At 70.0% G+C, this 57,671-nt stretch carries 52 protein-coding genes and 1 pseudogene (1 of these 53 running past the window's edge); 27 read left to right on the top strand and 26 right to left on the bottom strand.

What is annotated here, in order from left to right; genetic code table 11:
• Positions 1-84, top strand: partial view of a LysR family transcriptional regulator gene (locus BSB02_RS32900; protein WP_240506865.1) — the 3' portion only. It extends 810 nt beyond the left edge of the window; the window shows 84 of its 894 coding nt (coding positions 811-894); its start codon lies beyond the left edge, outside the window; its stop codon occupies positions 82-84.
• A 70-nt stretch (positions 85-154) separates the two neighbouring features.
• Here BSB02_RS32900 and BSB02_RS32895 read toward each other — a convergent pair whose 3' ends face one another.
• Complete coding sequence (locus BSB02_RS32895; protein WP_084964885.1) at positions 155-610, bottom strand: Lrp/AsnC family transcriptional regulator; 456 nt, start codon at positions 608-610, stop codon at positions 155-157.
• A 108-nt stretch (positions 611-718) separates the two neighbouring features.
• Here BSB02_RS32895 and BSB02_RS32890 point away from each other — a divergent pair, with 108 nt between their 5' ends.
• From BSB02_RS32890 to BSB02_RS32875, 4 genes are all read left to right on the top strand, one after another.
• Positions 719-1,561, top strand: coding sequence for an LLM class flavin-dependent oxidoreductase (locus BSB02_RS32890; RefSeq protein ID WP_240506857.1), 843 nt, complete (start codon positions 719-721; stop codon positions 1,559-1,561).
• Positions 1,558-1,983 carry a nucleoside deaminase gene (locus tag BSB02_RS32885; protein ID WP_240506856.1) on the top strand — a complete coding sequence of 142 codons (426 nt, stop codon included), beginning with the start codon at positions 1,558-1,560 and terminating at the stop codon, positions 1,981-1,983. Before BSB02_RS32890 ends, BSB02_RS32885 begins: the two co-directional genes overlap by 4 nt.
• Before the next feature lie 176 nt (positions 1,984-2,159).
• Positions 2,160-4,532: an ATP-binding protein gene (locus tag BSB02_RS32880; protein ID WP_084964882.1), complete on the top strand. Its 2,373-nt coding sequence runs from the start codon at positions 2,160-2,162 to the stop codon at positions 4,530-4,532.
• Between the two features lie 58 nt (positions 4,533-4,590).
• Complete coding sequence (locus BSB02_RS32875; RefSeq protein WP_084964881.1) at positions 4,591-4,962, top strand: hypothetical protein; 372 nt, start codon at positions 4,591-4,593, stop codon at positions 4,960-4,962.
• A 22-nt stretch (positions 4,963-4,984) separates the two neighbouring features.
• On the opposite strand, the gene BSB02_RS32870 is transcribed toward BSB02_RS32875, so the two are convergent.
• Positions 4,985-5,641 carry a maleylpyruvate isomerase N-terminal domain-containing protein gene (locus tag BSB02_RS32870; protein ID WP_084964902.1) on the bottom strand — a complete coding sequence of 219 codons (657 nt, stop codon included), beginning with the start codon at positions 5,639-5,641 and terminating at the stop codon, positions 4,985-4,987.
• Positions 5,642-5,786: 145 nt separating this feature from the next.
• Here BSB02_RS32870 and BSB02_RS32865 point away from each other — a divergent pair, with 145 nt between their 5' ends.
• Positions 5,787-6,005: a hypothetical protein gene (locus BSB02_RS32865; protein ID WP_084964880.1), complete on the top strand. Its 219-nt coding sequence runs from the start codon at positions 5,787-5,789 to the stop codon at positions 6,003-6,005.
• Here BSB02_RS32865 and BSB02_RS32860 read toward each other — a convergent pair.
• The 9 genes from BSB02_RS32860 to BSB02_RS32820 form a co-directional block, all read right to left on the bottom strand.
• Complete coding sequence (locus BSB02_RS32860; RefSeq protein WP_084964879.1) at positions 5,970-7,022, bottom strand: ATP-grasp domain-containing protein; 1,053 nt, start codon at positions 7,020-7,022, stop codon at positions 5,970-5,972. The genes BSB02_RS32865 and BSB02_RS32860 overlap by 36 nt on opposite strands.
• Complete coding sequence (locus BSB02_RS32855) at positions 7,019-7,675, bottom strand: GAF domain-containing protein (protein ID WP_084964901.1); 657 nt, start codon at positions 7,673-7,675, stop codon at positions 7,019-7,021. Before BSB02_RS32855 ends, BSB02_RS32860 begins: the two co-directional genes overlap by 4 nt.
• Positions 7,614-8,531: a S8 family serine peptidase gene (locus tag BSB02_RS32850; RefSeq protein ID WP_084964900.1), complete on the bottom strand. Its 918-nt coding sequence runs from the start codon at positions 8,529-8,531 to the stop codon at positions 7,614-7,616. The genes BSB02_RS32855 and BSB02_RS32850 overlap by 62 nt, the downstream gene beginning before the upstream one ends.
• Positions 8,528-11,647 (bottom strand): AAA family ATPase, encoded by a 3,120-nt coding sequence (locus BSB02_RS32845; RefSeq protein WP_158088797.1) that lies wholly within the window; start codon positions 11,645-11,647, stop codon positions 8,528-8,530. The genes BSB02_RS32850 and BSB02_RS32845 overlap by 4 nt, the downstream gene beginning before the upstream one ends.
• Before the next feature lies 1 nt (position 11,648).
• On the bottom strand, positions 11,649-11,834 hold the full coding sequence (locus BSB02_RS32840) for an aroma-sacti cluster domain-containing protein (RefSeq protein ID WP_084964877.1): 186 nt from the start codon (positions 11,832-11,834) through the stop codon (positions 11,649-11,651).
• An 8-nt stretch (positions 11,835-11,842) separates the two neighbouring features.
• Complete coding sequence (locus BSB02_RS32835; protein ID WP_158088796.1) at positions 11,843-13,141, bottom strand: MFS transporter; 1,299 nt, start codon at positions 13,139-13,141, stop codon at positions 11,843-11,845.
• A gap of 17 nt (positions 13,142-13,158) precedes the next feature.
• A complete protein-coding gene (locus BSB02_RS32830) occupies positions 13,159-13,764 on the bottom strand; it encodes a flavoprotein (protein ID WP_084964875.1) in 606 nt (201 codons plus the stop codon).
• Positions 13,761-15,113: a radical SAM/SPASM domain-containing protein gene (locus BSB02_RS32825; RefSeq protein WP_084964899.1), complete on the bottom strand. Its 1,353-nt coding sequence runs from the start codon at positions 15,111-15,113 to the stop codon at positions 13,761-13,763. The genes BSB02_RS32830 and BSB02_RS32825 overlap by 4 nt, the downstream gene beginning before the upstream one ends.
• Before the next feature lie 69 nt (positions 15,114-15,182).
• A complete protein-coding gene (locus BSB02_RS32820; protein ID WP_084964874.1) occupies positions 15,183-15,368 on the bottom strand; it encodes an aroma-sacti cluster domain-containing protein in 186 nt (61 codons plus the stop codon).
• Positions 15,369-15,598: 230 nt separating this feature from the next.
• Between BSB02_RS32820 and BSB02_RS32815 the strand changes: the two genes are divergently transcribed.
• Positions 15,599-17,746 carry a B12-binding domain-containing radical SAM protein gene (locus BSB02_RS32815; RefSeq protein WP_084964873.1) on the top strand — a complete coding sequence of 716 codons (2,148 nt, stop codon included), beginning with the start codon at positions 15,599-15,601 and terminating at the stop codon, positions 17,744-17,746.
• 97 nt (positions 17,747-17,843) lie between these two features.
• On the opposite strand, the gene BSB02_RS32810 is transcribed toward BSB02_RS32815, so the two are convergent.
• Entirely contained in the window at positions 17,844-18,734 is an 891-nt protein-coding gene (locus BSB02_RS32810) for a ParB/RepB/Spo0J family partition protein (protein ID WP_084964872.1), read from the bottom strand.
• A gap of 299 nt (positions 18,735-19,033) precedes the next feature.
• Between BSB02_RS32810 and BSB02_RS32805 the strand changes: the two genes are divergently transcribed.
• The gene (locus BSB02_RS32805) at positions 19,034-19,966 is read left to right on the top strand and encodes a helix-turn-helix transcriptional regulator (RefSeq protein ID WP_338064365.1); all 933 of its coding nucleotides are present in this window, start codon (positions 19,034-19,036) and stop codon (positions 19,964-19,966) included.
• A gap of 51 nt (positions 19,967-20,017) precedes the next feature.
• Here BSB02_RS32805 and BSB02_RS32800 read toward each other — a convergent pair whose 3' ends face one another.
• Complete coding sequence (locus tag BSB02_RS32800; RefSeq protein ID WP_084964870.1) at positions 20,018-20,911, bottom strand: SDR family oxidoreductase; 894 nt, start codon at positions 20,909-20,911, stop codon at positions 20,018-20,020.
• 112 nt (positions 20,912-21,023) lie between these two features.
• Positions 21,024-21,395 (bottom strand): VOC family protein, encoded by a 372-nt coding sequence (locus BSB02_RS32795; protein WP_084964869.1) that lies wholly within the window; start codon positions 21,393-21,395, stop codon positions 21,024-21,026.
• 236 nt (positions 21,396-21,631) lie between these two features.
• Here BSB02_RS32795 and BSB02_RS32790 point away from each other — a divergent pair, with 236 nt between their 5' ends.
• Complete coding sequence (locus BSB02_RS32790; RefSeq protein ID WP_084964868.1) at positions 21,632-21,838, top strand: cold-shock protein; 207 nt, start codon at positions 21,632-21,634, stop codon at positions 21,836-21,838.
• 98 nt (positions 21,839-21,936) lie between these two features.
• On the opposite strand, the gene BSB02_RS32785 is transcribed toward BSB02_RS32790, so the two are convergent.
• The 4 genes from BSB02_RS32785 to BSB02_RS42625 are packed head-to-tail and all read right to left on the bottom strand — an operon-like array spanning position 21,937 to position 24,830.
• A complete protein-coding gene (locus tag BSB02_RS32785) occupies positions 21,937-22,785 on the bottom strand; it encodes an ABC transporter permease (RefSeq protein WP_206185017.1) in 849 nt (282 codons plus the stop codon).
• Positions 22,782-23,762, bottom strand: a complete 981-nt coding sequence (locus BSB02_RS32780; RefSeq protein WP_084964867.1) for an ATP-binding cassette domain-containing protein — start codon at positions 23,760-23,762, stop codon at positions 22,782-22,784. The genes BSB02_RS32785 and BSB02_RS32780 overlap by 4 nt, the downstream gene beginning before the upstream one ends.
• Positions 23,759-23,941: a hypothetical protein gene (locus tag BSB02_RS40100; protein ID WP_143591447.1), complete on the bottom strand. Its 183-nt coding sequence runs from the start codon at positions 23,939-23,941 to the stop codon at positions 23,759-23,761. Before BSB02_RS40100 ends, BSB02_RS32780 begins: the two co-directional genes overlap by 4 nt.
• Positions 23,942-23,987: 46 nt before the next feature.
• Positions 23,988-24,830 (bottom strand): helix-turn-helix domain-containing protein, encoded by an 843-nt coding sequence (locus tag BSB02_RS42625; protein ID WP_143591445.1) that lies wholly within the window; start codon positions 24,828-24,830, stop codon positions 23,988-23,990.
• Here BSB02_RS42625 and BSB02_RS43700 point away from each other — a divergent pair.
• Positions 24,829-25,440: pseudogene (locus BSB02_RS43700) on the top strand (alpha/beta fold hydrolase); the annotation flags it as partial. The gene BSB02_RS42625 and the pseudogene BSB02_RS43700 sit on opposite strands and share 2 nt — an antisense overlap.
• Positions 25,441-25,527: 87 nt before the next feature.
• Here BSB02_RS43700 and BSB02_RS32770 read toward each other — a convergent pair.
• Entirely contained in the window at positions 25,528-26,112 is a 585-nt protein-coding gene (locus tag BSB02_RS32770; RefSeq protein WP_240506854.1) for a TetR/AcrR family transcriptional regulator, read from the bottom strand.
• A 230-nt stretch (positions 26,113-26,342) separates the two neighbouring features.
• On the opposite strand from BSB02_RS32770, the gene BSB02_RS32765 reads away from it, so the two are divergent.
• The 3 genes from BSB02_RS32765 (at position 26,343) to BSB02_RS32755 (ending at position 27,740) form a co-directional block, all read left to right on the top strand.
• The gene (locus tag BSB02_RS32765; RefSeq protein ID WP_084964864.1) at positions 26,343-26,747 is read left to right on the top strand and encodes a DUF6463 family protein; all 405 of its coding nucleotides are present in this window, start codon (positions 26,343-26,345) and stop codon (positions 26,745-26,747) included.
• Positions 26,748-26,793: 46 nt separating this feature from the next.
• Positions 26,794-27,243: a hypothetical protein gene (locus BSB02_RS32760; protein ID WP_084964863.1), complete on the top strand. Its 450-nt coding sequence runs from the start codon at positions 26,794-26,796 to the stop codon at positions 27,241-27,243.
• 200 nt (positions 27,244-27,443) lie between these two features.
• Positions 27,444-27,740: a hypothetical protein gene (locus tag BSB02_RS32755; RefSeq protein ID WP_143591443.1), complete on the top strand. Its 297-nt coding sequence runs from the start codon at positions 27,444-27,446 to the stop codon at positions 27,738-27,740.
• Positions 27,741-27,871: 131 nt separating this feature from the next.
• On the opposite strand, the gene BSB02_RS32750 is transcribed toward BSB02_RS32755, so the two are convergent.
• The 5 genes from BSB02_RS32750 to BSB02_RS32730 all read right to left on the bottom strand — a co-directional run bounded on the left by BSB02_RS32750 (position 27,872) and on the right by BSB02_RS32730 (position 32,636).
• Positions 27,872-28,687: a S1 family peptidase gene (locus tag BSB02_RS32750; RefSeq protein WP_084964861.1), complete on the bottom strand. Its 816-nt coding sequence runs from the start codon at positions 28,685-28,687 to the stop codon at positions 27,872-27,874.
• Positions 28,688-28,913: 226 nt separating this feature from the next.
• On the bottom strand, positions 28,914-30,080 hold the full coding sequence (locus BSB02_RS32745; RefSeq protein WP_084964860.1) for an amidohydrolase: 1,167 nt from the start codon (positions 30,078-30,080) through the stop codon (positions 28,914-28,916).
• A gap of 17 nt (positions 30,081-30,097) precedes the next feature.
• The gene (locus BSB02_RS32740) at positions 30,098-30,943 is read right to left on the bottom strand and encodes an NmrA family NAD(P)-binding protein (RefSeq protein WP_084964859.1); all 846 of its coding nucleotides are present in this window, start codon (positions 30,941-30,943) and stop codon (positions 30,098-30,100) included.
• A gap of 74 nt (positions 30,944-31,017) precedes the next feature.
• Positions 31,018-31,875 (bottom strand): helix-turn-helix domain-containing protein, encoded by an 858-nt coding sequence (locus BSB02_RS32735; RefSeq protein WP_143591441.1) that lies wholly within the window; start codon positions 31,873-31,875, stop codon positions 31,018-31,020.
• 2 nt (positions 31,876-31,877) lie between these two features.
• A complete protein-coding gene (locus tag BSB02_RS32730; RefSeq protein WP_084964857.1) occupies positions 31,878-32,636 on the bottom strand; it encodes a GntR family transcriptional regulator in 759 nt (252 codons plus the stop codon).
• Positions 32,637-32,737: 101 nt separating this feature from the next.
• Here BSB02_RS32730 and BSB02_RS32725 point away from each other — a divergent pair, with 101 nt between their 5' ends.
• The 12 genes from BSB02_RS32725 to BSB02_RS32670 all read left to right on the top strand — a co-directional run bounded on the left by BSB02_RS32725 (position 32,738) and on the right by BSB02_RS32670 (position 53,897).
• A complete protein-coding gene (locus BSB02_RS32725; protein WP_084964856.1) occupies positions 32,738-33,169 on the top strand; it encodes a pyridoxamine 5'-phosphate oxidase family protein in 432 nt (143 codons plus the stop codon).
• A 12-nt stretch (positions 33,170-33,181) separates the two neighbouring features.
• Positions 33,182-34,255 (top strand): ABC transporter substrate-binding protein, encoded by a 1,074-nt coding sequence (locus BSB02_RS32720; protein WP_084964855.1) that lies wholly within the window; start codon positions 33,182-33,184, stop codon positions 34,253-34,255.
• A gap of 7 nt (positions 34,256-34,262) precedes the next feature.
• Positions 34,263-35,150 carry an ABC transporter permease gene (locus BSB02_RS32715; RefSeq protein WP_084964854.1) on the top strand — a complete coding sequence of 296 codons (888 nt, stop codon included), beginning with the start codon at positions 34,263-34,265 and terminating at the stop codon, positions 35,148-35,150.
• Positions 35,147-35,947, top strand: a complete 801-nt coding sequence (locus BSB02_RS32710) for an ABC transporter permease (RefSeq protein ID WP_084964853.1) — start codon at positions 35,147-35,149, stop codon at positions 35,945-35,947. The genes BSB02_RS32715 and BSB02_RS32710 overlap by 4 nt, the downstream gene beginning before the upstream one ends.
• On the top strand, positions 35,937-37,094 hold the full coding sequence (locus BSB02_RS32705; RefSeq protein WP_206185016.1) for an ABC transporter ATP-binding protein: 1,158 nt from the start codon (positions 35,937-35,939) through the stop codon (positions 37,092-37,094). Before BSB02_RS32710 ends, BSB02_RS32705 begins: the two co-directional genes overlap by 11 nt.
• An 8-nt stretch (positions 37,095-37,102) precedes the next feature.
• Positions 37,103-38,227: a diaminopropionate ammonia-lyase gene (locus BSB02_RS32700; protein WP_158088795.1), complete on the top strand. Its 1,125-nt coding sequence runs from the start codon at positions 37,103-37,105 to the stop codon at positions 38,225-38,227.
• Between the two features lie 2 nt (positions 38,228-38,229).
• On the top strand, positions 38,230-39,420 hold the full coding sequence (locus BSB02_RS32695) for a M24 family metallopeptidase (protein WP_084964850.1): 1,191 nt from the start codon (positions 38,230-38,232) through the stop codon (positions 39,418-39,420).
• 17 nt (positions 39,421-39,437) lie between these two features.
• On the top strand, positions 39,438-40,643 hold the full coding sequence (locus BSB02_RS32690; RefSeq protein ID WP_143591439.1) for a M20 metallopeptidase family protein: 1,206 nt from the start codon (positions 39,438-39,440) through the stop codon (positions 40,641-40,643).
• Positions 40,640-41,653 (top strand): asparaginase, encoded by a 1,014-nt coding sequence (locus tag BSB02_RS32685; protein WP_084964848.1) that lies wholly within the window; start codon positions 40,640-40,642, stop codon positions 41,651-41,653. The genes BSB02_RS32690 and BSB02_RS32685 overlap by 4 nt, the downstream gene beginning before the upstream one ends.
• 497 nt (positions 41,654-42,150) lie before the next feature.
• Positions 42,151-46,098: a LamG-like jellyroll fold domain-containing protein gene (locus BSB02_RS32680; protein WP_143591437.1), complete on the top strand. Its 3,948-nt coding sequence runs from the start codon at positions 42,151-42,153 to the stop codon at positions 46,096-46,098.
• A 21-nt stretch (positions 46,099-46,119) separates the two neighbouring features.
• A complete protein-coding gene (locus BSB02_RS32675; RefSeq protein ID WP_143591435.1) occupies positions 46,120-52,197 on the top strand; it encodes an RHS repeat-associated core domain-containing protein in 6,078 nt (2,025 codons plus the stop codon).
• Positions 52,198-52,322: 125 nt separating this feature from the next.
• Positions 52,323-53,897: a DUF5722 domain-containing protein gene (locus tag BSB02_RS32670; protein ID WP_206185015.1), complete on the top strand. Its 1,575-nt coding sequence runs from the start codon at positions 52,323-52,325 to the stop codon at positions 53,895-53,897.
• Positions 53,898-54,437: 540 nt separating this feature from the next.
• On the opposite strand, the gene BSB02_RS32665 is transcribed toward BSB02_RS32670, so the two are convergent.
• Entirely contained in the window at positions 54,438-55,280 is an 843-nt protein-coding gene (locus BSB02_RS32665; RefSeq protein ID WP_084964845.1) for a LysR family transcriptional regulator, read from the bottom strand.
• Between the two features lie 72 nt (positions 55,281-55,352).
• Between BSB02_RS32665 and BSB02_RS32660 the strand changes: the two genes are divergently transcribed.
• A complete protein-coding gene (locus BSB02_RS32660; RefSeq protein WP_084964844.1) occupies positions 55,353-56,609 on the top strand; it encodes an MFS transporter in 1,257 nt (418 codons plus the stop codon).
• Between the two features lie 295 nt (positions 56,610-56,904).
• Here the strand turns inward: BSB02_RS32660 and BSB02_RS32650 are convergent, their stop codons facing one another.
• A complete protein-coding gene (locus BSB02_RS32650) occupies positions 56,905-57,471 on the bottom strand; it encodes a dihydrofolate reductase family protein (RefSeq protein ID WP_084964843.1) in 567 nt (188 codons plus the stop codon).
• Between BSB02_RS32650 and BSB02_RS41695 the strand changes: the two genes are divergently transcribed.
• Positions 57,452-57,671, top strand: a 220-nt coding sequence (locus tag BSB02_RS41695; RefSeq protein WP_206185014.1) for a hypothetical protein, incomplete at its 3' end; no start/stop codon positions are given. The genes BSB02_RS32650 and BSB02_RS41695 overlap by 20 nt on opposite strands.

Here is a 57,671-nt window from a genome sequence, read left to right as displayed (position 1 = left end):
CTGACGTGGCGCTCCACCGCCGACAGTCCCGCCATCCGCGCGCTGGCGCAGACCGCCGCGGACCTCGGCCCCCTCTCACTGTGAGGCCCCCTCTCACCGTGAGGCCCCCTCTCGCTGTGACGGCGACGATGGGCGGCGGCGGCGAGCTCGGCCGTCAGGCGTCTGGGGCTTGCCGCGGGCCGCGGTACGGCAGTGTCCGGCTGTAGACGATGTTGGTCGTGGTGCTGCCGAACTCGGCGAGTTCGCCGACGAGCCGTTCCAGATGGCGCATGGACGCGGCGGCGACCTTCAGCGTGTAGCAGTCGTCGCCGGTGGTCCGCAGGCATTCCAGGATCTCCGTCCGCTGGGCGAGCAGCTGGTGCAGCGGCTCGTGCCGGTTGCCCGGGTACTTGAGGCGGACGATGGCGAGCACCGTGAACCCGACCTTTTCCAAGTCGACCTCGGCGCGGTAGCCGGTGATGACGCCCGCCGACTCCAGGCGTCTGACGCGCTCGGTCGCCGCCGAGGAGCTGAGGTTGACCCGTCGGCCCAGCTCGGTGAGCGGGATGCGGCCGTCCCGTTGGAGCTCCACGAGGATCGCCCAGTCGGTCGCGTCGAGATTCTCGGCCATCCGGCGAATATACCGGCAAATCCACGGCGAATAGCCGCCTATGCCGGAAATATCCCCTTAATGGGGAGCTAACCGCCTGGATAGCCTGGACGGGTGATGCGAGTAGGCGTGAACGTTCCGAACTTCGGGCCCGGCACCGACCCCGGTGTCCTGCGCGACTGGGCGCAGACGGTGGAGGGGCTGGGCTTCGATCTGCTGATGGTCTCCGACCATGTCGTGGTGACGCCCGACGTGGCCGAGCAGTATCCCGCGCCGTTCTACGAGCCGTTCACCACCCTGGCCTGGCTGGCCGGCATCACGCGGCGGGTCCGGCTCGGGACCACGGTGCTGATCGCGCCGTACCGGCACCCGCTCCTGACCGCGCGCATGGCCGCCAACCTCAACCAGCTCAGCGGCGGCCGGCTGGTCCTCGGCGTGGCCTCCGGCTGGGCGCGGCAGGAGTTCGCGGCGCTCGGCGTGCCGTTCGAGCAGCGCGGGAAGCTGACCGACGACACCCTGCGCGCGCTGCGGGCCGCCCGGGAAGACCTCGAGGACTACCGCGCCGGGCCGATACCGCTGTGGATCGGCGGCAACAGCGACGCCGGCATACGCCGGGCGGTCCGCCTCGGCGACGCCTGGCATCCGCTGCGCAACACCCTTCCCTGGCTGCGTGAGGCGGTCGGCAGGATGAAGGTCATCGCCGGAGAACGGCCGGTACCCGCGTTCGCCCCGCGCATCATCCTGCGGATCACCCGCGAGCCGGTCACCGGTCCCGGCCGCCTCGCCGGCGAGGGCACCATCGACCAGGTCGTCGAGGACCTCGAGCAGCTACGGCTGCTCGGCGCCGAGACGGTCGTGCTCGACCCGTTCGACGGCGATCCGGCCGAGACGCTCCGCCCAGAGGCCAAATGGCAGATGCTCGCAACCCTCGCCGCCCACTGGGATCTTCCCCCGAGAACGGAGCAACCGTGACACAGGACGAGGAACGACTTCTCCGCCGCGCGATCGAGCTCGCGGCCGTGGCGCGGGCGAGCGGCAACCCGCCGTTCGGATCGCTGCTGGCCGGCCCGGACGGCCGCATCCTCGCCGAGGAGCACAACACCACGCTCACCGACGCCGACATCAGCGCGCACCCGGAGCTGAAGCTGGCCCGCTGGGCCGCCCGCGAGCTCGATCCCGCCACTGCGGCCGCCACCACCATGTACACCAGCTGCCAGCCCTGCATCATGTGCACGGGGGCGATCCAGCGGTCCGGGCTCGGCCGCGTCGTGTACGCCCTGTCCGAGGAGCAGCTCAACGACCTCAAACCGGGTGGCGGCTGGCCGCACGTCCCCCAGGAGGGCCCGGCCCTGTACGACGAGGCGCGCCTGCCGGTCGAGGGCTACTATCAGTGAGCCGTCGTACGGCGGAGCCATGGCCTCGCCGTACGACCTGGCACTGTCTCCAGACGTTGTGCGCGTGGCCCGGACGAGGCCGCCAGACAGGTGCGACTGCCCGGTGATGTCGTGGTCGACAGACTGGCTGGCATGATCGATGGTGTGAGCGGCAAGGACCTGCGGGAGGCGTCGTGATGTCCGCCGAGACGCGGGGAGGTGACGACACCGGCCTCCCGCCGGAGGGCGCCACCCTGGGGACGCTGCTGCGCGCGTGGCGGGAGCGGGCCTTGCTGACCCAGGAACAGCTCGCGAGGAAGACCGGCCTCAACGTCCGGACCATCCGCAGGCTGGAAAGCGACGCGCTGCGGCGGCCTCGCAGCGCGTCGGTGCAGCTGCTCGCCGAGGCTCTCGGCCTGGAGGGCGCGGAGCGGGCGGCGATGGTCGCGGCCGCCGGCGGTGCGTCGACCACGCCGGCTACCGGTGATCGGGCCGCGCCCCGCCAGGACCCGGGCGTGCCGGGGTGGCCACCGACGCCACGGCAGTTGCCAGCCGATGTCGTGGCCTTCGTCGGGCGGGCACGCGAACTGTCGCTCATCGAGCGGGTCCATGGCGCGACCGCGGGGACGGTCCTCGTCATCGACGGCATGGCCGGTATCGGCAAGACCGCCCTGGCCGTGCACGCGGCGCACAGGATGGCCGGACACTTTCCTGACGGGCATCTGTACGTCGACCTGCGCGGCCATGATTCCGGCCGGAGCATGGCACCGGCCGATGCGCTCGGATACCTGTTGCGCAGCCTCGGCGTGCCGGCCGAATGGGTCCCCGCCGACGAGCAGGAGCAGGCCGCCGCCTACCGTTCCCTGCTGGCGGACAAGCGCATGGTGGTGGTGCTGGACAACGCGCGCGACGTCCCCCAGGTGGAACCGTTGCTGCCCGGCAGCCCCGGATGCCTGACGATCATCACCAGCCGCGCCACCCTGGCCGCTCTGGACGGCGCCACCCGCCTGCACCTGGATGTCCTGAGCGAGCCGGAAGCGCTGGCCATGCTCGCCCACCTGGCCGGTCCGGATCGGGTGGAGGCGCAGCCGGAGGCGGCGGCCACCGTCGTGCGGCTGTGCGCGATGCTGCCGCTGGCCATCCGGCTCGCCGGAGCGCGGCTGGCCGCCCGGTCCGCCTGGCCCATCGCCACCCTTGTCGAGCGGCTGGCCGATCGCACCCGTCGGCTCGACGAGCTGCGGGCGGGCGAGCGAGCGGTACGGGCCAGCTTCGCCGTGAGCTATCACGCGCTGGAGACCAGCAAGGATCCCGTCGACCGGGAGGCGGCCAGGGCGTTTCGCCTTCTCGGCGCTCTGGAGTGGGCGGAGATGAGCGTGCCGGTCGCCGCTTCCCTTCTGGAGGTGCCCCAGCTCCGCGCCCGGGAGATGCTGGAGCGCCTCGTCGACGATCGCCTGCTGGACCTGGCGGCCCCAGGCCGCTATCACACCCACGACCTGCTCCGTCTGTACGCACGAGAGCTCGCCGACGACGAGCCCGAAGCCCGGCGCCGCGCCGTACGGCGACGCGCCCTGGAGTGCTATGTCGCGGCGGCGGAGAAGGTCAATCTGCTGCTCAACCCGCTGACGCACCACACCCCGGCGGACGCCGTCGGCAGTCCTCATGGGGAGTTCCCCCTGTCCACCCCCGCCGACGCGACAGCCTGGATCGACAGCGAGCGTGACAACCTCCTGGCCATCGCCCGCCAGGCCGCCGTCGACCCAGGCGCCGCACCCGCCCTCGTCGTGCGGCTCACCGCGGCTCTCAACCGGCCTTACGACCTGCGGGGACACTGGCAGGACATCATCACGATGCGTCAGCTGGCCGCGCGCACCGCACGTCGCCTCCATGACCATCGCGGCGAGGCCTTCGCCCTGCAGGACCTCGGGTGGACCCATGTGCGGGTGGGGCACGCGGCCGAAAAGGCGCTCCGGACCGCCCGGCGGGCGCTGAAGATATGGCGCGAGATCGGTGATCGCCGCAGTGAACAGGCCTGCCTCAACATCCTCGGCTTCGCCCACCGTCAGCTGGAGCAGTACACCAAGGCGGTCGAATGCCTCGAGCAGGCGCTCGCCATCTGCCGGGACATCGGCCATCGCTACGGCGAGGCGACGACCCTGGACCATCTGGGCCTCGTGTATCAGCGGTTGGGCCGCTTCGAGGATGCGATCGCCTGCCATCGCGACTCACTGGCCATCACCAGGGAGCTCGGCCAGCGGTACGGCGAGGCCACCGCGCTCGGCAACCTGGGATGGGCTCACCACCGCACCGGTGACTCGGCCCAGGCCGTCCCCCTCTACCAGCAGAGCGCGGCGATCGCGCGCGAGGCCGGGGACCGTTACCAGGAAGCCGAATCGCTGTGGGGACTGGGCGAGGCGCACCACGACCTCGGCCACCGCGACCAGGCGCGGCGCCACTGGGACCGGTCCGCCGCCATCCTGGTCGAGATCGGCGCCCTCACCGAGAACGCGGCTCGCGCGCTCCTCGACTGGCCGGTTCCCCCGACTCCTGAGATCATCCGGCGCAACACCTGACGGCCACGGCGATCGGCAGCGCGGGGCCGGTCGGGTCGTCCTTGGAGGCGCCAGCAAAATGATCTCCGGGCTTGCCGCCCACGGCCTGACCGATGACTCGACGGTGGTGGATCTCGGATCCGGGACGGGGCAGTTCGCGCTGGAGCGGATCGCCGGGATGCTGCGGCGCGGCGGGGTGCTGCGGCTGTGCGACCTGATCTACGACTTCCATCCGTCACAGGCGAAGGAGGTGTTCGAGCGTTGGCTGGACGGCGCCGCCGCCGATCCGGCCTCGGGCTATACCCGGGACGACTACATCGAGCACATCCGCACGGAGCACAGCACCTACCGGTGGCTGCTGGAGCCGATGCCGGCCACCGCCGGCTTTGAGATCGTGGCCGTGAAGTTCCAAGGACCGGTGTACGGCGCCTACACCTGCGTCAAACGCTGAGCAGGGGTGCGTCTACGGACGATCAAGTGAGGATGAGCGGGAGTTTGGCGGCCGGCTCGCCCAGATCGGCTTTCTCCGCATCGGTCGGGGCCCGCCGTCCGGTGCCGACCAGCAGCGCGTCCCGGTCGGACAGCGAGGCGGGGAACGCCGCCCCGGCGATCCTCTCCAGCATCTCGCGGGACCGGGCCAGCCCCTCGGCGGGCGGCTCGGCCACATCCGGGAGGTGCGCGATCAGGTCGAGGTGGTGCAACGTCCACTCCAGGACGTAGGCGGACAGGTAGTCGGCCACGGTGAGGACCTGGCCGCGGGTGCCGACCCGAAGTCCTGGATCGGCGAGCTCGGCGGCGCGGCCGGCGGCGGAGCCGACGTCGTCGAGGTGGAACTTCAGCAGCCACGGCTCCTGGTAGGCGGCGGCCAGCCGGACGATCAGCGCGTCCAGCGGGTCGTCACCGGTCGGCGGCTTGTCGGCGATCTCCCAGTAGGTCACCGCGTCGCGGGTCGGCTCGGTGTCGGCGGGGGTCGCCAGGGTGATCAGGACGTCCTGCGCGTCGATGATCAGGTGGCACACCAGGTCCCGCACGAGCCAGCCGGTACAGCCGGACGGCCGTGCGAAGTCCTCGTCCGGCAGGTCGGCGACCGCCGCACGCAACGCCGCCCACGAGCGCGAGAAGAGATCCACATCGGCACGGTAGTGCGGCGCCGGAAGGGCGGACAAGCGTATTCGGGCGGTCGCGCGAGCAACCGCACGGCCGGGTCGGTCGGCTTGCCGGAGACGCCAGACCCATGATTCGTTACATGTCAACAAAGTGAGTAGGCCCGGTCGTATGAGCGTGCAGTGCGACGCGTGGCTGGCCTATCGCCCGCTACGCCAGCTGGTGGACGCCCGGATCGCCCGTGAACTGGAGCAGCAGTCCGGGCTCTCGATGCCCGACTACGAGGTGCTCGAGGCCGTCGCCGAGATGTCCGCCATCGCGCGGACGCTCTCCCAGGAGGGCGGGCGCTCCCGGTCACCCGGTCATCAGCGGCAGCAGCCCGGCACCTGACCTGTCGACACGGCCTCCGGCGTGGCGATGCCGGTCGCGTATCGCGCAGGCGATCGTCCTGCTGATCGACCGCACCCCCGCGCGCCGTTCGTACCACCGCCAGTCGCCGTCGAAGTTCACCTCCAGGAACACCGGGCCGTCGTCGGCCAGCAGCACGTCGAACGCGCCGAAATGGAGCTTCCAACGCGCCGCCAGGCAGGTGACGAGCGCCGCCACCTCCGGAACGTCCTTCGTCTCGCGCACCTGGACCGATTCCTGGTCCCGCCAGACGGCATCAGGTGAAGGCTTCCGCACCTCCAAGGTGATCAGCTTCCCCTGGATGAAGTAGACGCGGTACTCCGCTTCGTGCCGTACATACTCCTGAATGACCAGTGGCGAGGTTTCCGGCAATCTGTCGCGGCTCTGGATGTCGGCCCGCGACCGGACGCATGGGAAGATCCCCTCGAGGGTGCCAGGAACCCTCTCGACGAAATGCATGCCGAGCGTCTTGACGATCAGCATGTCGCCGGAGAACCGCCGGGCCGCTTCGACGGGGTCGGTGCTCACGACCGTCGGGGGGACGCGGATGCCGACTCTGACGGCGTCGGTGAGCTGCTGCAGGAGCCCGAGCCTGGGACCCGGCCAGGCGACGGAGGCCAGCGTCGGCGCCTGCCGGACGAGGGCGAGCCAGGAGTCCCTGCGAAGGACATCGGCGGAGGTCCGCGGAACCGCCATGGCCGAGGGCCAGAACCTGCGTGTCCAGCAGGCTGTGATCCGTACCCGGTCCCCGTCGATCCGCAGGATCCCTGGAGTGTCCAGGTCGAGCTCGATCGAGCTGAGGCTGTCGGCGTCGATCCGGCGGGACGGCACGCCGAGGACGGTGAGGAGCCTGGTCAGCTCCGACACCTCCGGATCGGCTCGCCTGGTGAAGAAGACGACGCATCCGTCGGCCGCCGAGTCTCCCGAAGGGGGCGGGCGGACCTGGTCGTCCGCGGGAGGGGTCAGCCGGAAGGTGTACTGCTTCAGGAGCGCTGTCACGGCTCCTTCCGTCCGCCGATCAGCACCTCTTCCGCCGCCGTCAGCAGGGTGAGCGCCAAGGCCATGGCGGGTTCGTCCGCTGTCCTCATGCCATGCCCGATGCGGTCGAGCAGCAGCGCGTTCTCTTCGCTCAGCGGCGCTCCGGTGCCCCCATGGCGGGCCCGGATCAGGATCTCCAGGCCGATGGCGGCCTGGACGGCGAGAAGCCCCAGCACATCGAGGTCGGCCAGCTCACTGCGGGAGGGGACCGAAGGATCGAGGATCTCCAGGACCCCGACGCAATCGCCACCCCTGGTCAGGGGCGCGGCCATGAGGCTGGTCGGCACGTATCCCGTTGATTCCGCGGAGGACCTGGAGAAGTGGGTGCTTCCCGAGAGATCGTCGATGCAGACCGCCTGGCCGCTCATCGCGACCCAACCGGCGATGCCGGTCCCCGCAGGGAAGCGGGTGCCGGGCAGGTGCGCGTCGCCCTGGCCGGCGACCGCTTCGAAAACCAGGTCACCGGTGTCGCCGTCGATCAGGAAGATCGACGATGCCGCGGCGCCGAAGACGTGGCGGGCGAGCTGGACTATCGAATGCAGCAGCTGCCGTTCAGTCAGTGGCGCCTGCCGGTCCGGACGGGAATTCGGCAGGGAGTAGTTCTGCAGGGGCATGGCGAGCTCCATCGCGTCTTACGTTGCGCGCGGTTTGGTACAGCACGGACTTGAGTTGGAACGGCGTGAGCCAGCGGTGCTTGCTCAAGATCAAGGCACACAGACCCGTGATGTGGGGCGTGGCGAAGCTGTTGCCGGTATTGCGGGTCCGCCCTCCTCCGGGCGAGGCGACGGGGACCGCCAGACCTCTGGCAAGGAAATCCACCGGTGGGCCGGGGTTGTAGTAGTGGAGGAAGGGGTCGGGCTGGTCGTGGCTGGCGACTGAGATCACCGACGCGAAGGGCCACGGGAAGCTGTGCACCGGCAGGTTGTGCGCGGACACGACGAGGACCGAGCGCCGGAAGTAGGCCTGATCGGCCAGGTCATGGAGCCGGGGCAGGAGCAGGAGCTTCGTGGTCGACAGGCTCAGGTTGATCAGGTCGAATCCCGAGTCGATCGCCCAGCTGAGACCCGCCAGCAGGGCCTGGCCGCTTCCGGTGATGGAGTCGGTCAACACCCGCATCGACGACAGCGAGGCGTTGGGGGCCATCGACCGGATGATGCCGGCACAGGCGGTGCCGTGCCCGGCCGTGTCGATCGCCTCGGCCGGCACGACGGCCGGCTCGTCCGATCTCTCCCAGGCGACGGTCATCGCCTGGTCGACGGGGGCGACGAGCGGATGAGTGCCGTCGACTCCGCTGTCGACGATACAGACCCGGATTCCGCTCCCGTCGGCTCCGCCCCACGCCCATTCCGGTGTGATCCCCGCCAGGTGAGTCGCGGGGAAGTCGGGGAGCGGCCGTCGCGAGGTGGGCGCGCCCCAGGCGGGTACGCCGGGGAAGTGCTCCGACACCGAGCCACGCCAGGGCAGGGTCACTTTTCGTCTCCGTCGTCGGTCGCGGCCCAGCGGCGTACGGCTCTCGCCGGCAGGCTGGCGCCTTTGGCCAGGTAGTAGGCTTCGGCCCGGGCCGCGGCGAGCGCGGCCTCGGAGGTTCGCCCGGTCGTCCGCGCGATGACCGCGAACTCATGCCAGGCGTCACCAAGCAGGCAGGGATCGTCGCCGGCCATCGCGTCGAGCGCGCGCCGGGCCAGGGCGTGGCCCTCGTCCGGATGTCCGTCCAGGCAGGCGAAATGGGCCTGGAGCAGGTGCAGCCAGGTGCGGGCACGGGCGACGAGGCCGGCGTCGCCCTCTGCCGCGCTCAGGTTCGCGAACGCCGCGCGGGCTGTCTCATGGTGTCCCGCGCGGAGAATCTCGCGCACCGCGTAGATCTCGAGGGTCAGAGCGGGCTGAATGTGGCCCAGGTTTCGCAGCATCGCCGCCGCCTCGGCGAACCGCCTGCTCGCGAGGACGTTGTCACCGGTCAGCGAGAGCAGGATCGCCTCCGACTGGCTGATCGCGATCTCCGGGAAGGCCGCGTGCAAGGCCGAGGCGGTTTCCCGCGCGGCGGACAACGCGGCACGGGCCTCGTTCACCTTTCCGGCAAGGGCGAGGAGGCGCGCCTGGGTGGCCAGGACAGGGATCAGGAGCAGCCGATCGGCTTCGAACCGCCGCAGCAGCTCGTCGCACAGCTCCAACCCGTCGGCGACGGTCGTGGGGGACCATTGGACGAGTTCGCAAAGGGCGCTGGAGAGCCGGTTCTCGATCCAGTGCTCGTCGAGCAGCCGTGCGCGGGCCAGCGCCTTCCTGAATTCCGATTCGGCCCTGCCCACCTGGTCGGCGCTGAACTCCACGAAAGCCGCGAACTGGTGGAGCAGGCACCAGTTCATGTCATCGTCTGCGGCTTGGCGGAGGTCGGACTCATGGCGTGCCAGATTCGCCGGCGCCGTTTCCAGGCTGAGATGCCCCAGGCGGAAGCGGATGATGTCGCGCTGCAACGTCAGGGGCATGCGACCGGCCGTGTCTGTTTCCCGCAAGCCCTCCTCGAGCACCCGCAACGCCCGATCACCCTCACCCTGTGCCAGGAGAGCCTCGCTCAGCCGTACGGTGATGTCGGCGAACCGGCGGCCACGCCCGGTGTGCAGGGTGAGTGCCCGCCCGAACAGCGATCCCGCGGCCTTCGCGTCACGGCGATGCAACGCCGTCGTCCCTTCCTGGACGAGGAGCTTCACCGCCTTCGCCGACAAGGCAGGCAGGCGCGGATCGCCGGGGGCGACCTCGCCGAACAACAGGCTGGCCCGTTCCGCGTGGTACATCGTCTCCGTCGGTGGCGTCCTGTCCGCCAGCAGCGCATGCGCCTCCGCCCGCAACGCCTTGGCAGTCATCGCATAGCAGGTGTCGCGGATCAGGGTTTGCGCGCGCAGGCGCCCTGCCCCGAGGGGCTGGACGAAGTCTCGCCGCACCAAGCGCTCGAGCGCGCCGATCACTTCCTCCCGGTCCAGGCCGTCCCGCGCGGCGAGGATCAAGAGCCGGTCGACGTCGAACTCCTGGCCGCACACGGCGGCCCATTGCAGGGTGCGCAGCTCCGGCGCGGGAAGGGCGTCGATCCGGGCGCGCAGCAGGGCGGAGATCGTCGGCGGAGGCGTCGACGTGGCCGACCCCTGGTCAGCCAGCGCGTCGATCATCGCCGCGACGAACAACGGGTTGCCCGCGCTGAGTTCGACGATCTCTGCCGTCGCCGAGCTCCGTGCATGGCCTGCCACCTCGGCTTCCCCCACCGCCAGGGTGTCTATGAGCTGCACCGTTTCGGCCGGGCTGAGCGGTGCGACCCGGACCCGGGAAGCTTGATCGATGCCCAGGTGCGGATGGTTCTCGAGCAACTCGTCCCTGGCGACCCAGACGATGAGGACGGGCAAATCCGACAACTCCCGCGCCAAAATCTTGATCAACCCCAGGAACACCCCCTCTGCCCAGTGCAGGTCCTCCCAGACCAGAACCAGGGGATGACGTGCGGCCAGTGCCCTGAACAGGTGCGTGGCCGCCCACCCGATCTCTTCCACGCCGACCGGCGGACCGCCTTTCGGAGACTCACCGCCGCAGACGGCCGTCAGGGTCCGGTATGCCCGTCGGCCGCTCTCGCTCGCGCCGAGCGCCTGCCGGATATGAGCCCAGCCGCCGGGCACGGAGTCGTGGAGCATGGAGATCAGAGGATGGAACGTGATGTCCCTGCCGTACGGCTGGCACGAGCCGGTCAGCACCAGGGCCTGCCCGACCTCCCGCCGGGCGGCGAACTCCAGCATCAGCCGTGTCTTGCCCACGCCGGGCTCGCCGTGCACGAGAAGACAGCGGCCCCTGGCGTCGGCCACCACCTGGCCATAGGAGGCGAGCAGCCGCCGGAGCTCTTCGGCCCGCCCGATCATGGGAGCCCGGACGGCCGGGGACTCCACTGTCACGGACGTGACCCGCCACACGCGCTCGGGCTCGGCCTTTCCCTTGAGGACGAGCGGCGGGAGTTCCGCCAGCCCGGCACGGCCGCGCACGAGCTGTGCCACCTCGGCGTTCACCAGGATTTGGCCGGGCTGCGCGGCGCTCTGGAGCCGTGCGGCGGTGTTCACCGTGTCACCGACGATCCGTAACTGCGCCCCGGGGCTTGCGATGACCACGGCCTCCCCTGAGCTGACGCCGCAATGAACGTCGAGTCTGATCTGCATCGGCAGCATGCCGTCGCTCAGCTTCCGGACAGCCGCGACCACGGACCAGGCGGCCCGTACCGCCCGCAGCGCGTCGTCCTCGTGCGTGACCGGAACGCCGAAGACGGCCATGATGGCGTCGCCGATGTACTTCTCGATCAGCCCGCCGTGTTCGGTGATGTGCTCGCTGCAGGCTTCGTAATATCGGTAGAGCACGTTGCGCAGCAGCTCGGGATCGAGCTGCTCGCCCAGCTTCGTTGAATCCACCAGGTCGACGAAGAGAACGGCGACGTTCTTGCGGGATTCCGGACCGGTGTCGGCGGCCCGCGCCACGGCTCCGCACGTGGAGCAGAACCGGGCGTGGGCTGTCAGCCGCGCACCGCACGCGCTGCATGCCGACTGCTCGGCGCCGGCGTCCCCGCCCACGTCACAGCACCTTGAATTCGTGGTGTCCCTGTACGTCCGGCGCCACCTCATCCAGCATGCGCTTGACCCGTACGAGGATCTCCACCTCTTCCTCGGTCAACCGTCCGAGGACGTCCCGCTGCCGCGTGCTCAGCAGGTCCACCCACTGACCGCTGGCCCGGAGTGCCGACAGAGCATCGAATCCCATGGCTGGCTTCACCTTCTTTCCTCATCGAGCCTTGTGCCGCCGGCGACCGCGCCGGCGCTCCCGGCGAACTGGTCGCCGGGACGGAAGTTTCTGAAGGCGGGCTGGGTGATCGCCCACAGGATGCCGGCCGCCATTGAGCAACCGGCCAGCAGGAAGAACGTGGCCACGCCGAAGCGCTCCACGCCCCAGCCGGCCACCGCGACGGACAGCGGGAAGGTGCCCGACATCGCCAGCAGCATGACGCTCATCACGCGGGCCAGCAGGTGACGCGGAGCCCACAACTGCACCATCGTCATGACGACGATCCCTGACCAGCCGTTGGCGACGGCGAACACGATGATGCACACGAGCGCGCCGGCCAGGCCGCCGGCGAAGGGCACGGCGGCGACCGAGGCGCCCATGGTGAGACCGAGGAGCATGACCACATACCCGACCCGCAGTCGCGGCACCGTCCAGCGGGCCAGCAGAGCACCGATGATCATGCCGGCACCGAGCCCGGTGAGGAGGATGCCGTATCCGGCTGCTCCGAAGTCGCGATGGGCCAGCGTGGGCAGAGCCACTTCCACCGCACCCGCGTAGACGGCATTGCCGATCAGAGCCGCGACCAGGACGACCTGGAGGAAACGCCCGCGAAGCAGTACGGCACGGAACGTCACGGCGCCGCTCGCCACGGCTGCCTCCCCCGCCGGATCGGCGTTCGGCGGGCGGAAAGCCAGCAGGGCGGCGGCCGAGACGAGATAGGCGCTCGCGACTGCGAACAAGGCCGGAACCTGGCCGAGGCCGGCGATCAGGATCCCGCCCAGCGCCGGCCCGAGAAGGGTGCCGAGCTGGGTCGCGACGGAGGACATCGAGTTGCCCGCGGCCAGGTCCTTCTCGGGCAGGACGGTGGGGAGGAGGGCGAACGACGCGGGGACGAAGACCCCGCCGCAGATCCCCAGCGCGGCCGAGATGGGCGCGAGCACGGCGAACGTGGGCGGCATGCTGGAGGCCAGGGTTCCGAGCACCATGATGAGGCCGAACCTGACGGCGTCGGTCACCAGCATGACCGTGCGGGGGCCGAAGCGGTCCGCGAGGATCCCGCCGGCCGGGATCGCCAGCGCCCGGCTCACTCCGAAGCAGGCCAGCACCACACCGAGCAGGCCGGGACCGCCTCCGGAGGACAGGACCAGCCACGGCAGGGCGACCGCGTAGCAGAGGTCGCCGACACTCGAGGCGAGCTGACCGATGAGCAGCCGCCAGAACCCTCGAACGGTCATCGGTCCCGATACGGCCAGGGCCTTGACCTTTGCGAAGGCTGTCCGGCTCATCGGTCCGGTTTCTCCCTTCATGAGCGGGTTCCGCGGTGGCGGACGACGTCCTCGACGATCCCGGCGACCTGAGACGGCGACGGGAGACACGGCCCTGTCTTGTACTCGGCCGTGGATATCTCCCAGCACTGCGCCATGACGGGCCCGGCGATGTGGTGCCCGTCCGCCGTCAGCTGGGCGACGTTGCGCTGGACGGCAGGTTTGTGCCACATCTCCGCGTTCATGCAGGGAAAGAAGATCGCCCGTCCCGGGTATGCGAGCAGTGCCGCCGTCAGCAGGCTTCCCGAGAACCCCTGTGCGGCCTGCGCGAGCACGTTCGCGGTCGCCGGCAGCACGATGAAGTGATCGGCCCACTGGGCCAGCTTCGCGTGGCCCGGGTCGAAGTTGTCCTCGCCTTCGCAGAAGACGGCCTCGCCGATCAACCGCACTGTCCGCGCCGGCAGGAACTTCACCGCGGTCGCCGTCATGATGACGCGGACACGGAGCGCGGGCATTCGTGTGCGCAAGGCGAGAAGATAGTTCGGAAGGCTCATCACGTCCGCCGCGCCGCACGCGCCGATGAGCAGCTTGTGCGTCGCGGTCGCCGGGTCGGCCGCCGCCGGATCCGGACCCGTCGCGCTCACGGCGCCCCGACCGGTCGCAGCCCGAGACGTGCGGCGGCCAGGTCCATGCGGCCTTGGGCATTGTGCTTGTAGCTTGGGCACGGAAGGCGGCCTTCGTGCCAGGCCTTGGGGCACGAGCCTCCGCACGTGGGCAGGAAGACGCAGCCCTTGCACCAGGACTTGCCCTGCTCCACCTCGTCGTACCAGCCATCGAACTCTCCGGCCGGCCGGAAGACCGGAAGGTCGTCCTGGCCGATGTGCCCGAGTGCCGACGTCTGCTCGGCCTCGGGCACGAGCGGATGGTCGGTGCACGAGAAGATGTTCCCGGTGCCGCTGATCAGCTCGGCGGTGGCCTTGACCGCCGAGCACGTCACCCGTTGCGGCACCGTGGGCATCCGCATGAACGGGAGCCCGTGCTCGTGCATCAGCCTCAGCCAGCCGAGTTCCCGCTCGGCGTAGTCCTTGCCCTCCAGCTCGATCGCCGAGACATCGTTCCCCCACGGGTGCACGGGGGCCAGCAGGAACTGGACATTCGGCTGATTGAAGCCGAGGTGTGCCATCAGTTCGATATAGCGGGGAATGCTTTCCTGGTTGCGCACGTCGACGTTGGTCCTGAAGACGAACGTCGCATGCCGGTAGTCGGGGTTGTCGAGTGCTTCCCTGACCGTGCGGACGATCTTCCAGAAGGACCGGCCACCGCTCTTCAGCGGCCGGTGCTCGTCATGGACGTCTGGGGGGCCGTCCAGGGTTATATGAAACTTCCGGACCCTGCACTCCTTGATGAGCACCTCCAGATTCCGCTGATTCAGCAAGGACCCGTTGGTCGTCATCTCGGAGATGTATTCCACGCCCTCCTCGTCGGCGACCCGCACGAAGTCCTTGGCGAGGTCTCGGATGACGGCGTACCCCATCATCGGCTCGGAGCCGAACCAGTCGATGCGCGCTTGCCGCGTCGTCGGCAACCGCACCGCACGCAGGACCCGCGCCCGGACACGATCACGGTGATCCGCGGACAGCCCGCCGCGCACGTGTTCCTGCCCGCAATAAGTGCAGCCCATGTTGCAATACGAAGTGGGGAGCAGAATGAAGTTGACCAGCGATCTGTCCAGCGCGGCCGATCTGCTGCGGTCCAGCACATCCGCTAACTCGTCCTGATCGTCGGGCACCACAACCTCAGAATCTCTCAAGGCGGCGCGCGTGCCGGGGGAGATGGCATCGAGCCGGCCCGTGCGGAGGGCGTCCGCGACCTCCGGTATGACGTACATCAGCGTGGCCGTTCGCGTCGCGTAGACCAGTTGGACCCGAACCCCTTCGCCATCCGTATAGATGTTGTCGCTGATGACGAAGTAGCGGCCTATCTTCTCTGCCATGATTTCCTCCTCATCCGGCATCCGGGTGGCCCGGTCCGCCGGACCACCCGGCGGACCGGTGCCTATAGATCAGCAGAGGGAATTGATCAAGTTGCCCTGCCCTTCGACGTCCGGCGCCGCGGCGTTCAGACGTTCTTGGATGGAGCTCACGACGGCCATTTCCTCCGGGGTCAGCTGTTCGAAGACCGCTCGCTGCGCTTCGGGAAGCCTGTCCAATCCTGCCGCGCGAAGGGGCGCAAGGGGGTCGTCGGACATTCCTGACTCCTCTCTTTGGTCTTTCCGGACTATCGAACGAAACCCACGGTAAGCGTGAGCGTCACGGTCGTCCAGAACAGTACTCGGCCGGATTCTTAAAATGCGGAGGATGTTCTTAAGAAGAAGCTTCTGAATTTTAAGAACGGCCGGCTCCGGACTGCTTTCGCCGGCAGGGCGCCGGGGTAGGCTGCCGGCATTGCGGAAGCGTCCTGTGTGCCTGGGAGGCAGGGATGGCCATCTTCATCGCCGAGACCCCGACGGTTCGCCGGACGAGGCGCCGGCCGAGTGACCTGCCCTATCTGCTCATCAATCCACCGCTGACCGACCCCACTCAGCCCTACCATTCGATCTCCTATCTGGTGGGGGCCGCCAGGGCAGCCGGCTTCACCGGCGAGCGATGCGTCGACGCGAATATCGATGCGCTCAACCACCTCGCGCATCCGCACCGGGTGGGCGCTCTGCTGGACGGCGCGGCGAAGACCAGGACGCGCATCGAAGCGCTTTCGCGCCTTACCCGGCTGGATGAACTCACTTATAGAGCGGCACTCGCCGCCGAGACTCTCACCGCCGATTCAGTGCGCGAAGCGATCCAGGTCTTCAGAAACGCCGAATCCTTCTATCACTATCCCACCTACCGGCAGGCGGTCATGGTGATGAAGCTCTGGCAGGAACTGCTCTGCCTCGAGGGCGTGCCGAAGTCCATAGCCGATTTCAGCGTCATGCCCGGCGGCACCGTCAACCTGTCCTCATATCAGGACCTCTGCGATCCCGCGCTCATCGACCGGCTGACCGCGCCGTTCGACCCGTACATCACCGGACCGTTCGCCGACGTCATCCGGGAACGCCCGTGGCGGGTCGTCGGATTCTCGGTCAGCTTCACCGGCCAGCTCCCCGCCGCGCTACGCCTGGCGAGACAGACGCGAGCGGCCATTCCCGACGCGGTCATCGTGTTCGGCGGCACCGAGGTGTGCGACGACGTGCGGCTGGCCCGCCGGCCGGGCGACTATTGGGAGCTCTTCCGCGATGCGGACATCATCGTCCCAGGGGAAGGCGAATCAGCGTTCTGCGGCATCCTGAGCGCCGTCAGAGACGGCCGTGACTTCGGCGGGATCCCTGGAATCTTGAGGCGTGGCGAGGCTCCGCAGACGCCGCCCATCCACTATGAGGACGTCGCGGAGCTGCCGGCACCGGCTTATGACGTGTGGCAGTGGGACTCCTACTGGTCGCCGGAGCCCGTCGTCCTCTACAGCCCCACCCGCGGCTGCTACTGGAACAAATGCACGTTCTGCGACTACGGGTTGAATCTCGACCGCCCGACCTCCCCGTCCCGGGAGCGGCCGGTCGCGATGGTGCTCGAGGATCTGCGAAAGATCGCCGACATCGGCCGGAGCGTCTACTTCTCCGTGGACGCCATGTCGCCGCGATACCTCCGCCAACTCTGCGACGCGATGGCCGGCTCCCGCCTGCACCTTCGATGGAGCGCCGAGCTGCGGCTGGAACGAACCTTCCCCAAGCGGGACATGGCACGGCAGCTGAGGAACGCCGGATGTGTGGCCATTTCATTTGGTTACGAATCGGGATCGCAGCGGGTGCTGGATCTGATCGACAAGGGAGTCGACCTGGCCCAGGTTCCGGCGATCCTGGCGCACCTGGCAGACCATCGGATCGGCGTGCAGATGATGGGGTTCACCGGGTTTCCCACGGAGCGGCCGGACGAGGCACGGCAAACCTACGACTTCCTCATCGAACACCGAGACCACTGGGCGCTCGCCGCGATCGGCGCGTTCGTGCTGACTCCGGGCTCGATCGTGGCCAAGCGCCCGGAAGAGTTCGGCGCCGAGATACTCCCGCTCCCGCCGACCCAGGACATCCAGCGCTGGCTGCCCTGGCGGGACCGGCAGGGACAGACGGACCACTGGCCGGGCGACGACGACGGGCACGTCGGCCACGAACGACGGTCCGCCCTGAAGCGGGCCGCGGATGACCGGCCTTTCGTCGGCGGGATCGACGCCGCGCACACACTGCTCTATTTCGCGAGGTTCGGCCCGAAGCTGGGGCTGGACGGCGCCTTCGGCGAACCGCATGTCCGTCTTGCTGAGATCGCGCAGCTCGAGATTCCCTTCGCGAACATCGAGGACTTCACCAACCTCGAAGACGTGCAAAGCGAGTACTCTCTGCGACAGCGCCAGGCGGGAGCCACCAGTGCCTCGATCGGGATCTGGCTCAACGAGCCCGGACAAGCCCGCCGTGGTACGGCCAAGGCCGTGGTGATGCCGTCGGGGACGGTCCTCCTCCTCAGGGACGAGGAGCTCCTCATGGCGGCCGACCACCTGCAGAAGCTGCTCGGGATCAGCGCGCGGATCCGGGGTGACGCCTGAAGGTCCACGCCGCCCCCGGGTGCCAAGGGATCGGCATCACGGGACTTCGGCGACCTACGGGTCGGCCGGTCACATCTCGTCGAGGTTGGTCTTAAAGTCAGTCGAGGTTGGTCTTAAAGTCATCGGCCGGCCGGAGCGCTGTGCCACGCTCCTGATGGCCGTTGGCCATGGCGGACTGGTTCGCTGAACTCCGCAGAAAGGCCGCGATGATGCGAGCCCCGGCACGATCTTGAGTGAGGTTCTTCGCACGGGCCCATGCGCGAAGCGCCTCCAGGTCGGCGATGCTCAAGGTGACGATGATCTGTTTCACGGCTCCAGGTCTGCGCTTCCCGTTCCCGCCGTCGGCCGCGGGCATCTGGTGGGCTGTGACTTCGGCCGTTCGAAGATAGTCCATCTGCTGAGCGGCGGACATGCCCGCCATAGCAGCCGCGATCTGCCGGAGCTCCTGATCGCCGAGGGGTTTGTCCCCGTAATGATCCTGGATTCTGAGCGCCGCCCCGAGGTCTATCTCACCGCTCTCGACGAGCGCTTTCAACGTGGGCCTGAGCCGGTCGAACTTGACATATTTTCGGACCCTGCCATAGGGAAGCCCGAACGTCTCGGCGACGGCTTTGATTGATCCGTACTTGTGATAGAGCCTGGTGCAGGCGTCTATGAGATCCAGCGTGCACAGATCGCGTCGCACGAGATTCTCGCTGATGGACAGAGCCTTCGCGACGTCGTCGTCCGGCCTCTCCTCGACGATCGCAGCCAGGATGTCTCGCGCGCCCAACCTGCGCATTGCGAGCCAACGCCGTTGCCCGGCCAGGATCTCGTAATATCCGTCTCTGTCCTCTGACGGGGTGACGATAATAGGCTCCAGCTGACCGTGGACTCGAATATTGTCCGCCAGCTCGGCGATGTCGTCCTCTACTTCTCGGCTGCGCGCCTGTTGTGTGCCGATCACAAGCCTGTCCAGACGGACCTTCGTCACCCTGTCGAAAGACATCACCCTGACTTCGCCTCCGGTGCATGACAATCATGGTTTGCCCGTGGACCTTCCAGATCATCTATGCGCCACTGTCGCCCGAGTGTGGAGATCAGTCCAGGCAAGCAACCGGACATTAGCCGGACACAGGCGCGGAGCCATGCCGGTTGCGCGGTAGGGAGGCCGGGCCTGTCATAGCAGTCCCCGACGCCGCCCATCGAGGGCACCAGGCCGGAGCCCACGGGACGTAGCGTGGCGAGTGCTTGCGCGGACTTCGTGCTTATCTGGATGACCTGATGCGTGCTTCACGACTGGTTTCCTTGATCCTGCTCTTGCAGGCGCGGGGCGGGATGACCGCCGCCGAGCTGGCACGCGAGCTCGAGGTCTCCGAACGCACGATCCACCGCGACGTCCTGGCCCTGTCGGAGGCGGGCGTCCCGGTCCACGCGGACCGCGGACGCGGGGGCGGCTACCGCCTGCTCGACGGCTACCGCACCCGGCTGACCGGGCTGGACCGGGCGGAGGCGGAGGCGCTGTTCCTGTCGGGGGTGCCCGAGACGTCGCTGCGCGAGATGGGCCTGGCCGAGGCGGCGGCGACGGCCCGGCTGAAGGCGTCGGCCGCCTTGTCGCCCGCGTTGCGCGACGCGCCGTCGTCCGCCGCGCAGCGGTTCCACCTGGACGCCCCCGGATGGTTCGCGCCCGGCGACCCTCCGCCACCGTCGCTGGCTCCCCTGGCCAGGGCCGTGTGGGGCGACCACCCGGTGCGGACCCGTTACCGGGACCGGGAGCGCGTGCTGGAGCCCTACGGGCTGGTGCTGAAGGCTGGGGTGTGGTACCTGGCGGCCAGGGCCGGGGAGCGGTTCCTCATCTTCCGGGTGGACCGGTTCGAGCTGGTCGAGGTGGCGCACGAACGGCGCTTCGCGCGTGATCGGGAGTTCCAGCTGGCCGCGTTCTGGGCCGAGCAGTCGGCGCGCTTCAGCCGCTCGCTGCTGCGCGAGACGGTGACGTTGCGGCTCAGCCCGATGGGCGTGCGCCTGCTCCGCCACATCGCCGACCCGGCGGCCCTGGACGACGCGCTCGCCTCGTTGACGGCCGACGGGGTCGTGCGGCTGCGGGTGGAGTCGGTGGAGGTGGCCTACGGCCAGGTCCTGCGATTCGGGCCGGAGGCGGAGGTGCTGGAGCCGGCGCGGCTGCGCGACCTGGTGGTCCAGGCCGTGAGCCGCCTGTCCCGGCTGTACGGCGGCGGCTCCTAACCAGGCCGATGCTGGCGGTGCTGGGCCGGTGCTGGGCCGGTGCTGGGCCGGTCAGCGATATCCCGTGGCATCGGCCGGCTTGCCCTGGCTCTCCACCTCGGCGATGTAACGCCACGCATCCGGCCTGCTTCCGTCCAGGTCGGTGAAACCGTACACCTGCGCCAGCTGCCCGCTGGACAGGCTCTGGCCGGTCCAGCGCATCTTGTCGGCGTCGGCCGCCAGCGCGGCCACCGCCCTGCCGGTGTACCGCGGTGTCTCCGAGATCACGAAGTGCGGCTGCTTGTCCGTGGCGTCGCGCCAGTTCTCCTCGGTGACGCCGAAGGCCTCCAGCATGGCCTCCGACCGCAGCCACCCGGGCGTGAGCGCCACCGCCGCGCAGCCGTACTTGCGCAGGTCCTGCGCCTGCGCGAACGCGAGCCTGATCACCGCGCTCTTGGCCAGGTCGTAGAAAGCCGAGAGGCGGTAATTGGCGTCGTTGTACTCCTTGGTGCCGTCAGTCACCTCCACCACCAGCCCGCCCGGGTTCCTGATCATCAGCGGGAGCGCGTAGTGGCTGGTGATGAGGTGGGTGTCGATCGCCAGCCGGAGCAGGCGCAGGCCGTTGTCCAGATCGTGCTGCCACACCGGCACGTCCCACTCGGTCAGCCGGTCGCCGCCCCAGATGTCGTTGACCAGCACGTCCAGCCGTCCCTGCTCGGCGTCGATGCGCTCGACCAGGGCCCGGACCTGCGCCCGGTCCAGGTGGTCGACCTGGACGGCGATGCCCTCGCCGCCCGCCGCGGTCACCAGCTCGGCGGTCTCCTCGATGGTCTCCGGCCGGTCCATCTCCGACCGCTGCGTCCTGGTGGTGCGGCCGGTGCAGTAGACCGTCGCGCCCGCCGCGCCCAGCTCGACGGCTATTCCCCGGCCCGTGGCCCTTGTCGCGCCTGCTACCAAAGCAATCATGGGTCCAGCGTGACGGGAAAACGGGACACCCTATGTCATGTTTTCCGTGGGGCTTGGGAGGACGTCGGGGCGGCCTGCCGCAGCGTGCCCTTCGCATGATCGTCTGTTCGGCTCAGGTCGTGTTGTCCTTGTAGGACACGATGCAGAACTCGTTTCCCCCGGGGTCCTGCATGATCAGGACCGAGCCTTCGTCGTAGTCGTGTCGCTCACCCGTCCAGCGCCCGCCGAGTCGCTCGATCTCCGAGCGCGCCGCATCGAGGTCGGGGACGGTGACGTCCAGGTGCAGGCGCACCTTTCCGAGCTTCGGCTCGGGGACTCGCTGGAACGTCAGGCGGGGAACGCCGTCGTGGCGGGAGCCGACCGAGGCCCATCCCTCGCCGGCCATCTCCGTGCTGCGCGGTCGGTGCAGCAGCAGGCTCCAGAACTGCGCCAGCCGCTCCGGATCGGCGCAGTCGATCGTCAGTCCGGTCCAACGTGGTGTCATTCTCGTCATCTCCATATGTGTCTCCGGCCGCCTATGGCTCGGAGCCGTAGGACACCGCGGTCTCCCGGGTGTGCTAGGCTCGCAGACGTTGTGGTAACCCGTACGAACTTTAGGTGCACCTGAGGGCTGTGACCTTCGGGTGCGTTTTTTGTTTGCCGGTCATTTCCGGATGGGCTCATCACCGACGAGGAATCCGCACAGGGCGGATTCCACCTCTGCCTATCGAGGAGATCGACATGGCTACTGGAACCGTGAAGTGGTTCAACGCTGAAAAGGGCTTCGGCTTCATCGAGCAGGACGGCGGCGCCGGCGACGTCTTCGCGCACTACTCCAACATCGTCTCCCAGGGCGGTTACCGGGAGCTGCACGAGGGCCAGCGGGTGTCCTTCGACGTCACGCAGGGCCAGAAGGGCCTGCAGGCCGAGAACATCGTTCCCGCCTGACCTCTCGGCCATCCGGGCATCGGGGCTCGCACCGTTTCGCCGGTGCGGGCCCCGACTCGTCCGCGGCGGTACGGCTCGGCCGGACGCCCCACAGCCGCTCAGACCTTGCGGGTGTAGAGCCGCAGCGCGATCGGGGCGAACACGGCCGTCATGACCCCCGACAGCGCCAGGACCAGCGCGATGTCCCCGGCGTCGGGCACGCCGTCGAGCAGACCGCGCGCCGCCTCGATGAGCAGCGTGACCGGGTTGACGGTCACGAACTCCCGCACCCAGCCCGGCATGGTCGCCGGCGGCGCGAAAGCCGAGCTGACGAAGGTCAGCGGGAAGAGGATCATGGTTGACGCGCCCATGACGGCGGCCGGGGTCCGCACGGTGAGGCCGACGATCAGCCAGAGCCAGCTCAACGCGAAGCAGAACACCAGGAGCAACGCGATCGCCCCGGCGACGCCCCCGAGGCCGCCGGACGCCCGATACCCGATCAGCGCCGCGATGCCGAGCACGAACGCGGAGGCGAGGCTGTAGCGCAGGGTGTCGCCCAGCAACGCGCCGACGAGTGGCGCCGGACGCCAGATGGGCTGCGAGCGGAAGCGGTCGAAGACGCCCCGCTCGATGTCGGTGTTGAGGGTCACCGCCGTGTACATCGTCATGAAGACGACCGTCTGGGCGAGGATGCCCGGCAGCGCGTAGCGCAGGTACGCCTCCGGCGATCCGATCATCGCCCCGCCGAACACGAACGTGAACATCAGCGTGAACATGATCGGGAACAGCGTGGCGTCGAGGAGCTGTTCGGGCACATGCCTGATCTTGAGCAGGACGCGCCAGGCGAAGGTGAGCGTGGCGCGCAGCGCGCCCGCGCCCCTGCCCGGCGGCGGCGCGTCGGCGACGGCGGAGATCAGCGGGGTGTCGAGCTCGTACGGCAGGTGTTCGGCCGCCTGGTGGACGGTCACGCCGGTACCTCCTCGTGGCGTGGTGCGGGGCCGTCGGCCGGCTTTCCGGTGAGGGCGAGGAACACCTCGTCCAGACTCGGATGGGCCAGCGCGTACTCGTCGATGCGGAGTCCGCGTTCGGTGACGGCCGCGAGCGCCTTGGCGGCCGCCGCCGGCTCGTCCACCCGCAGGGTGAGCGCGACGGGATCCGGTTCCAGAACCGGGTCGGCGCCCAGCAGGGCCGCCAGCAGCCGGGCGGCCTCGGGACGGTCGTCCCGGTCGGCCACCCGCACGCGCAGCGCGGCCGCACCGGCCAGCGCCTTGAGCCGGCTGCTCGTGCCCTCGGCGATGACGCGGCCGTGGTCGAGGACGGCGATGCGGTCGGCGAGCTGATCGGCCTCTTCCAGGTATTGGGTGGTCAGCAAGACGGTGGCGCCGGCGTCGACGAGCGCTCGCACGCTCTGCCAGACCTGGCCGCGGCTGCGCGGGTCCAGGCCGGTCGTCGGCTCGTCGAGGATCAGCAGGTCGGGGCGGACCACCAGGGAGGCGGCGATGTCCAGCCGGCGCCGCATGCCGCCGGAGTAGGTCTTCACCGCCCGCTTGGCGGCCTCGCTCAGGCTGAAGGCCTCCAGCAGGTCCCCGGCGCGCTTCCCGGCCGCCCTGCCCCGGTGCCCGCGCAGGCGGGCGAGCAGGGTGAGGTTCTCCAGGCCGGTCAGGTCCTCGTCGAGGGAGGCGAACTGCCCGGTGAGGGCGAGCCGTGCCCTGACCCGTGCCGCCTCCGTCGTGACGTCGTGGCCCAGCACGCGGGCGGTGCCGCCGTCGGGACGGAGCAGGGTGGCGATCATCCGGATCAGGGTCGTCTTGCCCGCCCCGTTGGGCCCCAGCACGGAGTAGACGCAGCCCGCGGGCACCGAGAGGTCGACGCCGCCGACCGCCCGGTGGGCGCCGAAGACCTTGACCAGGCCGCGGGTTTCGATCGCCCATGTCTCGTGGCTCATGTCGCGGCGCCTTCCCCGCCCGGCCGGCTTTCGAGGAAGGCGTGGACGTCCCTGCGCTCCGCGATTTCCTCGCCGGAAGCGTGGTCCGAGTCGATGGCGATTCGGCGGCGCCGCGGCAGGCGCATGCCCGGCGGGGTGCGTCCCGGCCGGTGCGCCGGTCTTTTGGTCAGCGATGTCATGCGGGCAGCGTGCCCCGGCACCGCGGCCGCCGTCTTGGATGAATGTTCAGGCGGCGCGCGCCAGCGTCCAAGCTGTGCTGTCGACCGTCCACAGCGGGTCGGCGGCGATCGCGCCCGGGGTGCGGCCGGTGAACTTGAGCACCTCGCGGTGCAGGTGGGACTGGTCGGCATAGCCGATCTCCGCGGCGACCTCGGCGACGCTGGCGGTCGTGCCGAGCCGGCGCAGCGCCCGGTCGAATCGGACGATCATCGCCGCCCGTTTCGGCGTGACGCCGATTTGCGACTTGAACCGGTTCCAGAACCGGGTACGGCTCCAGCCGTACCGGCCGGGCAGGTCGCCGATCGGCACCCGCCCGTGGCCGGCCGTGATGTGCCGCCAGGCGTCGGCCACCTCGGGGTCGATGCGGAACGAGGAACGGCTGCGCCGCCCCAGCGCCTCGCGGACCAGCGCGAACCGGTCCTCCCAGGAGGGCGCCTCGATCAGCCGCGCGCGCAGCCGGCCGGCCTCCCGCCCCCAGAGCTCGGCCAGGTCCAGCGGCGCGCCGTTCAGCTCCGCCGGCGGCACGCCGAGCAGGCCCGCCGCCGCCAGCACATCCACCTGCAGTTCGAGGCAGTCCACGGCGCGCCCGGCCAGCCGGGCTGCCGCAGGGGAGATGCCGGCGACGATGCCGCCCTCGACCGCGCCGCTTCCGCAGGGTTCCAGGCTGCCGGGGGCGCAGTCGATCACGATGGCGATCGCCGGACCGGGGAGAACGCGCTCCTCGAACGTCCCGCCGGAGCGATCGCGGAAGCCGACCATCGTGACCCCCGGCAGCGCGCGCCCCTCGGCGGGGACCGCCACCTCCCAGGCGCCGTGGCGCGGCGACGTCGGCACGGTGTCGGCTGGCATGCACGCGAGCATATCCCCGCCGGTGTGCCCCTTCCCCCGCCGGGGACGCCGTGCCCGAGGCCGGCCGTCCGCGCGGGGAAAGCGGCGCAGGAGGCAGGCGTCCACGACTCAGCCCTCGCCGGCTGGACCGCGATGTGTCAGGCGAGCTTGTGCCCGGTCGGGACATTTGTCCAAGACATCGGCGCACACCGGCGGTGACGGTGGGTTCATGAGAGTTTCCACCAGGCTCAGGGAACGGATCCGGGCGGCGGAACGCCGCGTCTGCGCCACCTACGGACTGACGATGACCGAGCACACCATCGTGCTCGACGATCCGCCGGTTCGGCTGCGCGTGCTGGCCACAGGCTCGGGCCCACCGGTGATCTACGTGAACGGGATTTCGGCTCCGGCCATGGGTTTCGCCCCTCTCATCGCCCAGCTGCCCGGGTACCGTCATCTGCCGCTCGACCTGCCCGGCCACGGTCTCGCAGCGCCGTACCGCTGGCAGGACGGACCCGTTCGCGACCTGGCGGTCGGTGTGCTGACGAGGACTTTGGACGCGCTCGGACTGCCACAGGCGGCTTTCGTCGGCAGTTCCCTGGGCGGCTTGTTCACGCTGTGGACGGCGATCGACGCACCGGCACGCCGACACCCTTCCGTACCGGCTGACCGCCTCCCGACTGGTTCACGGCGGGCCCGGACGTCCGAGGGAGGATGGTCATTGGCCGGGGTCGCCATGCGAACGGTTGAGGATGAGACCGCTGGCGCGGGCCATCACCTGGGCGCGGCTGCGGCCCGGATGGTCGGCGGCGAGGAAGTGGCTGCCGATGGCCATGCAGAAGGCGAGCAGGCTGCGGGCCTCGACCTCGTCGGGGTCGGCGCAGAACGTGCTGATCGCGTCCCGCAGCAGCTGCATGCGCCGGTTGTCCACGCGGCGCAGGCGCTCGGCGACCGCCGGGTCGCGGCGGGCCCAGTCGCGCACGGCCAGGTCGATGGGCAGCAGGCGGTCGTCGGAGAAGGTGAGCCGCCCGGCCAGCCGGACCTTGTCCAGCGCGTCGCCGGGCTCCTGCTCGATCCGGTCGAGGACGTCGTCGACGCTCTCGCGTTCCCAGGCGTCCAGCATTGCCTCCAGCAGGGCGCCGCGGTCGGCGAAGTAGCCGTAGAAACCGCCTTTGGTGACCCCGAGCGCCTTGGCCAGGGCCTCGATACGCACGGCGTCGACGCCGCCGTCGGCCAGCGCCCGCAGCCCGGCCTCGACCCACTTCTCGCGCGGCGTGCGCAACGCGCCCATCGTGTGAAGCACCTCACTTCCCGACCCATTGTACGGAACCGTATAACGAGCTAACCTGCCTTTATACGCCATCGTATAACTTAAGAGACAGTGCCATGGCTTTCCCTGCCATGGTCGCCGAGACGTCACGGAGGCGGCCGGGCTTCCCGCGGGACCTCGTCAATCCCACGGCCGCGAACGCCTGACCAAGCAAGGACGCGAAGCCGCCCCGGGCGGGTTCGCCGCGAGAACGGATAGCTCAGATGATCAAATGGGCCGGCTGGATCATGGTGTTGTACGGCGCAGCGCACACGCTTGGCGCCCTGACGGTGGAAGGCGCCGCGCGCCACGCCGGGGCATGGTTCAGCGGGCAGCTGTGGGGAGAGGACCTGGCCGCGATGAGCCCGGCCAACAGCGCGTACTGGCTGAGCCTGGCCAGCTTCGGCCCGCCGCTCATCCTGATCGGCCTGATGGTCGTGTGGCTGAACCGCCGGGGCATCGCGCCGCCGCCGTTCATCGCGTGGACGCTGGGGATCTTGACCGTGGTCGACGCCGTGATCATGGTTCTCACGCCCTGGCCGATCCTCCTGCTCGCGAACGTCCTGCTGCTGGCCGGGGCGCGCCGTGCCAGGCGCCGCGAGAACCCCGTGCCGGGGCCGGTAGCGTAGCGAGCAGTCGGTCACCGTGGGAGCGGTGACGGAAAGGACAAGTGGCGTGACGAACCCCGTGTACTCCCGGGCGACCAGGTTCCTCTTCGTGGCGCTGGCCCTGGCAGTGGCGGTGTCGGTGGTGCACTACATCGACAACTACATGAACTACCACGACTATCCGATGCCAGGCCCCGGCAGTCCGGTCCCCGTACCGTCGGCGACGGTGGTGGGGGCCTCGTGGTTCGTGTTCACCGCCAGCGGCGCGCTCGGAGTCTGGCTGTGGTCGCGCCGCCGCATCGTCGCTTCGGCGATCGCGCTCGCCGGATACTCGCTCTCGGGGCTGGTCGGCTTGGCCCACTACATCGTCCCGGGCGCGTTCGCCATGGTCTGGTGGCGGCAGACCCACGTCGTCGCCGACATCGTCTGCGGCCTCGTCATCGCCGGATTCGCCGCGTGGGCGGCCGCCAACGCGACCCGGCTGGCGCCCGCATCACCTGGACGGCACAGCCCTTGACGACCGGTTTGCGGACCGGCCATGTCAACGCTCACCGAGACCCGCCGATCTTCCGTACGTCCCGACCAAGGAGGTAGAGCGATGAGCCGCATGGCTTGTCGCGGTGTGCGCGCGGGCTCGGACAAGCAGCCCACCCAGGTCACGGCGTGCGACACCTCCCGAGGCATGCCGGCAGGAGACGCCATCCCGAAGTGAGATTCGTGTACGGCGATGCCTTCGGCCTTCCGGTCGTTTTCCTGGTCGTAGGTCACCTCCACAGGCTCGCCCAGGTAGTGCCGGGTCGGCCAGCCGGTCCAGCGCCCCAGGAAGTAGCTGTATTCGCCGGCCAGCAGGGGCGCGGGTTCAGGCGCGAACTCCTCGGCGCGTTCGAGCTGCTCTTCTCGCGCGTATGGGAGCTCCGCCGCACGCACGAGGTCGAGCAGCGGGATGCCGTCGATGAGAATCTCTTGGCGGTCGTTGCGCAGCTGGAACTCGATTTCCTGCACTCCGCCTCCTGATCCCGGGTCGAGGATCGGCTAGACGCAGCATGGTCCGCGGATGGCGGGGTGTCGCTTCTCGGACGAGAAGCGACACCCACGCCCGCCCATGCCGGCCGTGAGAAGCGGGCCTCAGACGGGACGGCGTCTGGTCAAGACGTCCGATCGGCGCCGATCATGCTCGTGACCCACGGCCAGTAATGCGCGGTAGAGGTGTAGACCTCGTCGGTTGCGAGGCAGGAATCGCCGCCGCTGCGGCTGTCGACGCCGATGATCCGCCACTGGCCGTCGACCTGCAGCAGCAGCGGGCTGCCGGAGTCGCCGTTGCACGCGCCCGCGGTGTCGCTCTTCGCGCGTTCGACGCAGAGGTCTCCCGGCGTCGCGTCGAACTCGTCGCCGAAGTAGCACTCCGAGGGCGACAGCAGCTTTGTGTCGAGCTGCAAGATCTGCCGCGGTATCGAGGCCGGGTCGCCGGCGACCGTCCTGCCCCAGCCGATCATCCGCACCGTGGTCTCGGGGATGGGGGGCCGGAAGCTGGTGATCGGCTGCTCCGTCGACGGCGCCGCCAGCTTGATCAACGCGATGTCGCCCGCACTCGTTTCGTCCGGGTTATTCCAATACGGGTGGACCATGAACTTTGCCACGTCAATCATCGCGCCGCCCAGGTAATCGTTTGAACCGACGCTCACCTTGAAGTCGGTCGGGTTGCGTCCCGCGACGCAGTGCGCCGCGGTGATGACCCATTTCGGATCGATCAGCGCGCCGCCGCAGCGGAGCGGGGTCGGCCGACTGCCCTGGTCCTTGTACAGCAACGCGGCGGCGAACCGGTACTCCTCGGTGGCCGGGTCCCCGCCGATGAGCAAGGGCTGGACCTCGTGATCGTCCGCGGCCGCGGTTCCCGTGCCGGCCAGGGCGAACATCGACATTGCCGCGAGCGCGACGATGCCTCTTAACAGTCTGTTCCTCATCGTGTCCCTTGTCTCCGGTGCGGCGTGACCGGACGACCACGCCGGCTGGAGATCTTAGGAGGGCACGCTTTCACAGAGGCTTCACCTCGTCTTGCCTCCCGCGCGACGCGCCGTTGGTCCCTGAGGGTTCGTGTGAGGCTGACCGTTGTCTTGAGCCGCCGGTCCGTGGACCGCGCCGAGCGGCGTCCGGTATGAGACCTGCCCGTCAACCGATCGCACGACTATGTCATGAGGAATGAACCACCACGCCATCGCGGATCACCCAGGAACGGGGAGGTCGGGTGACGACCGCCTCCGCCGGGCATGACGCGGCGACGGCCACGAGGTCGGCACGGCACCCTGGAGCCAGACCGTAGTCGGGGAGGCCGAGCGCGGCCGCCCCGCCGTAGGTCGCGGCGCTCAACGCGAGCTCGATGTCCTCATCGCGGCGGAACGTGCTGCGATAGGCCAGGTGCATGGCACGCTCGAGCATGTCGCCGCCGCCGTACGGGCCCCAGAGGTCGCGGATGCCGTCGTGGCCGCAGGCGACCGTCACCCCGGCTTGGCGCAGCGTCTTCACGGGTGGCACCGGGAAGCTGTACACGGCTGCCGTTGCGATGGCTATCCCGGCCTCGGCGAGCCCATCGGCGAGCCTGCGTTGCTCCGCCTCGCCGATCTGCCCGAAAGCATAGGCATGACTCACCGTGACGCGGCCGGCCAGGCCGAGGGTCCGCGTCCGTTCGATGATGAGCCCCAGCTCCCAGGCGCCGAGTGTGCCGGGATCGTGCAGGTGGATGTCGACGTGGGCGCCGTGCCGCTCGGCCATGCCGAAGATCACATCGAGGTGGCGGACCGGGTCGCCGTCGATCCCCGCGGGGTCGATGCCGCCCACCGCGCGCACTCCCGCCTTCAGCGCCTCTTCCAGCAGTTCCGCCGTACCTGGACGGGTGAGGAGACCATGCTGGGGGAACGCCACCTGCTGCACCTCGACCGGCACCTGTGCCGCCGCCTCCTGGACGGCCTCCACACCGCGAAGACCCACCTCGGGGTCGATGTCGGTATGGGTTCGCACATGCGTGGTTCCGCAGGCGCTCATCCGCCTCAGCAACGCGGTGATCCGCTCGGTGCTGGGTATGCCCAGCTCGGACCTTCGCCGGAGGTCGTTGGCCATGCGGCCGGCCAACGTGTCGTCGGCGGAGTGCGGCACCCACGGCCCGCCGTACAGGGTCTTGTCCAGATGGCAGTGAGCGTCCACCAGTCCGGGAAGCACCACGTGCCCATGGATGTCCAGAACGTCGGCGCCGGGCACCGTCAGCTGCTCGCCGACGTTCTGGATCCGATCATCGCGGATCCAGATGTCGGCGGGCCGGGGCATCCCCCATGGCCGGCCACCGCGCAAAAGAAGATCGCCCATGACGGGTTTCTCCAGGTCTAAGGAAGTCGCCGGCGTTCGTGCCCGCGGGCGAAATCGTGAATGGTGTACGGAGCGCGCCCGGCCCACCTGGCGACCGTGTCGCTGACGGGGATGGAAAGCCGCCCACTGGCGACGTCGGAGAGCGCGTTGGCCAGGAACACGCCGTATTCCCGCGTGAACCCCCTGGAGATCATCAGCTCGATGAACTCGTCCGGCTCGACGTGGGTGTAGCGAACCGGCTTGCCCAAGCCCTTGGCGAGGGCGTCGGCGACGTCGTGATGGGTGAGCTGCTCGGGGCCGGTGATGGGCATCACTCCCGAAGGCCCGCCGGGGCCGAGGGCGGCCACTGCGACTGCGGCGATGTCTCGCGCGTCCACGAAGGGAATCCGCCCTTCGCCGGCCGGCAGCCTGATCTCTCCCGCGTCCGTCATGGCGGCGAACGACCCGACCGTGAAATTGTCCATGAACCATGTCGGCCGCAGGATCGCCGAGGCGACAGGGAGGCGCTGCAGGGCCAGTTCCGCCGCCCGCGACGGGTCCGAGTCCGGAGCGTTCTCGGCGTCGAGCGTGGAGAGCAGGACGATCCGGCCCACGCCGGCCGCCGCGATGGACTCCAGCAGTCGTGGTGCTTTCTCGGGCGCACCGGGGTGACGGTACGGGATCACGACGTAGGCGGCGTCGCTACCGGTGGACGCGCGCGTCCAGGTGTCCTCCTCGTCCCAGTCGAAGGAGGTCCATTCCCCGTGCTCCAGTGGACGTCTGCCGGCCGCTCTCACGCGCCATCCCCGTGCGGCCGCCTGCCGGAGGACGTGGCGTCCCGTCTTGCCGGTCGCGCCGAAGACGGTGATGGTGTACGGGTTCATGCGCCCCAAGCTAGGAGGGCGGATCGCGCCGATAAATGGCCGGAAGGCGCAAGTAGATGCCCGATCGCCTCATCTCAGTTCGCCACGAGTTCGCCGGCCGTACGGCGATGCCGCCGGCGGACCAGCTCGGGTGCGATGCCGTACATGCGAGTGAAAGCCCGGCTGAAGGCGTAGGGCGAGGTGTAGCCGACACTTCTGGCGATCACCTTGATCGGGATGTCGGTCTCGCGGAGTCTTTCCGCCGCGAGGGCCATCCGGAGCCGGGTCAGATGGCTGAGCGGACCCTCCCCGAGCCCCGCGGCGAACCGTCTCGTCAGGGTGGCGCGAGACACCGAGAGGCTCCGGGCGAGATCCGCCAGCGTCCAGTCGCGGGCCGGGTCGTCGTGGAACGCCTGGATGATCCGCTCCACCAGGGGATCTCCCGAGGTCCGGTGACGTCCCACGCTCCCGGACCCCTCACGGGTCCAGGCGCGAAAGGCGAGGATCAGCAGCGTCTGCATGGCCCTCAGCACGACAGGGTTCGCCGTGGGATGGGAGACGGTCTCCGCCGCGAGGAGGTTCACGGCCGCCGCCAGCCCTCCGCACCGGTTCGGATCGGCCGGAACGATCACAAGCGGCGGCAGCTCGACCGCGGCCGGGGCCGGTGAGCCGCCCAGCGTCCGGTACCTGGCCGTGAGCACCAGGCTGTCGGACTCCGTGGGGGAATGAGTGGACGTGTAGGCGCTGCCGGCCGGCGACACGAGGATGTCGCCGCGCCGGAGAACGGCCCGCCTCTCGGGGGATCCGGCGTCCCATGCCAGTGCCGCGCCGTCGAGGACGATCTGGAGGTTCATGTGATCCCCGTCCCCGTCCACCCGCCACGGGGCGGTCAGCCGGGCGCGACGGGCATCCACCGGCACGTGGGAGGCGGCCAGCGAGTCCGGTACAACCACGATCAAAGACTCCCCGTGCCCTCGGCCCTGCGCTCGCGCAGCCGCGCGAAGCTGGCCCGCCAGTTGTGCTCGATCTCTTCTCCGGCGGCTTCGAGGTCGCCGGCCTCGAGCGCCGCGATGATCCGCTCGTGTTCGGCCACCGAAGGCTCCATCGTGGTGCTCCCGTGGAAATAGGTGATCTCGATTCGGCGCAGCCGGGTCTTCAAGTCGCGGATGATCGCGATCAGCTCGGGATTCGCCGTCGCCTCCAGGATGCGGCTGTGGAAGTCGGTGTCGGCCCTCGACGCCGCCGGCGCGTCCTTCACCGCCAGGGCAGCTGCCAGTCTGCCGTTGGCCTCCCGCAGCCCGCGCAGACGTTCCCCGCTCCAGTGACCCGTCATGCTCACCGCGAGCCGTTCGAGTGTCCAGACGATCGGGTAGATGCGCTCGGCCTCGCCGATGTCGACAGGCGCGACCTTGGTCCAGCGGCTCGCCTCCGCGACGATCAAGCCTTCGTCCTCGAGCCTGCGCATGGCCTCACGCACCGGCGTACGGCTGACGTTCAGCGTTTCGGCGATGTCCTTGTCACGAACCCGCGTTCCGGGCGGGAGATGGCCTTCCACGATCCACACGCGAATGCGGTCGTAGATCTCCTCCCTGAGGAGCAGGCGGTTGGAGCTGGGCGGAAGCGGCTCCAGCTGGGCGGCTCTGGTGAGGAGATCGGCGCTGAGGTCGGGGGAGTTTCTTGACGGTGTGCGGTCCTCGAGGTAGCTTTCCGGCATACCGATATATTAGTACATCAGATACCGGGCGGCCTACCCTTTCTTCCCGTGCCTGTCCAGGAAGTAGGCGCTCGGCGGCTGCCTCCCAGGGAGGTCTCCACATGCCCAAAGCACCGGTTCCCTCCGAAATAGCGGCCTTCATCAGCGCGCCGCGACCTGCGATCGTCGGCACGGTCCGGCCGGACGGTGCCCCCTCCACCACGGCGACCTGGTACGACTGGGACGGCAGTTGCCTCATGCTCAGCATGGTCGCCACCGGCCCGCGCGCCAGAAACGTCAGGAACGACCCGCGAATCTCGCTGACGATCCTCGGCGACTCCTGGTACGACCACGTCTCACTGCTCGGCAAGGTCATCCGGCTTCGCGAAGACCGCGACCTGGCCGATCTCGACCGACTGTCCATGCGCTACTGGGCCAAGCCCTATCCCAAGCGCGAGCTCGAATGCGTGACCGCGATCGTCCAGGTCGAGCGATGGCACGCATGGGGCGACCCGGCACAGCTGGGCCCCCCGAGCACGACCGGCAGGCCCTGAGGGGAGGCCACGATGAAAACCACCGGAAACGCACTTCGTCTCGCCCTGGCGGGGACACTGGCGTCCGCAGTCGTCCTCGGCGGCTGCGGCACCGCCGACCAGCCACGGCAGTCCGCCGGGAGCCTCACGTTCATGTCCGGGGGCGGCGCGTACCTGGACGCTCTCGATGAGGCGTTCCTCAAGCCGTTCGCGAAGGACACCGGCATCGCCGTACACAACGACCCGACCCTGAGCTACGCGAAGATCAAGACGATGGTCGGCGCGGGCAAGGTCACCATCGACGTCACTCCCGCGGAGGGGTACTGGGAGATCCAGGAGTGCGGCAAGACCCTCCTGCCGCTGGACCGCACCCTGGTCGACCTGTCCGACATCGATCCGGCGCTCATCCAGGGTGAATGCGGTGCGCCGTTGCTCACCTACTCCACGGCGATCTACTACAACAAGGAGGCCTACCCCGGCCCCGACAAGCCCGTCGGGTGCCGCGACTTCTTCGACACCGCGAAGTTCCCCGGTAAGCGAGCCGTCAGAGACAGCGCCGTGCCGAACCCGCTCATCGAATGCGCCCTGGTGGCGGACGGGGTGTCGCCCGACGCCCTGTACCCGCTGGATCTGGATCGCGCGTTCAAGAAGATCGCGACCATCAGGAAGGACCTCGTCTTCTGGGCGAGCGGCGCCGAGTCGACGCAGCTCATGACGGCAGGCGAGGTCGCGATGATCCACGCGTGGAACGGGCGGGCCTATGCCGCCATCGCCGAGCAGGGCGCCGGTTTCGCCCCCGCGTACGGCGAGGCCTTCCTGATCTACGACACGCTCGTCGTGCCCAAGGGGGTTCGCGATCCGAAGGCGGCCATGAAGCTGGTCGACTACATGCTCGACCCGGCACGCCAGGCGAAGCTGACGAGCCTCATCCCCTACTCGCCGTCCAACAAGAAGGCCGTCCTGACCGGCCTCCCCGCGCCCTTGCAGGAGTTCCTGCCCGAGACCAACCCCAAGGTGGCCGAGGGAGTCCATGTGCAGGATCAGCGATGGTGGGCGCAGAACGCCGACGAGGTGACCCGGCGTTGGCAAGCGATGTTCCAGGGATGACGCACCCATGACGGCTACGCTCCAGGCCGAGCGCCGGCCCGGCTCGCCCGCTCCGCGCGTGCGAGGTGACAGCTCCGCCCCGTGGCTGCTCCTGCTGCTGCCCGCTCTGGTCCTTCTCGCGCTGTGCTTCGTGTACCCGCTCGCCAGGCTGCTGGTCGCCAGCTTGCAGGACCCGGTCCCGGGAGTGGGCAATTACACGGATCTCCTACGGTCGCAGGTCTTCCGCAATGTGCTCGGACGTACGTTCCTCACCTCCGCGATCGTCTGCCTGACCTGCTTCGTTCTGGGATATCCGTACGCGTACCTGATGACGGTGGTGTCGCGCCGCACCCGCAGCCTCCTGCTCGCGGTGGTCCTGATCCCCTTCTGGACGAGCCTGATGGTGCGGACCTTCTCCTGGCTCGTGCTGCTCCAGGACAACGGCGTCATCAACGACACGCTGGCGGCGCTCGGCGTCGGGCGGCTCGAGCTGGTCCGCAACACGACGGGGGTCACGATCGGGATGGCGCAGGTGATGCTGCCCTTCGCGGTCCTGCCGATGTACGCGGTGATGCAGAAGATCGACCGCCGCCTGCTGCGGGCGGCGGAAAGCTGCGGAGCGAAACCGGTCAGCGCATTCGCCCGGATCTACTTCCCCCTGTCGCTGCCCGGTGTGGCGGCGGGCATGTCCATCACCTTCGTCGTCTCTCTCGGCTTCTTCATCACCCCGCAGCTGCTGGGCTCGCCGTCCAACGCCATGCTGTCGCAGCTCATGTACACCGAGATCACGCAGCTCGGCAAGTGGGGGTACGGCGCGGCCATGGGGTTCATCCTCCTGGCCACCGCCCTGATCATTCTCGGGCTGGTGCGCGTCGCGTCGCGGGCCCGGCCCGCCCTCGCGGGAGGTGCCAAATGAGGAGAGCCCGGCCGGGCAGGGTCCTGCTGGCCGCCGTCTGCTTTCTGATCGGGGTGTGGCTGGTCCTCCCCACCCTGGTGGCGGTGCCGGTGAGCTTCACGCCGGTCCGGTCCTTCGCCGTTCCCACCGAGTCGCCGTCCCTCAGGTGGTACGTGAACTTCTTCACCGATCAGCGATGGCTGGACGCGCTGCGCAACTCCCTGGTGATAGCGGCGAGCACCTCGGTGATCGCCACCGCGGTCGGCACCGTCGCGGCCCTCGCCCTGGACCGCGCCCGCGTCCGGGGGAAGGGGCTCGCCGCCGCGCTTCTCCTCACGCCGTCCATCGTGCCGATCATCCTGCTGGGGCTCGGCGTCTATTACGTGTTCCTCCGGTGGGACCTGGTCGGGACGTTCACCGGCCTCATCCTGGCGCACTCGGTGACGGCGATCCCGCTCGTCGTCCAGCCCGTGTCGGCCAGTCTGGCCCGGCACGACCGCGGTCTGGAGCAGGCGGCGGCGAGCTTGGGCGCGCCACCCGTCACGGTGCTGCGGCAGGTGACGCTGCCACTCATCGCCCCCGGCGTGCTCTCCGGCGCGGTGTTCGCCTTCATCTGGTCGTTCGACGAGGTGGTCCTGTCGATCTTCCTCACCTCGCCGGACCTGCAGACGCTGCCCGTGCTGATGTTCAACGCCGTGACCCAGGTGCTCGACCCGACGATCGCCGCGGCGTCCACCATGATCCTTTTCCTCACGACGACGCTCATCCTGGTCGGCTTCAGGATGGGGGCGAAGGAGATGACGACACGTGGCGCTTGACAGAGCCGCGCAGGAGCCCGGGATGGCCTTGTCGCTCCGATCGGTCCGCAAGGAGTACGGCGGGCAGGTGGCCGTCGACATGATCACGCTCGACATCGCCCCGGGCGAGTTCATGACCTTCCTGGGGCCGTCGGGCTCGGGGAAGACCACGACGCTCAACATGATCGCGGGCTTCGTCCAGCCGTCCGCCGGCGAGATCTTCATGGGCGGCCGGGAGATCTCACGCGTCCCCTGCCACAAGAGGGGGATCGGCATGGTGTTCCAGAACTACGCGCTCTTCCCGCACATGACGGTGGAGCAGAACGTGGCCTACCCGCTCAAGCAGCGCAAGGTCCCGGCGAATGTCCGACGTGAGCGGGTGAGCGCGGCGCTCGGGCTGGTCCAGTTGCAGGGGATGGAGCGCCGGCGCCCTGCCCAGCTGTCGGGCGGGCAGCAGCAACGGGTGGCACTCGCCCGGGCCCTGGTGTATCGCCCGCCCGTGCTGCTCATGGACGAGCCGCTCGGCGCCCTGGACAAGCGCCTGCGGGAAACCCTCCAGTTCGAGATCAAGCGCATCCACGACGAGCTCGGCATCACCTTCGTCTACGTCACCCACGACCAGGACGAGGCGTTGCTGCTCTCCGACCGCATCGCGGTCTTCAAGGATGGGCGCATCGAGCAGGTGGGGACGGCGGAGGACCTGTACGAGCGGCCCGCCACGACGTTCGTCGCCGAGTTCGTCGGCGACTCCAACGTCTTCCACGGGACGCTCGCGGCGTCAGGCACATCGGTGCGCCTGGACGACGGGCGAGAGCTGCGCGTTCCGGGCTGCGGCGCGTCCAGCGCCGGTCGTGGGGCCGCTGTCGTCCTGCGGCCCGAGCGCGCCCGGGTGCTCGTCTACGGCGAGGCGGCGCAGCCGTCCTGCCAGAGGCTGAGCGGCGTCGTCGCCAGCGTGCATTACATGGGCTCCGCACGGCGGATCGAAGTGGAGATCGACCCGCGGCGGCGGATGCTCGTCAAGGAGCCTGCCGACCGGCCCTCCGGCGTGCACCCCGGAGACCCGGTGGACGTCTGCTGGCAGGCCGAGGACTGCGCGGTGATCCTGTCCGACGAAGGACACGGCACCCACCGGGAGCCCGCGACCCGCCGGCCGGTGAGCGCGACGTGATGAGAGCGATGAGAGTTCTGTACCCCTCCGGCCCCCGGCAGCTCCACACCGCGAGCCGGCCCCGGGCGCCCCGCAGGTTCCACCGGGCGCTTGGCGGCGACGCCAGAACCCCTCTGCTCGCGCAGCCCGAACTGGCGGCACGCTGGGGCGTGGGACAGGTGCATGTCAAGGTGGAGACCTCCCGCCTGGGCCTGCCCTCCTTCAAGATCATGGGCGCCTCGTGGGCCGTCATCGAAGCGTTGCGCCCGGTGCTTCCCTCGTGGTGGCGACCGGAGTACGGCCTGGCCCCCCTGGCCGGGGCGCTGCCGGAGGTCACACTGCTCACCGCCACCGAGGGCAACCACGGGCACGCGCTGGCCAGAATCGCCCGGCTCATCGGCCTGCGAGCACGGGTGCTCATCCCGGAGAGCGCGGCAGAGCACCGGGTGGACGCCATCCTCGCCGAAGGGGCGGAGGTCGTCTGCGTGCCGGGAACCTATGACGACGCGGTTTCGCAGTCGGCTGTTGAGGCCGCGCGGAAGGATCACGTGCTGGTGTCCGACACGTCCTGGCCGGGCTACGAACGCGTCCCCGCGGCGGTGATCGACGGCTACTCCACCATCCTGTGGGAGATCGATGAGCAGCTCGCCGAGGCCGGCTGTGGCGCACCCGACCTGGTTCTCGTCCAGGTCGGCGTCGGGTCGTTCGCCGCGGCGGTGATCCGGCACTTCCGCGCCGCAACGGGCGGTCCTCGCATCGTCGGGGTCGAACCGGCTCAGGCGGCATGCGTGATGGCCTCGCTGGCCGCGGACAGACTCGTGACGATCCCCGGGCCGCATAAATCCATGATGACCGGCCTGAACTGCGGATCGCCGTCCTACGTCGCCTGGCCGACCCTGAGCCGTGGCCTGGACGCCGCCGTCGCCATCGAGGACGACCTGGCCATGACGGGCACACGGACGATGGCGGACCAGGGCGTCGCGGTCGGGCCCTGCTCGGGGGCCGGGGTCGGAGCCGCGGGCGAGCTTCTCGCCGGTGAGCACGCCGGCGTGCACAGGCGGCTGCTGGGCATCGGCCCGGACTCCACGGTCCTTCTGTTCGCCACGGAGGGTGCGCACGATCCCGTTCCAGCCAGCGCAGCAAGGAGCAACTGATCATGGGAACCACAGCGGCATTCGCTCCGGCCGGGCTCGATGGGGAGCTCCGGCGGCGGCACGCGCTCATCACCGCGGAACTGGCCGAGATCGGGGCCTCGTGCCTCGTGGCCGTCCGCGACCAAAGCGTGACGTACCTGACCGGCTACACGACGTTGACGTGGAAGATGTACAGCCGTCCAGTCGTCGCCGTGCTCACCGCCGGCGGGCGCCTCATGGTGCTGGCCGCCGAGACCGAGGTGGACTCGGCACGCCTGCGGATACCCGGCGCGGACGTCTGGTCCTATGTGGAGCTGTGGCCGGTGGCCCCGGGGACGGGGCTTCCCGACGGGCGCATCCAGTTCGCCCCGCACGCCGCCAAGGTGCTGAGCGAGATGATCGAGGAAGCCGGTCCCGGCGTCGTCGCCGTGGACGGGCTCGGCGCGGCCTGGCCGCCCATCGGGCAGATGACCGCCCTCATCCCGAGTCTGGCCGATCGGGTGCTGGACGCCTCCGAGCTGATCTGGCGGCTGCGGCTGCGCAAGAGCGACTGGGAACTGGACCGCATGCGGCAGGCGAGCGCGATCCTGGACAGGGCTCACGACCTGCTCCGGGAACAGCTACGACCGGGCATGACCGAGCGGGAGATCGCCAAACTCTTCAGCATTGCCCAGCTCGAAGCCGGCGCGCACGAGGTGGGCCCCTTCGGCGTCGTGGCCGGACCGGACCGCGGGCTGTTCGGCGGCCCCACCGACCGGACCTGGGACGCCGACGAGCTGCTCTATGTCGACGGCGCCCCCATCGTCGACGGGTACTGGTCGGACTACTGCCGGACATACGCGGCGCGGCCCGTACGGCCGGCCGAGCGCGACGGGTACGCGCGGGCGCGAGCAGGGCTCGACGCCGCCGTGGCCGAGGGGAAACCCGGGTGCACGGCGGGGCGGCTCGGCACGGTGATGGCGGCTGCCATGGACATCGCGCCCCACACCGTCGGCTTCGGCCGGTTCGGTCACGGGATCGGCCTGCACGTGCCGGAACCTCCCTCCCTCCACCCCGCCGACTCCACCCCCCTCGAGGAGGGCTTCACGATCTGCATCGAGCCCGCCGTGGTGCACGGGGGGATCAACTTCGTCGTCGAGGAGGAGCACCTCCTCGCCGCCACCGGGTTCGAGCGGCTGTCGCCGCGCTCCCCGGAGGGAATCATCGTTCTTTGACCAGCCAGGAGGCGGTCATGTTCCAGACACACCACAGGGAGCGCCCGCTCGGGGAAGCTCTTCGCCCGGAGGTCACCCGCGTGCGGGACAAGGTGCTGCGCATCCGGCGGCATCTCCACGCCCACCCCGAGCTGGCCTTCCAGGAGGTCCGCACCGCGGCGCTGGTCGCCGGCCACTGCAGGGAACTCGGCCTCCGGGTCCGTACCGGCATCGGCGGCACGGGTGTCCTGGCCGACCTGACCGGTACCGGGCCGGGCCCCACGGTGCTGGTACGCGCGGACATGGATGCGCTTCCCATCGACGAGGGCGAAGACGATCGCCCTCATCGCTCCACGATGCCGGGGGTCATGCACGCGTGCGGTCATGACGGACACGTGGCGGTGGCGCTGGGCGTCGCCGAGGTCCTGGCGAGGTTGCGTCCACATTGGACCGGCCGCGTGCGGATGTGCTTCCAGCCGGCCGAGGAGATCGACGCGGGCGCCGAGCGGATGATCGAGGAGGGCGCGCTCCGGTCCGTCGATTACGCGGTGGGCCTGCATTTGCAGGCCGGGCTGCCGACGGGAGTCGTCGGCATCGGTCCCGGCGTGCAGTGGGCGAGCAGCGACGAGCTCCGGATCCTCGTGAGAGGGAAGGGAGGACACGCGGGCGATCCGCGCGACACCGTCGATCCCATCGCCGTCGCCGCCCGCATCCTGCTCGAACTGCAGGCGATCCCCTGCAGCCCGCGGTTGCGCGCACGGGCGGTCGCCACCGTCGGCCAGATCCACGCCGGCACCGCGCCCAACGTGGTGCCCGAGGTCGCGGAGCTCGCGGGGACCGTGCGGACGATGGACGAAGACGACCGGCGCTGGCTCCTGGCCGAGATGGAGCACACGGCACGGGTGATAGCGTCCGCGGGGCGGACCGAGCTGGACTTCTCCATGGGCGCGCATTGCCCGGCCGTCATGTGCGACCCGGATGTCACCGGAACCGTCCACGAAGCGCTGGCGGCGTCGCTCCCCGCCGGCACGGTCGTGCCCGCCGAGCCCGGCACGGCCTCCGATGACATGGGGCGGTTCCTGCGCGAGGTTCCCGGCTGCTACTTCCGCGTCGGGATCAGCGACCCCTCCGCGGGCGAGCCGTACCCGCACCATCATCCGCGCTTCGACATAGACGAACGTGCCCTGCCTGTCGCCACGCACGCGCTCGCCCGTGCGGCTCTGGCCTTGCTCGGCCGGCCATGAGACCGCGCATCGCCGTGTTCTGCCTGGGCGGCACCATCGCCATGGCGGAGCACGCCCAGCGGGAAGGAGCGGTCCCGGCTCTCGGGGCAGACGGCCTGCTCGCCGCGGTGCCGGGCGTGGGCGAGTGGCTCGATCTGGAGGTCCATGACCTCATGAACGTGCCGAGCGCGTCCTTGCGGATGCGGGATGTCGTACGGCTCGCGGCAGCCGTACGAGCCGGGCTTGACGGGGGTGCGGACGCAGCGGTCGTGGTCCAGGGGACCGACACCCTGGAGGAGACCTCGTACCTGCTGGATCTCCTCCACGGCCGGGATGAACCGCTTGTGGTCACGGGAGCCATGCGGACGTCGTCCGCGCCGGGAAGCGACGGCCCCGCCAACCTGCTGGCGGCGCTCCAGGTCGCGAGCAGCCCGGACGCCCGCTCCCTTGGCTGCCTCGTCACGCTCGCCGATGAGGTGCACGCGGCCCGCTACGTCGCCAAGACGCACACGCACAGGGTCCATGCCTTCAGCTCCGAGCCCTGGGGCCCGATGGGTTACGTGGCCGAGGGACAGCTGCGCCTCTTGGCCAAGCCCGCCGTACGCTTCGTCCTCGATGCCGGGCTGCCCGCGCGTTCGCCGACCGTGCCCCTCGTGGTCACCTGCCTGGGGGACGAGGGAGAACTGCTCGACGCCGTGGGCGAGAAGGCCGATGGGCTGGTCGTGGCGGCGATGGGCGCCGGCCATGTGCCCGCCTCGGTGGTTCCACGACTGGCCGCTCTTGCGAGCCGGATGCCGGTCGTCCTCGCCAGCCGCACCGGAGCGGGCACGGTGCTGTCCTCCACCTATGGCTTCGCCGGCTCCGAGAGCGACCTGCTCGGCCGGGGACTCATCAGCGCCGGGACTCTGAACCCGCTCAAGGCCCGCATACTGCTGTGGACGCTGCTCGCCGTGGGCACACCCCGGGCGGAGATCGCTGACCGCATCGCCGCGGCAGGCACCGTCACCAAGCGTCGCGCCCGCTCACGTTGACCTCCCGGCCGCCGCCCCACCGGCCGATCACGGACGCCACACCTGTCACCGGCGAACTCCTACACCGCTTCCGCGGACGCACCCGGAGGCGAGCGGATTGTCCTCCAAGTGTCCGCCGCCTGCCCTGGCTCGGCCGCGCCCGGATCCCGACACTGAGCCTGGCTTGAATTCAGTCACTCCCGTCGCAGGAACACCTCCGGTAGCTCCTGCGACGGCCCTTCCAGCGATCGGTTCCGCGGCTGCGCGCTGCCGATCGTCTGCGTCACGGAAATCAGGTCGGCGGGGATGTCCGGCTGGTTATTTATGGAGGCACCGTGTGGCGTCACCTTGGCGCTTTCGTCGTGGCGACGGCCACGTTCTGTGGACTGTTGCCGATGGTGGGTCCGCCCGGCGTCGCGGCAGCGGTGGACCGTTCCCCGGCTTCGGCGAGCGACGATCCGGTGGGATCGGCATCCTGGGCGGCCGGTGAGGCGAAACGGACCGGCAAGCGGGTCGCGGTGACGTCCGAGCAGGGCGAGACGCAGGACGTCTACGCCAACCCGGACGGGACGTTCACGGCGGAGCTGCGGGCCGTCCCGGTACGTGTCCGGCGTGACTCGGGCTGGGTACCGGTCGACCCGACCCTGCGCAAGCGCGCCGACGGCGGGGTGGAGCCGGTCGCGACCACGGTTCCGGTGGTCTTCTCCGGGGGCGGGGACCAGCCCCTGGTACGGCTCGCCCGGGGCTCGTCGCAGGTGGAGCTGCGCTGGCCGGAGGCGTTGCCGGAGCCGGTGCTGGACGGGGCCTCCGCGACCTATCCGGAGGTCCTGCCCGGAGTGGATCTGCGGATGACGGCGAGCGCGCAGGGCTTCACCCAGACGCTGGTGGTCAAGGACAGGGCCGCGGCGGAGCACCCGAAGCTGGCCGAGCTGGCGCTGGACGTGGACGCCAAGGGCGCGCGGGCACGCCGCGACGAGGACGACGTCGCCGGCTTCTACGACGAGAAGGGCACGCTGGTCCTCGGCACCGGAGCGGCGGTCACGCGGGACGCGGCCCCGGCGGAGGCGCCCAAGGCGGTGGACCGCTTCGCTCTGGACGAGGACCGGCTGGTGCTGCGGCCGGACCGCAAGGCGCTGACCGACTCCGCGACGACGTTCCCGGTGGAGATCATGGCGGGCTTCCCGGCGACCCGGACCGGGTTCGCCATGGTGCTCTCCGGCCATCCCGGCGATCCCTATTGGGGCGGCGACGGGGACAACGTGGCCAAGGTCGGATACTGCGGGTGGTCCTACTGCAACGGCATCGGCGTGGCCCGGTCGTACTTCCAGTTCGACGCGGCGGCCCTGGCCGGCAAGCACATCCTCGGCGCGGAGTTCAACGCCTTCGAGACCTACGCGCCGTCGTGCGTCTACCCGCGCGACGTGGTGGCGTACGGGACGAGTCCCGTCAACTCGGGGACGACCTGGAGCAACCAGCCGTACCCGAACGCGGTCTACCTGTACACGCACACCGTCGCCTACGGCTACAGCTCCGCCTGCCCGGGCAAGTCGCTCGGGTTCCCGGCCGCCGCGGCCGTCACGAACGGGCTCACGCGGTACGGCGGCACTGTGGCGATCATGCTCAAGGCCGGCAACGAGGGCGACGCCTACGCCTGGAAGAAGTTCGCCACCACCCCGACCCTGGAGGTCACGTACAACTCCTACCCCGGCGTGCCCACCGCCCAGACGGTGGAGGGCGTGCAGTGCGCCGTGGAGCCGAACGAGCCTCGCGTCAATCCCCACATCGACAACGACCCCAACCTGGGCCTGCGGGGGCCGCAGATGGCGGCGAAGATCTCCGACCCCGACGGTGGGCTGGTGTCGGCCAACTTCGAGTGGTACACGCGGTTCGGCCCGCTGCTCGGCACGGTCACCACCGGAGGGAAGCAGTCCGGCGCCACCTTCACCGCCGACGTGCCGGCGGCGAACGCCCCCGACGGGGCGCGGCTGGCCTACCGGGTACGCGGCACGGACGGCGTCGACTTCGGGCCGTGGGGCCCGTGGTGCGACGTCACGATCGACAGGACGGGGCCGGACAGGACGCCGAAGGTCAGCTCGTCCACCTATCCCGAGTGCCCGCCGCCCGACTACGACCCCTGCCCGCGGGGTGGCGCGGTCGGCTTCACGGGAGGGTTCGCGCTCAACGCCGACGGCGTCACCGACGTGGCGGCGTTCGAGTACTACCTGTACGGCCACCCGGACACCTTCAAGCGCGTCGCCGCGAGCAGCTCCGGCACCGCGAACGTGCTGGTCACGCCGCCTGAGGACGGCCCGATGGACCTGTACGTCCGCAGCGTCGACCGCGCCGGCAACGCGGGTCCCGAGTACCGTTACCACTTCTGGGTCGGGCGCGGCACGCCCCCGAAGGGGCACTGGAAGCTGGAGGGCTACGACGAGACGGCGGTCGTCGACGACTCGCCCAACGGCCATGACGGCACCGTCGCCCTGGGCACGGCGGCGCGCTGGCGCATCGGCCGGCACGGCGACGCGCTGTGGCTGGACGGCGCCGCCGGGCACGTCAACACCGCCGGCGGTCCCACCGTGGAGACCGACAAGTCGTTCACCGTCGCTGCCTGGGTGAAGCTCGACCGGCTGGACGCCGTCTCCCGGGTCGCGGTGAGCCAGGACGGCTCCCAGGTCAGCGGGTTCGCCCTGGGGTACGACGCGGCCGGCAAGAAGTGGACCTTCCGGATGCGGGCGTCCGACGCCGGCTCGGCCGCGAGCCGTACCGCCGAGTCGGCGACGCCGGCCGTGGCGGGCCGGTGGACCCATCTGGTCGGCGTGTACGACGCCGCCACCCAGCAGGTCAAGATCTACGTCGACGGCGTGGCCGGCGCCTCCGCCGGCCACACCACGCCGTGGAAGGCGACCGGGTCGGTGCAGCTCGGCCGGGCCCGGTCGGCGGGTGGGCCGGCGGACTACTGGCCGGGCGCGCTGGACGAAGTGCGGATCTACAGCCGGGTCCTCTCCGCCGAGGAGATCCACGACCTGGCCGGCACTCCGGCGGCCGAGGAGCTGTTCCTGCCGCTGGACGAGGGGACGGGCGCGACGGCGCAGGACGTGTCGGGCAACTACCGCCTGGGCACGCTGGGCAGCGCCGGCTCCTGGACCGCCGGCAGGGTGGGGACCGGGGCGGTGCTGTTCGACGGGACCGCCGCGACGCTCTCCACCAGCGGTCCGGCTGTGCGCACGGACGCGAGCTTCACCGTCACCGCCCGGGTCAGGCTGGACGCGGCCGACGCCCAGTGGCGCACCGTCCTGAGCCAGGACGGCTCCCAGGGGAGCGGCTTCCAGCTGCGCTACCGGGGCGACACCCGCAAGTGGTCGTTCGCGCTGCCGGCGTCGGAAACCGACAGCCAGCTGACCATCAGCGTGGACTCGACCACCACCGCGCAGGAGGGGGAGTGGACGCATCTGGCCGGGGTGTACGACGCGGCGGACCAGAAGATCCGCCTCTACGTCGACGGCGCCTTCGTGGGCGAGAAGACGGCCACGGCCAAAGTGAACGCCACGGGCGTCTTCCAGATCGGCCGCGGCAAGGCGAGCGGCGCGCCGGCGACGCCCTTCGCCGGGGCGATCGACGACGTGCACGCCTGGACCGGCGTCCGCACCGCGGACCAGATCCGCGACGAGTACGGGGCCGAACCGGTCACCAGGAACACCAACCACTACGGCGGGCAGCTCGGCCGGTTCTACAACCTCGTCGGCCGGCACATCGTGACGACCGGGCAGGTGCCGCCCGGCTCGCACTTCGAGTTCTCCCTCGGCCTGCCGGCTCCGGCGGACGCGCCGAACACCGTGCCGGTGTACTCCTGCCGTAACGGCGCGACCGATTACTTCCTCAGCTTCGACTGCCAGGCCGAGGGCCCCTACGCCAACCTCGGCAGCATCGGCAAGCTGTACAGCACGCCGCCCGAGGGCGTGCCCACGCTGCGGATCTACCGATGCGTCATCCCCAACGGCGGGGGCCACTTCGCCTCCACCGACCCCGGCTGCGAGGGCATGAAGACGGAGGGCCCGCTCGGCCACACCCGCGCCTACCGGCATCTGGTCAGGCACGTGACGACCGGGCATCCCCACGACCACGCCACCTCCGGCTCGCGGGTGGAGGCGCACTACCGCCCGGAGGGCAACATCGGCACCGTGCCGATGGTCCAGCTGCCCGGCACCACCGCCTTGCTCATGTGCCGCAACGGCGTCGACATCTTCACCTCCACCGACCCCGGCTGCGAGGGCCAGACGACGGTGAAGACGATCGGCTACATCTGGACCGCCCCGCCCCAGGACGTGCCGGGGATGCCGGGCACGACCGGCGCCGAACTGTTCCGCTGCCGGACCCCCTCGGGCGACCTCTTCGACACACGTGACCGCCACTGCGAGGGCCAGACGCTCGACCGCTCCCTCGGATTCGTGGCCATCAGATTGTGACGCAGGAAAGGGATCAGCATCATGCGCCGTCATCGCCGGCGGCTGTGGCCCGTCACGGCCTTCAGCTGCTTATTCGTCGTGTTGCTCGCGGGCACGCCCGCCGGGACTTCCCCTGACATGGTCCTGGCGGCGACGGCCGCGCTGGCGCCCGCCAAGCCGAGCGAACCGGACAAGATCGAGCCGGTTCCCGGCGAGGACTTCGCGCCTCCGGCCGCCCGGCGCGACGCCGAGGCGGCATCGGACCGGCGGCCTGAGCCGAAGACCGACTGGCCGGCCGCGGGCGCCGCGGAGGTCGCGCTGCCCGCCGCCGCGGACCGGTCCGCCGCGGGAGGCAGGGCCCAGGCCGGGTCGCTGCCGGTCTGGGTGGCGGCGGCGAAGCAGCCGGGGCCGGAGCGGGTGAAGGTCGAGGTGCTCGACCGGGGCGCCGCCGCCCGGGCGGGCGTGGAGGGCCTGCTGCTCTCGGTACGGCGCGCGGACGGCAAGGCCGAGCCCGGTCCGGTGACCGTGACGGTGGACTACTCGGCCTTCCGGGACGCCTACGGCGGCGACTGGGCCTCGCGGCTGCAGCTGGTGCCGCAGGGCGGCGCCGCGCCGGTCACGGCCCTGCGCAACGACCTGAAGGCGGGCGAGTTGTCGGCCGAGGTGTCGGTCGGCGACGCGGCGAGCACGTTCGCGCTGACGGCGTCGGCCGCAGGAGCGACCGGCGACTACAAGGCCACCTCGCTGGCGCCGTCCGGCAAATGGCAGCTCTCCACCCAGGGAGGCGAGTTCACCTGGGCGTACGAGATGGACACCCCGCCGGTGCCCGGGGAACTGGCCCCGACGCTGGTGGCCTCCTACTCCTCGAGCGCCGTGGACGGGCGCACCGTCTCGACGAACAACCAGGCGTCCTGGCTGGGTGAGGGGTGGAACCTGTCGCCCGGGTTCATCGAGCGGTCGTACAAGAGCTGCGCGGAGGATCTCGGCGGGAACAACGGCCAGACCAAGACCGGCGACCTGTGCTGGGAGACCGAGAACGCCACGCTGTCGTTCGGCGAGCACTCCGGCCGGCTGGTCTTCCAGAACGACGTGTGGCGGCCCGAGCACGACGACGGCACCCGCATCGAGCACCTGTTCCGCAGCGACCCCCAGGCCAACGGCGACGACAACGGCGAGTACTGGAAGGTCACCACGACGGACGGCACGCAGTACTTCTTCGGTCTGAACCGCCTGCCGAACTGGACGTCGGGCCGCGAGACCACCCAGTCGACGTGGACCGTGCCGGTGTACGGCAACGACTCCAACGGGGACGCCCCCGACGAGCCGTGCCACGCGGCCACGTTCGCCGCCTCGGCGTGCCAGCAGGCCTACCGCTGGAACCTGGACTACGTGGTCGACGCGCACGGCAACTCGATGAGCTACTTCTACGCGCCGGAGACCAACCGGTACGCCCAGAACATGGGCGCGACCACGGGGACGTACGTGCGCGGCGGCACCCTGCGGCGGATCGACTACGGCACCCGCGCCGGCGCCGAGTACTCCGGCCCGGCTCCGGCCCAGGTGGTGTTCGACACCGCGGACCGGTGCGTGCCCGGCCAGAACTGCGCCACGCACAACACCACCTCGTGGCCGGACGTCCCCTGGGACCAGGACTGCGCGGCGGCCCCCTGCGGGACCAAGTACTCGCCGACGTTCTGGTCCACCAAACGCCTGGCGAAGGTGACCACGCGGATCTCGACCGGGGGCGGGTCCTACCGCGGCGTGGACCAGTGGGAGTTCTCGCACGCCTACCCGGCGACCGGCGACTCCACCACCCCGTCACTGTGGCTCAACAGCATCACCCGCACCGGCCTGGCCGCCGCCACCCAGGTCACGCTGCCGCCGGTGACGTTCGACGGCACGACGCTGCCCAACCGCGTCGACGCCGAGACGGACGGCCTGCCGAAGCTCTACAAGCGCCGCGTCACCACCGTCACCTCCGAGTCCGGTGGAGCGATCAACGTCACCTACGCGCAGCCGGACTGCGCGCCGGGCGCCCTGCCGGCGCCGGAGTCCAACGGCAAACGCTGCTTCCCGGTGCGGTGGACGATGCCGCCCGCGACCGAGCCGGTCAACGACTGGTTCCACAAGTACGTGGTGTCCAAGGTGGTCGAGGACGACCTGGCGACCGACACCAAGGACGTGGTCACCTGGTACGACTACGTCGGCGGCGCCGCCTGGGCGTACACCGACGACCCGCTGATCGGCGAGCAGTACCGCACCTGGGCGGACTGGCGCGGATACGAGAAGGTGGTGGTCCGCAAGGGCGATCCCGCCAACGACGGCAACAAGCCGCAGGCCAAGACCCAGTTCCTGTTCTTCCGCGGCATGTACGGCGACCGCCTCGGCCCCTCCGGCGGCACGAAGACCCCGGAGATCGTCGACTCCACCAACGTGCGGCTCAAGGACGACAAGCCACTGGCGGGCTTCCTCCGCGAGGAGATCGTCTACAACGGCGCCACCGACGTCACCACCGAGCTGCACGACCCCTGGACGCGCCTCACCGCCACCCAGGGCAGCCTCCAGGCGTACCAGGTGGAGAACGCCCGCACCGTCACCCGGACGCGCCTGGCCAGCGGCAGCCACCGCGTCACCCAGGTGGACACCGCCTACGACGAGCACGGCAACGCCACCCAGGTCAACGACCTCGGCGACGTCGCGACGGCGGACGACGACCGGTGCACCACCACCACGTACGTGAAGAACCTCGACAAGATGCTGGTCGAGTTCCCTAGCGCGTCCAAGACCGTGGGCGTCGCCTGCGGCAAGACCCCCTCCTACCCGGACGACGCCATCTCCGACACCCTGTTCGCCTACGACGGCCAGGACTTCGGCGTGAAGCCGGAGGCCGGGGACGTCACCCAGACCAAGGTCGCCAAGGAGTACACCGGCGGCACCCCCGGCTACCTGGTGAGCAACACCTCCACCTTCGACGCCTACGGACGGTTGAAGGAGTCCCAGGACGCCCTCAAGAGGACCACAGCCACCGCGTACACCGAGACCAACGGGCTGACCACCGAGACCAAGGTGACCAACCCGGCCGGACACGTGGTGACCACCACCATCGACCCGGCCTGGGGCTATCCCGTCAAGGAGGTCGACGCCAACAACCGGACGACCTCGCTGACCTACGACGCCCTCGGCCGCCTGACTAAGGTGTACAAGCCGGGCCGCAGTGCCGCGGCCGGCGACAGCCCGCACATCCGCTACTCCTACGGCCTGAGCCGCACCAGCCCGAACTGGGTGCTCACCAGCACCCTGCGGGCCAACGGCAACCACGTCGAGTCGTACGAGCTGTTCGACGGCTTCCTCCGGTCCAGGCAGACGCAGGAACCCAGCCCGGCCGGCGGACGGATCGTGACCGAGACGCTGTACGACACGCACGGGCTCGTCAACCTGACCCGCCCGGCGTACCACACCACGGGTGACCCCGGGACGACGCTGTTCGTGCCGGACGCCGGCAAGGTGCCGGCCGCGACGGTCATCTCCTACGACGGCGCGGAACGGAAAACCGCGGAGATCTTCGTGGCGGCCAACGAGCTCGGCCAGCTGGGCGAGAGATGGCGCACCACGACGTCCTACGGCGGCGACTGGATCAGCGAGATCCCCCCGCTGGGCAAGACCGTGACCACCAAGTACATCGACGCCCGCGGCCGCGTGACCGCGCTGGTGCAGTGGCAGGGCAGGACGTTGTCCGGCCCGGCCGACGTCACCCGCTACGGCTACACCAAGCGGGGCGAGCTGGCCAAGATCACCGACGCGGCGGGCAACGTGTGGCGCTACACCTACGACGTCCTCGGCCGCAAGATCAAGGCCGAGGACCCGGACCGCGGCGTGTCGACCATGACCTACGACGACGCCGGCCAGCTGCAGACCACCACCGACGCGCGCGGCAAGACGGTCGTGTCGGTGTACGACGAGCTCGGCCGCGTGAAGCAGACCCATCTGGCCTCGGCGCCGACCACGCCGCTGACCACGAACGTCTACGACACCCTGTCCAAGGGCGGCCTGACGTCCTCGACCCGGTATGTGAACGGCCACGCCTACGTTGAGCAGGTCACCGGCTACGACGAGGGCGGACGCCCGCAGGGCACGTCGATCACCATCCCGGAGGTCGAGAAGCAGCTCGCCGGCACCTACACCACGACCAACACCTACGCCGACGACGGCAGCGTGAAGACCAGCCTCCTGCCCAAGCTGGGCGACGACGTGCCCGCCGAGACGCTGGTGTACGGCTATGACGACCACGGCCGTCTCGACACGGTCAAGGGCGCGCAGACCTATGTCGCCGACACCGAGTACAACGCGCTGGGGGAGCACGCCCAGTCGGAGCTCGGCATGCCGGACAAGCTCCTGTGGCGCACGACGTATTACGAGCCGGGCACGCGGCGGGTCACCGAGGTGCTGACCGAACGCGACACCACCGGCGCCGGCATGATGGTGAACAGCCTCACCTACGGCTACGACCTGGCGGGCAACGTCACCCGGACCACCGACCGCACCGCCGGCTTCGAGAAGGACACCCAGTGCTACACCTACGACTACCTGCGCCGTATCACGGCCGCCTGGACCCAGAGCACCGACACCTGCGCGGCCGCTCCGTCCGCGCAGGTCGTCGGCGGCCCCGCGCCCTACTGGCACGAGTACGGCCATGACGCCATCGGCAACCGCCGCACCAAGACCGTCAAGGGCCTGGGCGGCGCCGCCGACGTCGTGACCGCCTACGCCTACCCGGAGCCCGGTGACGGCGTCGTCCGGCCGCACGCGGTGACGGCCGTGACGACGGGTTCGGCGAGCGTGCAGTACGGCTACGACGAGACGGGCAGCGTGACCACGCGGCCGGGTCCCACCGGCACCCAGACCCTGAAGTGGAACGACGAGGGACTGCTGGAGTCGGTCACCGCGGGCGACAAGGTCACCTCCTACCTCTACGACGCCCAGGGAAAGCAGCTCATCCGCCGCGACCCCGGCACGGTGACGCTGTTCCTCCCGGGCGGCGAGGTCCGGCTGAACACCGCGACCGGCTCGACCACGGGGACCCGTTACTACGACGGCCTCGGCACCCGCACCGCCGCCGGGCTCACCTGGACGATCGCCGACCACCACAACACCTCCCACCTGGCCGTCAACGCCACCACGCGGGCCGCGACGGTGCGGCGGCTGGACCTGTTCGGCAACCCGCGGGGCTCGGCGGCCGACTGGCCCGCCGGCAGCCGCGCCTTCGTCGGCGGCACGGCGAACGCGGCGACCGGCCTGACCCGGCTGGGCGTCCGCGAGTACGACCCGGCGGCGGGACGGTTCGTCTCCGCCGACCCGATCCTCGACGCGCTCGATCCGCAGCAGATGAACGCCTACGCCTACGCCAACAACAGCCCCGCGACCATGACCGACCCGGACGGGCTGAAGTACTTCGAGAGCGACAGCCGCGGCCAGGTCCACGTCGCCCGTCCCGTGCCCAAGCTCAGGTCCTGGCCGAAGCCGCGGCCCAAGCCCAGGGCCGCCCGTTCCATCGCGCACCTGAAGGACTTCGGGAGACGGTGCGAGGGGGGCCGGGACTACTGCAAGGCGCTGCCGAGGAAGGTGGCCCAGCAGCGCAGGCAGGTCAGCCGCGCGCAGCAGCACGACTGGAACGGCCCCGACGGCAGGCGCGGCCACGTCGGCGGCTACAGCAGGGACAAGAGGACAGTCGAGTGGGTCACCACATACAGCTACATGGCCGGCGAGGTGGGCTACCAGGTGAAACAGCTGAGGGTCAACCAGTTTGTCTTCATGGAGATGGCGTATTTCAAACTGCCGGAGATACTCGGTGGGGAGTGGGCCCTCGATTACCTGCACTACAGGAACACGAACGGAAATGTCGTCGTTCGCGACCCGCAGGCGGTCAAGACCAAGGTGGACTGGAAAGCCTTCAGGGCATGTGGTTTCGCGGTCGTAGCCGGTGTGACCGCCATAGGGGCGGGAGCTGCTGCCATCGCGGCGGCCCCCTACGCCGGCCCGGCCATCGCCGTCACGGCTGCCAAGGTGGGTGGTGGCTCCAGCATCGTCGGAGGAGTAGCGGGCATAGCGGGCGGTTGCTGGTAGCGGGAACGCCGATCCACTGTCACTGAGGTAGCGATGCGGCCGTGCCCCACCGACTCATCGGTGGGGCACGGCCGTCGTTCCCGTCATCCCGCCACGACGCCTCCAGTTGGGAGCGAGGAGTTTTCGTGAAGACACCACGATGGCAGCTGTGCCTCGGAGCCGTCCTGCTCGTGCTGGCCGCTCTCACGCCGGCCGAGGCGCGGACGCACGGCGCCGCGCTGCCGTATCCGGTACGCGACGCCTACCGGATCAAGTCCATCCAGGCCGATTCCTGGCCGGACAAGGCCGAGATCGCCGGCAACAACACCGGCGGGGTGGCGCTCAACCTGGTGTGGGCACACTGGGAGCCGCAGCGCAAGCAGGCGCCGTGCGATGCGGGCGAGCAGGAGTACGACGGCCGCTGCTTCGCCGTGCCGGCGTCCGTGGACGCCGAGATCCGCGACTGGAGCGCGCGCGGTCTGATCGTCACCGGCGTCGTCTACGGCACGCCGGCCTGGGCGCGGGCGGGCAAGCCGTGCTCCCCGGCGGCCCCGGGCTTCGACATCTTCTGCACCCCGGCCGACCCGGCGGACTACGCCCGCTTCGCCGGCATGCTCGCCCAGCGCTACGACGGGCTGCACGGCCACGGCCGGATCGCCGACTTCGTCATCGGCAACGAGGTCAACAGCAACGTTTGGTTCGACGTCGGCTGCGGGCAGGGCACGCCCTGCGACACCCGGCGGTGGCTGGAGGAGATCTCCGCGAACTACAACGCCGCCTACGACCGCATCGTCGCCGAGCAGCCCGCCGCCACCGTGCTCATCTCCCTGGACCACCAGTTCGGCATCGAGCTGGAACGGCCTTCGGCCGACGACGCCACCCTGGCCGGTCAGAGCGTGCTGCGCGGGCTGGCGGAGCGGGCGGGCGGCAGACAGTGGCGGGTCGCCTTCCACCCCTACCCACGCGACCTGCGCAGCGGCACCTTCTCCGCCGACGACTACCCGTATGTCACCTACGGCAACCTCGGCGTGCTGGTGGGCTGGCTGCGCGCGACCTTCCCCGACCAGGTGGCCGCCTGGTCGCAGGTCCAGCTCACCGAGAGCGGCATCAACTCCCTCACCCCGTCCTCGCCCCAGCGCCAGGCCACCGCGGTGTGCGACTCCTTCCGCAACGTGCTCGCCACCCCCGGCATCGTCAACTACGTCTACCACCGCATGCGCGACCACCCCGACGAGGTCGCCGGGGGACTGGCGCTGGGCCTGCGCAACGCCGACGGCACCGCCAAGCCCGCCTGGGCCACCTGGGCCCTGGCCAACCGCAACGACCTGACCCCGGCCCAGCTGTCCTGCGGCTTCGAGCGCCTGCCGTACACCGTCCTCACCCGCGGCAACCACCCCACCCGCGGCCACTGGGCCTCCTCACGCCTGCTGCCGCCGGGCTTCACCGCCGAAGCGACCTGGAGGCTCCACCGGTCGCAGGTGCCGGGAACCGTCCCGCTGTACGAATGCCAGGTCGGCGGCCACAACATGCTCAGCCTCGATCCGGGCTGTGAAGGTCAGCGCCCGCTTGGCCCTGTGGGCCACCTCCACACCGTGCAAGTCTCCGGCACCGTCCCTCTCTACCGCTGCCGCGTCCCCGGCAACGGCGACCACTTCGTCTCCAGCAGCTCCGGCTGCGAAGGCCAGCGAACCGAGGGACGCCTGGGCTACGCCGTTCGCTGAAGCTGTCGTGAAGGCGCCGTCTGGTCTACTGGTTGGGCGCAAGTGGTGAATACCCAGGTCGCCCCGCCTGCCCTCGCACCACACCCTTCAAGCGTGGGGCAGGTGGGGCAATGGCTGGGAGTGAGACAGCCTCACCTGCCCCTCCTTTGCTGGTCAGGTGAGGCTTCTCCGTTGTTCCGGGCGGTGACGGAGATGCTGGCCGGCATGACGAGGCCCCGCTCCTCCTTCGGGAGGGGCGGGGCTTCTTCGTCGTATGGGCGAAGCCGCGGTGAAGCCGTAGTGAAGTCGCTGTCTGATCTACTGGGTCTGTCTCCGAGGGAGAGGAACCCAGAACACCGGATTTCGTGGGACCGGTGTACCCAGGTTGCCCCGCCTGCCCCGCCCCACACCGCACCCCCAGCGTGGGGCAGGCGGGGCGCTCGTCAGTGATGAGAACAGTCTCACCCGCCCGTCCTCTATCGGGCGGGTGAGGCTGTTTGCTGTGCCGGATGGTGAGGGAGATCAGATACACATTCCCACAGCGGTCATGCCGCGGGCGGCTCAGATCATCCGCCGCAGAGCGGTCTCCACGGCGTCGACGAGCGCATCGCCTTCGGTGCCGGGGTGGCGGGCGAGGCCGAGTTCGACGTCCGGCAGAGCGGGCAACGCGGTCGTGTCGTGGCAGGCCATGGCCGGCTCGAGGTTGGCGGGCATGAGCGCCGTGACCCCGAGCCCGGCCCGTAGCGCGGCGAGCACGCCGGCGAGACTGTTGCTTTCGAACGCCACCCGCCAGCGGCGCCCGGTGCCTTCCAGCGTTTCCAGCACCGCCGTCCGCCAGGCGCACGTGTTCGAGAACAGCACCACCGGCAGCGGATCGGCGTCGATGGCGACACCCTGCCCGACCGCCCAGACCAGCGGCAGACGCACCGTCCAGCGCGGCGGCCAGGGAAGACCCGGGACCTCGTCGAGCACGAGCTGGACACGGCCCGTGTCGTAGGCCTCCCGCATCGCCGCGCTGGACAGGATGAGCACCTCCAGCGTCGCGTCGGGGTGCAGCCGCGCGAGGTCGGCGAGTGCCTGAGGAAGGCGGGAGACGGCGAGATCCTCGAGGAGGCCCACGCCGCAATGCCCGGTGAGCGCACGCCCCGTTTCGGCGAGCGCCTGTGCCGACAGCGCGAGGATGCGCTCGGCGTAGGGCAGCAGTTCCTCTCCCGCCCGGGTGGGCGAGACGCCGGATGGCGCCCTGTGCAGCAGCGGCCTGCCGACGGCCCTCTCCAGCTTGCGCAACTGCTGGCTGAGCGCGGGCTGGGTATGGCCGAGCACCGCCGCCGCACGGCTGATGCTGCCCGCCCGCACGGCGGTGACGAACGACCGCAGCAGCGCGGTCTCGAGATCGCGGGGCATAAGCTCTCATTATGCCTGGTCCACTGAATTGACGACTTCCTATGGCCTTACGGAGGATCTAGCGTCAAACCGGTGACCAGGTTCCGACAGGTGCTCGCGGTGCCGGGGATGGCGCCACTGCTGGGCATTTCGCTGCTCGCTCGTGTCGCGATCACGGCGGACGTGATGGCGCTGACGATGTACGTCGTGCTTGCCCTCGGCATGAGCTACGCGGCGGCGGGAGCCGTGGCGGCGGCGCTCACCGCCGGTGTCGCGCTGGGCGGGCCGTTGCTGGGCCGGATGATCGACCGGCGGGGCCTGCGTTTCGTGCTGCTGGCCACGGTTGTCCCGCAGATCGTGTTCTGGCTGAGCGTGCCCGCGCTGCCGTACGTGATCTTGCTGGGCGCCTCCTTCGCCGCCGGTCTGCTGATGGTGCCGGTTCAGTCGGTCACCAGGCAGGCGATCGCCGCGATGACGACGGCGGGGCAGCGGCGGGCGGCGTTCGCGCTGGATTCGGTGGCAGGCGAGCTGTCGTACATGGTGGGCCCGGCGGTGGTGATCCTGTGCGCGGCGAAGGTGTCCCCCGGCGTGGTGGCATGGGGCGTGGGCGCCGCGATCGTCGCGGGCGGGGCAGGGATCGCCCTGCTCAACCCGCCGCTGCGGGCCGAGGACGAGGCGTACGGCGACGCGGCGGGCCGGCCCCGGCGACGGGAGTGGCTGGGAGCGCGCATGGTGGCCGTCCTGACGATGGGGTTCGGCGTCGCCATGCTGCTCAGCGGCGTCGACCTGGCCATCGTCGCCACTCTCGAAGAAGCCGGTCAGGTCTCGTGGGCGGCCGTGGTCGTCGCCGTGTTCGGGGTGACGTCCGTCGTGGGCGGTCTGGTGTACGGAGCGCTGCCCCGGCCGATGCCCACCTGGCTGCTGCTCGGCCTGCTCGGGCTGGTGACGATTCCGGCCGGACTCGCCCATGACTGGCCTTGGCTGTGTGTGGCCGTCGTCGGTGTCGGGCTGCTCACCGCACCGACCCTCTCCACGGTCTCCGACGCGGTGAGCCGGCTGGCGCCGGCCAGCGTGCGGGGTGAGGCGACCGGCCTGCAGGCCTCGACGGCGGGCGCGGGGTTCGCGCTCGGCTCCCCGGTCGTGGGAGTGGCGATCGACGTGTCCGCCCCGGCGGGCGGCTTCGCGGCGGCCGGCCTGGCCGGCCTGCTCGCCGCGCTGACGGGATACCTGCTCTCGCGCAGGTCGCCCGCCGCCGCACCGTCTCCGTCGTCCTCGTCGCAGGCGATTGAGCCCTGCGACGCCGTCGCGCCTACCGCGGGACCTGCTCCAGTTCGCCGCCCATCACGGTGAGGAGATCGGTGAGCTGACCGCGCGCCCGGTGCGCGCGTACCTCGCGAACATCTCCGACCCGGCGGCCTCGACCCGCAAGCGCAAGCGGGCCGATGTTCCGCGCCGTCGTGAACGGATCCGGTGGGCCGCTGTCCTGCGACGCCGCCCACCACCGCTGGGACGCTACCGCGAGCTCGCCGGAGCCAAGATCGGCATCCACCGGCTCCGCCACGCTCACGCCACCGAGCTCAGCAACGCCGGGGTGTCCATCGAAGCTGTGCGGCGACAGCTCAGCCGGGGTGGATGGCCGGCCGCCTCATCGGCCGGCCCGCTGGAAGATTGTGATCAGGATGCCCTCGCCGACCGTGGTGGCTCGGGTCAGCTTCCACCTGGTCTTGTCGGCGGTCTGGCCGAACAGGCGCCGTCCTGTGCCGAGGATGACCGGGAAGGTCATCAGGCGGATCTCATCGACCAGGTCGGCGCCGAGCAGCTCCTGCACCAGCCGGATGCTGCCGGGTACCTGGATCTCCCCCTCCAGCGCCCGCTTCAACCCGCGCACCTCCTCGATCACCTCACCGCCCAGGACGCGGGTGTTGGCCCATGCGGGGTCGGTGAGCGTGCTGGAGATGACGTACTTGGGCATGCTGTTGTACTTGTCGGCCAGCCGGCCTTCCTGGTGGGGCCAGGCGCCGGCGAAGGACTCATAAGTCCGGCGGCCGATCAGCAGCGCCTCGGCCCCCAGCGCCTCATCGACCTTGAACGCCTCTCCCTCCGCGCCGCGGTCGAACTCAAAGCTCCAGTTGCGGTACTTGAAGCCCTCACCGCCGGGGGCCTCCGCCACGCCGTCGAGGGAGATGGACTCGGTGACGACGATCCTTGCCATCCTCACCCTCCCCGGGCATCTGGTGAAGCTCGTGGAGCCGGTGGGACTGGGGGAGCCCGTAGGACTGGGGGTGCTGGGGGTGCTGGGGGTGCTGGGCGAGGTTTCGCAGTTGGGGGGCGAGCACCTCGGCGGTGGTGGTGTGGTTGTCCCCCGGCACGGCCCGCAGGGTCGCGGTCGGCAGCAGGCCGGCCAGTGCCCGC

The organism is Thermoactinospora rubra, assembly GCF_002093975.1.
Classification (GTDB): Bacteria; Actinomycetota; Actinomycetes; order Streptosporangiales; family Streptosporangiaceae; genus Nonomuraea; species Nonomuraea rubra_A.
This window is presented reverse-complemented; position numbering and strand designations above follow the sequence as displayed.

Bases quoted from the DNA above. Each gene is read 5' to 3' on its own strand.
- BSB02_RS32745 (WP_084964860.1), bottom strand. From the start codon at position 30,080: ATGGGCGATCTTCTTTTGCGCGGTGGCCGGCCATGGGGGATGCCCCGG.
- BSB02_RS32835 (WP_158088796.1), bottom strand. From the start codon at position 13,141: ATGAGCCGGACAGCCTTCGCAAAGGTCAAGGCCCTGGCCGTATCGGGA.
- BSB02_RS42625 (WP_143591445.1), bottom strand. From the start codon at position 24,830: ATGCCAGCCGACACCGTGCCGACGTCGCCGCGCCACGGCGCCTGGGAG.
- BSB02_RS32765 (WP_084964864.1), top strand. From the start codon at position 26,343: ATGATCAAATGGGCCGGCTGGATCATGGTGTTGTACGGCGCAGCGCAC.
- BSB02_RS32800 (WP_084964870.1), bottom strand. From the start codon at position 20,911: ATGATTGCTTTGGTAGCAGGCGCGACAAGGGCCACGGGCCGGGGAATA.
- BSB02_RS32730 (WP_084964857.1), bottom strand. From the start codon at position 32,636: ATGCCGGAAAGCTACCTCGAGGACCGCACACCGTCAAGAAACTCCCCC.
- BSB02_RS32675 (WP_143591435.1), top strand. From the start codon at position 46,120: ATGCGCCGTCATCGCCGGCGGCTGTGGCCCGTCACGGCCTTCAGCTGC.
- BSB02_RS32865 (WP_084964880.1), top strand. From the start codon at position 5,787: ATGAGCGTGCAGTGCGACGCGTGGCTGGCCTATCGCCCGCTACGCCAG.
- BSB02_RS32665 (WP_084964845.1), bottom strand. From the start codon at position 55,280: ATGCCCCGCGATCTCGAGACCGCGCTGCTGCGGTCGTTCGTCACCGCC.
- BSB02_RS32720 (WP_084964855.1), top strand. From the start codon at position 33,182: ATGAAAACCACCGGAAACGCACTTCGTCTCGCCCTGGCGGGGACACTG.
- BSB02_RS40100 (WP_143591447.1), bottom strand. From the start codon at position 23,941: ATGACATCGCTGACCAAAAGACCGGCGCACCGGCCGGGACGCACCCCG.
- BSB02_RS32710 (WP_084964853.1), top strand. From the start codon at position 35,147: ATGAGGAGAGCCCGGCCGGGCAGGGTCCTGCTGGCCGCCGTCTGCTTT.
- BSB02_RS32795 (WP_084964869.1), bottom strand. From the start codon at position 21,395: ATGACACCACGTTGGACCGGACTGACGATCGACTGCGCCGATCCGGAG.
- BSB02_RS32815 (WP_084964873.1), top strand. From the start codon at position 15,599: ATGGCCATCTTCATCGCCGAGACCCCGACGGTTCGCCGGACGAGGCGC.
- BSB02_RS32840 (WP_084964877.1), bottom strand. From the start codon at position 11,834: ATGGGATTCGATGCTCTGTCGGCACTCCGGGCCAGCGGTCAGTGGGTG.
- BSB02_RS32880 (WP_084964882.1), top strand. From the start codon at position 2,160: ATGTCCGCCGAGACGCGGGGAGGTGACGACACCGGCCTCCCGCCGGAG.
- BSB02_RS32875 (WP_084964881.1), top strand. From the start codon at position 4,591: ATGATCTCCGGGCTTGCCGCCCACGGCCTGACCGATGACTCGACGGTG.
- BSB02_RS32650 (WP_084964843.1), bottom strand. From the start codon at position 57,471: ATGGCAAGGATCGTCGTCACCGAGTCCATCTCCCTCGACGGCGTGGCG.
- BSB02_RS32780 (WP_084964867.1), bottom strand. From the start codon at position 23,762: ATGAGCCACGAGACATGGGCGATCGAAACCCGCGGCCTGGTCAAGGTC.
- BSB02_RS32725 (WP_084964856.1), top strand. From the start codon at position 32,738: ATGCCCAAAGCACCGGTTCCCTCCGAAATAGCGGCCTTCATCAGCGCG.
- BSB02_RS32820 (WP_084964874.1), bottom strand. From the start codon at position 15,368: ATGTCCGACGACCCCCTTGCGCCCCTTCGCGCGGCAGGATTGGACAGG.
- BSB02_RS32750 (WP_084964861.1), bottom strand. From the start codon at position 28,687: ATGAGGAACAGACTGTTAAGAGGCATCGTCGCGCTCGCGGCAATGTCG.
- BSB02_RS32825 (WP_084964899.1), bottom strand. From the start codon at position 15,113: ATGGCAGAGAAGATAGGCCGCTACTTCGTCATCAGCGACAACATCTAT.
- BSB02_RS32715 (WP_084964854.1), top strand. From the start codon at position 34,263: ATGACGGCTACGCTCCAGGCCGAGCGCCGGCCCGGCTCGCCCGCTCCG.
- BSB02_RS32790 (WP_084964868.1), top strand. From the start codon at position 21,632: ATGGCTACTGGAACCGTGAAGTGGTTCAACGCTGAAAAGGGCTTCGGC.
- BSB02_RS32855 (WP_084964901.1), bottom strand. From the start codon at position 7,675: ATGCCCCTGCAGAACTACTCCCTGCCGAATTCCCGTCCGGACCGGCAG.
- BSB02_RS32895 (WP_084964885.1), bottom strand. From the start codon at position 610: ATGGCCGAGAATCTCGACGCGACCGACTGGGCGATCCTCGTGGAGCTC.
- BSB02_RS32700 (WP_158088795.1), top strand. From the start codon at position 37,103: ATGAGAGTTCTGTACCCCTCCGGCCCCCGGCAGCTCCACACCGCGAGC.
- BSB02_RS32810 (WP_084964872.1), bottom strand. From the start codon at position 18,734: ATGTCTTTCGACAGGGTGACGAAGGTCCGTCTGGACAGGCTTGTGATC.
- BSB02_RS32690 (WP_143591439.1), top strand. From the start codon at position 39,438: ATGTTCCAGACACACCACAGGGAGCGCCCGCTCGGGGAAGCTCTTCGC.
- BSB02_RS32740 (WP_084964859.1), bottom strand. From the start codon at position 30,943: ATGAACCCGTACACCATCACCGTCTTCGGCGCGACCGGCAAGACGGGA.
- BSB02_RS32685 (WP_084964848.1), top strand. From the start codon at position 40,640: ATGAGACCGCGCATCGCCGTGTTCTGCCTGGGCGGCACCATCGCCATG.
- BSB02_RS32695 (WP_084964850.1), top strand. From the start codon at position 38,230: ATGGGAACCACAGCGGCATTCGCTCCGGCCGGGCTCGATGGGGAGCTC.